Origin of the sequence: Pseudoduganella rivuli (genome assembly GCF_009674485.1) — a bacterium.
GTDB lineage: Bacteria > Pseudomonadota > Gammaproteobacteria > Burkholderiales > Burkholderiaceae_D > Rugamonas > Rugamonas rivuli_B.
In genome coordinates, this window is record NZ_WKJJ01000018.1 from 57,672 (window position 1) to 113,329 (window position 55,658).

62 protein-coding genes (2 of these 62 cut by a window edge) are annotated in these 55,658 nt (G+C 60.5%); 11 read left to right on the forward strand and 51 right to left on the reverse strand.

The window, feature by feature from the left end; all coding sequences use genetic code 11:
- Positions 1–1,132, forward strand: the 3' portion of a protein-coding gene (gene lysA / locus GJ700_RS25455; protein ID WP_154379265.1) for a diaminopimelate decarboxylase. It extends 146 nt beyond the left edge of the window; only the last 1,132 of its 1,278 coding nucleotides appear in the window; its start codon lies beyond the left edge, outside the window; the stop codon is at positions 1,130–1,132.
- Positions 1,133–1,138: 6 nt separating this feature from the next.
- Here the strand turns inward: lysA and msrQ are convergent, their stop codons facing one another.
- The 5 genes from msrQ to GJ700_RS25480 form a co-directional block, all read right to left on the reverse strand.
- On the reverse strand, positions 1,139–1,771 hold the full coding sequence (gene msrQ / locus GJ700_RS25460) for a protein-methionine-sulfoxide reductase heme-binding subunit MsrQ (protein WP_154379267.1): 633 nt from the start codon (positions 1,769–1,771) through the stop codon (positions 1,139–1,141).
- The gene (gene msrP, locus GJ700_RS25465) at positions 1,771–2,751 is read right to left on the reverse strand and encodes a protein-methionine-sulfoxide reductase catalytic subunit MsrP (protein ID WP_154379268.1); all 981 of its coding nucleotides are present in this window, start codon (positions 2,749–2,751) and stop codon (positions 1,771–1,773) included. Before msrP ends, msrQ begins: the two co-directional genes overlap by 1 nt.
- A gap of 106 nt (positions 2,752–2,857) precedes the next feature.
- Positions 2,858–4,195 (reverse strand): c-type cytochrome biogenesis protein CcsB, encoded by a 1,338-nt coding sequence (gene ccsB, locus GJ700_RS25470; RefSeq protein WP_154379270.1) that lies wholly within the window; start codon positions 4,193–4,195, stop codon positions 2,858–2,860.
- Between the two features lie 34 nt (positions 4,196–4,229).
- Positions 4,230–6,341 carry a cytochrome c biogenesis protein ResB gene (locus tag GJ700_RS25475; RefSeq protein WP_154379272.1) on the reverse strand — a complete coding sequence of 704 codons (2,112 nt, stop codon included), beginning with the start codon at positions 6,339–6,341 and terminating at the stop codon, positions 4,230–4,232.
- 153 nt (positions 6,342–6,494) lie between these two features.
- Positions 6,495–7,151 carry a c-type cytochrome gene (locus GJ700_RS25480; protein ID WP_154379274.1) on the reverse strand — a complete coding sequence of 219 codons (657 nt, stop codon included), beginning with the start codon at positions 7,149–7,151 and terminating at the stop codon, positions 6,495–6,497.
- A gap of 165 nt (positions 7,152–7,316) precedes the next feature.
- Here GJ700_RS25480 and yihA point away from each other — a divergent pair, with 165 nt between their 5' ends.
- Both yihA and hemB read left to right on the forward strand, forming a co-directional pair.
- Positions 7,317–8,033, forward strand: a complete 717-nt coding sequence (gene yihA, locus GJ700_RS25485; RefSeq protein WP_154379276.1) for a ribosome biogenesis GTP-binding protein YihA/YsxC — start codon at positions 7,317–7,319, stop codon at positions 8,031–8,033.
- 22 nt (positions 8,034–8,055) lie between these two features.
- Entirely contained in the window at positions 8,056–9,060 is a 1,005-nt protein-coding gene (gene hemB / locus GJ700_RS25490; protein ID WP_154379278.1) for a porphobilinogen synthase, read from the forward strand.
- A gap of 62 nt (positions 9,061–9,122) precedes the next feature.
- On the opposite strand, the gene GJ700_RS25495 is transcribed toward hemB, so the two are convergent.
- The 6 genes from GJ700_RS25495 to GJ700_RS25520 all read right to left on the reverse strand — a co-directional run bounded on the left by GJ700_RS25495 (position 9,123) and on the right by GJ700_RS25520 (position 18,301).
- Complete coding sequence (locus GJ700_RS25495) at positions 9,123–10,583, reverse strand: high affinity choline transporter 1 (RefSeq protein ID WP_154379280.1); 1,461 nt, start codon at positions 10,581–10,583, stop codon at positions 9,123–9,125.
- A gap of 120 nt (positions 10,584–10,703) precedes the next feature.
- The gene (locus GJ700_RS25500; protein ID WP_154379282.1) at positions 10,704–11,636 is read right to left on the reverse strand and encodes a hypothetical protein; all 933 of its coding nucleotides are present in this window, start codon (positions 11,634–11,636) and stop codon (positions 10,704–10,706) included.
- A 199-nt stretch (positions 11,637–11,835) separates the two neighbouring features.
- Positions 11,836–14,976: an efflux RND transporter permease subunit gene (locus GJ700_RS25505; RefSeq protein ID WP_154379284.1), complete on the reverse strand. Its 3,141-nt coding sequence runs from the start codon at positions 14,974–14,976 to the stop codon at positions 11,836–11,838.
- Positions 14,973–16,208 (reverse strand): efflux RND transporter periplasmic adaptor subunit, encoded by a 1,236-nt coding sequence (locus GJ700_RS25510; protein ID WP_154379286.1) that lies wholly within the window; start codon positions 16,206–16,208, stop codon positions 14,973–14,975. Before GJ700_RS25510 ends, GJ700_RS25505 begins: the two co-directional genes overlap by 4 nt.
- Before the next feature lie 15 nt (positions 16,209–16,223).
- Complete coding sequence (locus tag GJ700_RS25515) at positions 16,224–17,579, reverse strand: sensor histidine kinase (RefSeq protein ID WP_371868122.1); 1,356 nt, start codon at positions 17,577–17,579, stop codon at positions 16,224–16,226.
- Positions 17,576–18,301, reverse strand: coding sequence for a response regulator (locus tag GJ700_RS25520; RefSeq protein ID WP_154379288.1), 726 nt, complete (start codon positions 18,299–18,301; stop codon positions 17,576–17,578). Before GJ700_RS25520 ends, GJ700_RS25515 begins: the two co-directional genes overlap by 4 nt.
- Before the next feature lie 195 nt (positions 18,302–18,496).
- Here GJ700_RS25520 and GJ700_RS25525 point away from each other — a divergent pair, with 195 nt between their 5' ends.
- Positions 18,497–19,012, forward strand: coding sequence for a Spy/CpxP family protein refolding chaperone (locus tag GJ700_RS25525; protein WP_229507245.1), 516 nt, complete (start codon positions 18,497–18,499; stop codon positions 19,010–19,012).
- Positions 19,013–19,060: 48 nt separating this feature from the next.
- Here GJ700_RS25525 and dsbD read toward each other — a convergent pair whose 3' ends face one another.
- Positions 19,061–20,800, reverse strand: a complete 1,740-nt coding sequence (dsbD, locus tag GJ700_RS25530) for a protein-disulfide reductase DsbD (protein ID WP_154379290.1) — start codon at positions 20,798–20,800, stop codon at positions 19,061–19,063.
- A gap of 102 nt (positions 20,801–20,902) precedes the next feature.
- Here dsbD and GJ700_RS25535 point away from each other — a divergent pair, with 102 nt between their 5' ends.
- Positions 20,903–22,579, forward strand: coding sequence for a M28 family peptidase (locus tag GJ700_RS25535; protein ID WP_154379292.1), 1,677 nt, complete (start codon positions 20,903–20,905; stop codon positions 22,577–22,579).
- Positions 22,580–22,710: 131 nt separating this feature from the next.
- Here GJ700_RS25535 and rplQ read toward each other — a convergent pair whose 3' ends face one another.
- From rplQ to rpsL, 38 genes are all read right to left on the reverse strand, one after another.
- A complete protein-coding gene (gene rplQ / locus GJ700_RS25540; RefSeq protein WP_154379295.1) occupies positions 22,711–23,106 on the reverse strand; it encodes a 50S ribosomal protein L17 in 396 nt (131 codons plus the stop codon).
- 124 nt (positions 23,107–23,230) lie between these two features.
- A complete protein-coding gene (locus tag GJ700_RS25545; RefSeq protein ID WP_154379297.1) occupies positions 23,231–24,208 on the reverse strand; it encodes a DNA-directed RNA polymerase subunit alpha in 978 nt (325 codons plus the stop codon).
- Between the two features lie 113 nt (positions 24,209–24,321).
- Positions 24,322–24,945: a 30S ribosomal protein S4 gene (gene rpsD / locus GJ700_RS25550; protein WP_371868123.1), complete on the reverse strand. Its 624-nt coding sequence runs from the start codon at positions 24,943–24,945 to the stop codon at positions 24,322–24,324.
- A gap of 210 nt (positions 24,946–25,155) precedes the next feature.
- On the reverse strand, positions 25,156–25,560 hold the full coding sequence (rpsK, locus tag GJ700_RS25555) for a 30S ribosomal protein S11 (RefSeq protein ID WP_154379299.1): 405 nt from the start codon (positions 25,558–25,560) through the stop codon (positions 25,156–25,158).
- A 14-nt stretch (positions 25,561–25,574) separates the two neighbouring features.
- Positions 25,575–25,940 carry a 30S ribosomal protein S13 gene (gene rpsM, locus GJ700_RS25560; RefSeq protein WP_154379301.1) on the reverse strand — a complete coding sequence of 122 codons (366 nt, stop codon included), beginning with the start codon at positions 25,938–25,940 and terminating at the stop codon, positions 25,575–25,577.
- Between the two features lie 28 nt (positions 25,941–25,968).
- Complete coding sequence (gene rpmJ / locus GJ700_RS25565; protein WP_005663407.1) at positions 25,969–26,082, reverse strand: 50S ribosomal protein L36; 114 nt, start codon at positions 26,080–26,082, stop codon at positions 25,969–25,971.
- A 32-nt stretch (positions 26,083–26,114) separates the two neighbouring features.
- Positions 26,115–26,333: a translation initiation factor IF-1 gene (gene infA, locus GJ700_RS25570; protein ID WP_005663428.1), complete on the reverse strand. Its 219-nt coding sequence runs from the start codon at positions 26,331–26,333 to the stop codon at positions 26,115–26,117.
- Between the two features lie 18 nt (positions 26,334–26,351).
- Positions 26,352–27,686 (reverse strand): preprotein translocase subunit SecY, encoded by a 1,335-nt coding sequence (secY, locus tag GJ700_RS25575; RefSeq protein ID WP_154379303.1) that lies wholly within the window; start codon positions 27,684–27,686, stop codon positions 26,352–26,354.
- Between the two features lie 27 nt (positions 27,687–27,713).
- A complete protein-coding gene (gene rplO / locus GJ700_RS25580; protein WP_154379304.1) occupies positions 27,714–28,145 on the reverse strand; it encodes a 50S ribosomal protein L15 in 432 nt (143 codons plus the stop codon).
- Between the two features lie 27 nt (positions 28,146–28,172).
- On the reverse strand, positions 28,173–28,349 hold the full coding sequence (gene rpmD / locus GJ700_RS25585) for a 50S ribosomal protein L30 (protein WP_028833787.1): 177 nt from the start codon (positions 28,347–28,349) through the stop codon (positions 28,173–28,175).
- Positions 28,350–28,359: 10 nt separating this feature from the next.
- Positions 28,360–28,878 (reverse strand): 30S ribosomal protein S5, encoded by a 519-nt coding sequence (rpsE, locus tag GJ700_RS25590; RefSeq protein WP_154379306.1) that lies wholly within the window; start codon positions 28,876–28,878, stop codon positions 28,360–28,362.
- A gap of 10 nt (positions 28,879–28,888) precedes the next feature.
- Complete coding sequence (gene rplR, locus GJ700_RS25595) at positions 28,889–29,251, reverse strand: 50S ribosomal protein L18 (protein ID WP_154379308.1); 363 nt, start codon at positions 29,249–29,251, stop codon at positions 28,889–28,891.
- A 13-nt stretch (positions 29,252–29,264) separates the two neighbouring features.
- Positions 29,265–29,798 carry a 50S ribosomal protein L6 gene (gene rplF, locus GJ700_RS25600; protein WP_154379310.1) on the reverse strand — a complete coding sequence of 178 codons (534 nt, stop codon included), beginning with the start codon at positions 29,796–29,798 and terminating at the stop codon, positions 29,265–29,267.
- Between the two features lie 9 nt (positions 29,799–29,807).
- Positions 29,808–30,203, reverse strand: a complete 396-nt coding sequence (gene rpsH / locus GJ700_RS25605; RefSeq protein WP_154379312.1) for a 30S ribosomal protein S8 — start codon at positions 30,201–30,203, stop codon at positions 29,808–29,810.
- Between the two features lie 14 nt (positions 30,204–30,217).
- The gene (gene rpsN / locus GJ700_RS25610; protein ID WP_154379314.1) at positions 30,218–30,523 is read right to left on the reverse strand and encodes a 30S ribosomal protein S14; all 306 of its coding nucleotides are present in this window, start codon (positions 30,521–30,523) and stop codon (positions 30,218–30,220) included.
- A gap of 7 nt (positions 30,524–30,530) precedes the next feature.
- Positions 30,531–31,070, reverse strand: coding sequence for a 50S ribosomal protein L5 (gene rplE / locus GJ700_RS25615; protein WP_154379316.1), 540 nt, complete (start codon positions 31,068–31,070; stop codon positions 30,531–30,533).
- A 6-nt stretch (positions 31,071–31,076) separates the two neighbouring features.
- Positions 31,077–31,391 carry a 50S ribosomal protein L24 gene (rplX, locus tag GJ700_RS25620; protein WP_154379318.1) on the reverse strand — a complete coding sequence of 105 codons (315 nt, stop codon included), beginning with the start codon at positions 31,389–31,391 and terminating at the stop codon, positions 31,077–31,079.
- 10 nt (positions 31,392–31,401) lie between these two features.
- The gene (rplN, locus tag GJ700_RS25625) at positions 31,402–31,770 is read right to left on the reverse strand and encodes a 50S ribosomal protein L14 (protein ID WP_154379320.1); all 369 of its coding nucleotides are present in this window, start codon (positions 31,768–31,770) and stop codon (positions 31,402–31,404) included.
- A gap of 256 nt (positions 31,771–32,026) precedes the next feature.
- The gene (gene rpsQ / locus GJ700_RS25630) at positions 32,027–32,299 is read right to left on the reverse strand and encodes a 30S ribosomal protein S17 (protein WP_093556910.1); all 273 of its coding nucleotides are present in this window, start codon (positions 32,297–32,299) and stop codon (positions 32,027–32,029) included.
- Positions 32,296–32,487, reverse strand: a complete 192-nt coding sequence (gene rpmC, locus GJ700_RS25635) for a 50S ribosomal protein L29 (RefSeq protein ID WP_154379322.1) — start codon at positions 32,485–32,487, stop codon at positions 32,296–32,298. Before rpmC ends, rpsQ begins: the two co-directional genes overlap by 4 nt.
- A 12-nt stretch (positions 32,488–32,499) precedes the next feature.
- The gene (gene rplP, locus GJ700_RS25640; protein WP_154379324.1) at positions 32,500–32,919 is read right to left on the reverse strand and encodes a 50S ribosomal protein L16; all 420 of its coding nucleotides are present in this window, start codon (positions 32,917–32,919) and stop codon (positions 32,500–32,502) included.
- A gap of 3 nt (positions 32,920–32,922) precedes the next feature.
- A complete protein-coding gene (gene rpsC / locus GJ700_RS25645; RefSeq protein ID WP_154379326.1) occupies positions 32,923–33,723 on the reverse strand; it encodes a 30S ribosomal protein S3 in 801 nt (266 codons plus the stop codon).
- Between the two features lie 11 nt (positions 33,724–33,734).
- Positions 33,735–34,067: a 50S ribosomal protein L22 gene (rplV, locus tag GJ700_RS25650; protein ID WP_371868130.1), complete on the reverse strand. Its 333-nt coding sequence runs from the start codon at positions 34,065–34,067 to the stop codon at positions 33,735–33,737.
- Positions 34,064–34,339, reverse strand: coding sequence for a 30S ribosomal protein S19 (gene rpsS / locus GJ700_RS25655; RefSeq protein WP_093556914.1), 276 nt, complete (start codon positions 34,337–34,339; stop codon positions 34,064–34,066). Before rpsS ends, rplV begins: the two co-directional genes overlap by 4 nt.
- A 9-nt stretch (positions 34,340–34,348) precedes the next feature.
- Positions 34,349–35,176, reverse strand: coding sequence for a 50S ribosomal protein L2 (gene rplB, locus GJ700_RS25660; protein WP_154379330.1), 828 nt, complete (start codon positions 35,174–35,176; stop codon positions 34,349–34,351).
- On the reverse strand, positions 35,176–35,493 hold the full coding sequence (gene rplW / locus GJ700_RS25665; protein WP_154379332.1) for a 50S ribosomal protein L23: 318 nt from the start codon (positions 35,491–35,493) through the stop codon (positions 35,176–35,178). The genes rplB and rplW overlap by 1 nt, the downstream gene beginning before the upstream one ends.
- Positions 35,490–36,110 carry a 50S ribosomal protein L4 gene (gene rplD, locus GJ700_RS25670; protein WP_154379334.1) on the reverse strand — a complete coding sequence of 207 codons (621 nt, stop codon included), beginning with the start codon at positions 36,108–36,110 and terminating at the stop codon, positions 35,490–35,492. The genes rplW and rplD overlap by 4 nt, the downstream gene beginning before the upstream one ends.
- A gap of 3 nt (positions 36,111–36,113) precedes the next feature.
- Positions 36,114–36,770 (reverse strand): 50S ribosomal protein L3, encoded by a 657-nt coding sequence (gene rplC, locus GJ700_RS25675; protein WP_154379336.1) that lies wholly within the window; start codon positions 36,768–36,770, stop codon positions 36,114–36,116.
- A 139-nt stretch (positions 36,771–36,909) separates the two neighbouring features.
- Positions 36,910–37,350, reverse strand: a complete 441-nt coding sequence (locus tag GJ700_RS25680) for a hypothetical protein (protein ID WP_154379338.1) — start codon at positions 37,348–37,350, stop codon at positions 36,910–36,912.
- On the reverse strand, positions 37,347–38,765 hold the full coding sequence (gene creD / locus GJ700_RS25685; protein WP_154379340.1) for a cell envelope integrity protein CreD: 1,419 nt from the start codon (positions 38,763–38,765) through the stop codon (positions 37,347–37,349). The genes GJ700_RS25680 and creD overlap by 4 nt, the downstream gene beginning before the upstream one ends.
- Before the next feature lie 102 nt (positions 38,766–38,867).
- A complete protein-coding gene (creC, locus tag GJ700_RS25690) occupies positions 38,868–40,307 on the reverse strand; it encodes a two-component system sensor histidine kinase CreC (protein ID WP_154379342.1) in 1,440 nt (479 codons plus the stop codon).
- Positions 40,304–41,017 (reverse strand): two-component system response regulator CreB, encoded by a 714-nt coding sequence (creB, locus tag GJ700_RS25695; RefSeq protein ID WP_154379344.1) that lies wholly within the window; start codon positions 41,015–41,017, stop codon positions 40,304–40,306. The genes creC and creB overlap by 4 nt, the downstream gene beginning before the upstream one ends.
- A gap of 48 nt (positions 41,018–41,065) precedes the next feature.
- Positions 41,066–41,908, reverse strand: a complete 843-nt coding sequence (locus GJ700_RS25700) for a methyltransferase domain-containing protein (protein ID WP_154379346.1) — start codon at positions 41,906–41,908, stop codon at positions 41,066–41,068.
- 180 nt (positions 41,909–42,088) lie between these two features.
- Positions 42,089–42,406 (reverse strand): 30S ribosomal protein S10, encoded by a 318-nt coding sequence (rpsJ, locus tag GJ700_RS25705; RefSeq protein WP_154379348.1) that lies wholly within the window; start codon positions 42,404–42,406, stop codon positions 42,089–42,091.
- Positions 42,407–42,556: 150 nt separating this feature from the next.
- Entirely contained in the window at positions 42,557–43,747 is a 1,191-nt protein-coding gene (gene tuf / locus GJ700_RS25710) for an elongation factor Tu (protein ID WP_154379350.1), read from the reverse strand.
- A 77-nt stretch (positions 43,748–43,824) separates the two neighbouring features.
- On the reverse strand, positions 43,825–45,930 hold the full coding sequence (gene fusA / locus GJ700_RS25715) for an elongation factor G (protein WP_154379352.1): 2,106 nt from the start codon (positions 45,928–45,930) through the stop codon (positions 43,825–43,827).
- 111 nt (positions 45,931–46,041) lie between these two features.
- Positions 46,042–46,512, reverse strand: coding sequence for a 30S ribosomal protein S7 (gene rpsG, locus GJ700_RS25720; protein WP_154379354.1), 471 nt, complete (start codon positions 46,510–46,512; stop codon positions 46,042–46,044).
- 137 nt (positions 46,513–46,649) lie between these two features.
- Positions 46,650–47,033, reverse strand: a complete 384-nt coding sequence (gene rpsL / locus GJ700_RS25725) for a 30S ribosomal protein S12 (RefSeq protein ID WP_154379356.1) — start codon at positions 47,031–47,033, stop codon at positions 46,650–46,652.
- A gap of 329 nt (positions 47,034–47,362) precedes the next feature.
- Here rpsL and GJ700_RS25730 point away from each other — a divergent pair, with 329 nt between their 5' ends.
- The 3 genes from GJ700_RS25730 to GJ700_RS25740 all read left to right on the forward strand — a co-directional run bounded on the left by GJ700_RS25730 (position 47,363) and on the right by GJ700_RS25740 (position 51,621).
- The gene (locus tag GJ700_RS25730) at positions 47,363–48,313 is read left to right on the forward strand and encodes a GlcNAc-transferase family protein (RefSeq protein ID WP_154379358.1); all 951 of its coding nucleotides are present in this window, start codon (positions 47,363–47,365) and stop codon (positions 48,311–48,313) included.
- A 258-nt stretch (positions 48,314–48,571) separates the two neighbouring features.
- Positions 48,572–50,461 (forward strand): phosphoethanolamine transferase, encoded by a 1,890-nt coding sequence (locus GJ700_RS25735; RefSeq protein ID WP_154379360.1) that lies wholly within the window; start codon positions 48,572–48,574, stop codon positions 50,459–50,461.
- 8 nt (positions 50,462–50,469) lie between these two features.
- Complete coding sequence (locus tag GJ700_RS25740) at positions 50,470–51,621, forward strand: acetyltransferase domain-containing protein (RefSeq protein WP_195764015.1); 1,152 nt, start codon at positions 50,470–50,472, stop codon at positions 51,619–51,621.
- Positions 51,622–51,625: 4 nt separating this feature from the next.
- Here the strand turns inward: GJ700_RS25740 and GJ700_RS25745 are convergent, their stop codons facing one another.
- Complete coding sequence (locus GJ700_RS25745) at positions 51,626–53,167, reverse strand: MutS-related protein (protein WP_229507246.1); 1,542 nt, start codon at positions 53,165–53,167, stop codon at positions 51,626–51,628.
- 196 nt (positions 53,168–53,363) lie between these two features.
- Here GJ700_RS25745 and GJ700_RS25750 point away from each other — a divergent pair, with 196 nt between their 5' ends.
- The 3 genes in view from GJ700_RS25750 to GJ700_RS25760 are tightly spaced (at most 39 nt apart) and all read left to right on the forward strand, a layout consistent with a single transcriptional unit that may run on beyond the window.
- Positions 53,364–54,632 (forward strand): efflux RND transporter periplasmic adaptor subunit, encoded by a 1,269-nt coding sequence (locus tag GJ700_RS25750; RefSeq protein ID WP_154379364.1) that lies wholly within the window; start codon positions 53,364–53,366, stop codon positions 54,630–54,632.
- Between the two features lie 39 nt (positions 54,633–54,671).
- Positions 54,672–55,367, forward strand: a complete 696-nt coding sequence (locus tag GJ700_RS25755) for an ABC transporter ATP-binding protein (RefSeq protein WP_154379366.1) — start codon at positions 54,672–54,674, stop codon at positions 55,365–55,367.
- Positions 55,368–55,379: 12 nt separating this feature from the next.
- On the forward strand, positions 55,380–55,658 hold the 5' end (the start) of the coding sequence (locus GJ700_RS25760) for an ABC transporter permease (protein WP_154379368.1). Its footprint extends 1,038 nt past the window's final position; 279 of the gene's 1,317 nt are visible here — the first part of the coding sequence; it begins with the start codon at positions 55,380–55,382; the stop codon falls past the right edge of the window.

Below are 55,658 nucleotides of genomic sequence, written 5' to 3' on the forward strand. Positions count from 1 at the left end.
CGGCCGTGACGCGCTGGTGTGCTATGCGATGAAAGCCAATTCCAACCTGGCCGTGCTGAACCTGCTGGCGCAACGCGGCGCGGGCTTCGACATCGTGTCCGGCGGCGAATTGCTGCGCGTGATCGCGGCCGGTGGCGATGCAGGCAAAGTGATTTTCTCGGGCGTGGGCAAGACCGTGGCGGAAATGCGCCTGGCGCTGGAGCACGACATCCTGTGCTTCAACGTGGAATCGATCCCTGAACTGCACCGCCTGAACGACGTGGCCGGCAGCATGGGCAAGAAAGCCCGCGTATCGCTGCGCGTGAACCCGAACGTCGACGCCAAGACCCACCCGTACATCGCCACCGGCCTGAAAGCCAACAAGTTCGGCGTGGCGTACACGGATGCGCTGGACACCTACCGCACCGCGGCCAAACTGCCGCACCTGGACGTGGCCGGTATCGATTGCCACATCGGTTCGCAATTGCTGGACGACGCACCGCTGCTGGAAGCACTGGACCGCCTGATCGAGCTGATCGACCAGCTCGACGCCGAAGGCATCCACTTGCACCACCTGGACCTGGGCGGCGGCCTGGGCATCGACTACGGCGACGAGGAAGACAGCGCGCCGGTTCCGGTTGGCGACTACCTGGGCCGCGTGTTTACCCGCATCGATGCGTGGCGCAACGAACGCCACGGCGGTAAAGCCATCAAAGTGTGCTTCGAGCCGGGCCGCTCCATCGTGGGCAACACGGGCGTGCTGGTGACCCGCGTGGAATTCCTCAAGCACGGCGAAGAAAAGAACTTCTGCATCGTCGACGCAGCTATGAATGATATGGCCCGCCCCGCCTTATATCAGGCGTGGATGGACATGCAACCCGTGGCGCTGACCAATGCCCCGATCGCCACGTTCGACGTCGTGGGCCCGGTCTGTGAATCCGGCGACTGGCTGGCGCGCGACCGCGCACTGGCGGTGGAAGCGGGCGATTTGCTGGCCATGAAAACAGCCGGCGCCTATGGCATGACGATGGCGTCCAACTACAACACCCGTGGCCGCGCGGCGGAAGTGATCGTCGACGGCAAGCAAGTGCACGTGGTGCGCCAGCGTGAAAATCCGGCCGACCTGTTCGCGCTGGAATCCGTCATTAAATAAGCACCCTTAGCCGGCAATGGGCGACCTCACGGTCGCCTTGCTGCGCGCCCACACCACCCGCACCCCCAGCAGCGCCAGCACGATCAGCCCAAACAGGATCGGCTGTGAAAAATCATGCTTAGCCGCCTTCATCCACCAGAAGTGCAAGATGCCCAGCGGCGCGATCACGTAAATCGCCTTGTGCAGCCATTGCCACCGCTTGCCGCCCAGGCGGCGCACCATGCCGTTGGTGCTGGTGGCGGCCAGCGGAATCAGCAGCACGAATGCAATGAAGCCCACCGTGATGAACGGCCGTTTCACCACATCCTTCAGCATTTCCTGCACATCGAAGAAGTGGTCGAACCACAGGAACGTCGTGAAGTGCAGCAGCGCGTAAAAGAAGGCGTACAAGCCCAGCATGCGCCGCAGTTTCAGCACCCAGTTCCACTTCGACAGCCGGCGCAGCGGCGTCACGGCCAGCGTGATGCACAGGAAGTACAGGGTCCAGTCGCCCGTGGCGCGCGTGATGTATTGCAGCGGCTCGACCAGGCGGTCATTGGCCACCAGCCACACCAGCTTGAAAAACGGCAGCAGCGCCAGCGCAAACACGGCCGCCTTGATGGCCGTGACCTGGCGCGCTCCGGGATTGGCGATGTTCATCAGCAGTACCGCTTCAAATCCATGCCGGCGTACAACGGCGCCACGTCGTTATATCCATTGAACATCAGCGTCTTGCGCTTTTTCGCGAGGAACCCGTCTTCGCCGATGCGGCGCTCGGCCGCCTGCGACCAGCGCGGATGGTCGACTTCCGGGTTCACGTTCGAATAAAAACCATATTCGGACGGCGCCGCCACGTTCCACGCCGTGCGGGGCTGGTCTTTGACGAAGCGGATTTTCACGATGGATTTCGCGGATTTAAAGCCATACTTCCACGGCAGCACGATGCGCACCGGCGCGCCATTCTGGTTCGGCAACACCTCGCCATACATGCCCAGGGTCAGCAGCGCCAGCGGGTGCATGGCTTCATCCATGCGCAAGCCTTCCGTGTACGGCCAGTTCAGCACGCGGCTGCCCACGCCGGGCATTTGCTTGCGGTCCGCCAGCGACACGAATTCCACGTATTTCGCATTGCCGGTCGGTTCGACTTTCTTGATCAACTCGGACAGCGAATAGCCCGTCCACGGAATCACCATCGACCACCCTTCCACGCAGCGCAAGCGGTAGATACGCTCTTCCAGCGGCGCCAGTTTCAATAACTGGTCGAGGTCGAGCGTCATCGGCTTTTTGACTTCGCCTTCGATGGACACGGTCCACGGGCGGGGAATCAGCGTGTGCGCGTTTTCAGCCGGATCGCTCTTGTCCGTGCCGAATTCGTAGAAATTGTTGTAGGTCGTCGCGTCCTTGTACGCGGTGATTTTATCCAGCGCGATATAGGCGGGATTGGCTTTGCCCGGCAATTTGGCGCGGGCGGGACCTTGCGCGAACGCTTCGCGGTTGGCCATTTCCAGCAAAGAACCGCCGGCAATGGTGCCGACCGCCAATTGCCGGATAAAGGTGCGGCGCGATTCGTAGATCTCGCGCGGGGTGATTTCCGAGGGGAACGGCAGATCGATGCCGTTGGGACTACGTTTGATCAACATGGCTGCTCCAGAAAGAGGCGGGTTCTGAGATTCGTCGGACAATTCCCCGGAACCTTACACCTCTTTTCTGAAAGCCATATTAACAATTCACGACGGCGCCATCGCGTTACAGTTTGCCGTACGAGTGCAGGCCGGACAGGAACATGTTCACGCCCAGGAAGGCAAACGTGGTGACCAGCAAGCCCACCAGCGCCCACCATGCGGACACCTTGCCGCGCAGGCCGGACATCAGCCGCATGTGCAGCCATGCCGCATAGTTCAGCCACACGATCAGCGCCCACGTTTCTTTCGGGTCCCACGACCAGTAGCCGCCCCACGCTTCCGCCGCCCACAGCGCCCCCAGGATGGTGGCGATGGTAAAGAAGGCGAAACCGGCGGAAATCGCCTTGTACATCACGTCTTCCAGCACGTCGCCGGCCGGCAAGCGGTCCGCCAGGCGGTCGCGCATCAGGTTCGTGATGGCAAACAGCACGGCCAGCGTGCCGGCAAAGCGGGTCGCGTTGACCATGCCTTTCACGACGGCTTCGCCTGCGCCGACAGCAAAGGTCACGCCCCACGCCAGCGCCATCAGCGCGATCGGCGCCACCACCAGCGCCAGCCACAGCGTGCGGATTTTTTCGTATTTGAGCAGGTAAGCCCACGCCACCATCGACGCCAGCGCAAACGTGCCGTAACCGATGAAGTTGGCCGGCACGTGGATTTTCATCCACCAGCTTTGCAGCGCCGGCACCAGCGGCTGGATGTCGGCCGCGTCGCGCGACACGGTGTACCACAGCAGGAAGCCGACCGCGGCGGAAATCACCAGCAGCACGAACGCGCCCAGTTGGCGGGTCGCGTAGCGCTGTTCGTAATACAGGTAAAACATGGCCGTGATCAGCGAGAACAGGATGAACACTTCATACAGGTTCGACACGGGAATGTGGCCCACGTCCGCGCCGATCAGGTACGACTCGTACCAGCGCACCAGCATGCCGGTCCAGCCCAGGATCAGCGCCGCCCAGCACAGCTTGGAACCGACCGTGAAGCCCATCGTGGAGCGGGCCGCCATGCCGATCCAGTAAAACATCGTCGACAGGAAGAAGCACGTGCTCATCCACAGGATCGCGGACTGGCTCGACAACATGTACTTGAGCCAGAATTTCTGGTTCGCCGCGTCCAGCGTGCCGCCATACATGCCCACGGCGCCCAGCGCCAGCAGGAACGTCAGCGGCATCAGCCAGCGCACGGGTTTCCAGTGCCAGCCCAGCGCGGCAAACACGGGCGCCGACGCCACCAGGATGGCTTTTTCATACATGTCCATGAACGCGCTGTAGCGGTTCAGCGCAAACAGCGCGCCGGCCACCAGCACGGCGGCAAACAGCCAGTCCAGGGGGCCCTGGCGTTTGAAGTAACCGGGCGCCTGCGTATAAGTCTGCGCCGCAACGTTGTTCTGTGTAATGTCCATCTTTCTGTCTCCAAACCGCTGTTCACACACCAGCTTACGCCGGTTGCGGCAGCTTTTGCTTCAATTCCTCGAATTCCTTATGGAAATCCAGGGTTTTGCGCTGCGTACTCATCGCCATCAACGCATGGCTGTTACCGTCACCCTGGTCTTTAATCCAGATCCACAGCCGCCGTTCGCGGATATAAAACATCGCGAACACGCCCAGCACGAGGAACAGGCAGCCCAGGTACACGACGGACTTGCCCGGCGACTTGGTGACCTGGAACACGGACGCCTTCACTTCCGTATAGTCGTCCAGTTGCAGGAACACCGGTGCGCCGTACAGGAAACTGTCGGACAGCGCATTGGTGGCCAGTTGCAGGAAGCGGCCATGGACTTCATCGCTGGCCACCGGCGCCACACCGGCTTTTTCACGTGCCGCCTGCCACAGTTCCCACATGCTGCCGTTCAGGATCTTCATGAAAATATCGGCAGCCTTGCCCTGCTCGGCTTCCGGCACTTTTTCCAGGAAGCGCGAAATCGCCATGAAACCGGCTTGCGCACCGCCCTTGCCGTCGCCGGCAAACAAGGTCAGGCCGCGCAGCGCGGATTCCTGCAACTGCACGCGCAACGCATCGGAATTGCCCGCCTGCCCGCCCGCCGCCGGCATGGCGCGGCGCGCATAGCGTTCCGCCGCCAAGGCGCGCAAGTCCGGCTGCTGCAGCGCGGCGCGGATGCGCATCCATTCCCCCACCGTGTGGTTATCGTCGGCCGGGATCCGTAAATAGCTGAATGGGTCGTTCGGGTTCACTCGCACGCCGGCCAGGAAGACCGACACGCCTTCCAGGTTCACAGGCTGCATGTAATTCTGGAATTCACGCGCCTGGCCAGCCTTGTCGCGCAATTTGTATTGCACGCTGGGGCCGACATTTTTCAAATCCTTGTTGTTGGCGTTTTTCGCGGCGGAACCCAGTTGCTTGTCGAGGCCACGGGCAAAGCTGTCTTCCAGCTTGTCGCCCTTGGTGACGGCGCGCGCATCTTGCGTCGCCGTGTTTTCCACGTTGAACGGACGGAAGCCCGACCACTCCACAGTGTAGTCGTCGCTGAGTTTGGTCGAACCGCCGACGTCGCCGGTAAAGTCGAACGCGTCCGCGCTCGCGCCCGTCATCGGGTAACCCTTCAATTTCAACTTGGTGCCGCCATCTTCAAAGCTGGACTGGTATACCGCCAGGCCCTTGTAGATCAGCGGCTTGTTGACTTCGATGACGGCGTGGACCTTTTCACCCGTTTCGTGGTCGCGCACTTCCACTTCGCTGGCAAACAGCTTCGGCATGCCCGTGCTGTAGAAATCGATGTTGAACTTTTTCAGCTCGATGGTGAACGGCAATTCCTGGATCAGCACGCCGTCGGCGCGGGGAATGATGGCCGTGTTGCTGGCCTGGCCTTCAGGAATCGCGGTATTGGCGCGGAACGTGGGATTGGCCGTGCTGAGACGGTGTTCCGCAGGAATCTTCGCGATCAGCCCACTGCCGCCAAACGGCTTCTTGCCGAGGAACCACTCCTGCATGCGGATCGGGATATCGGAATCCAGCAAGCCGCCGATGCAGATAATCACGATGGCCGCGTGCGCAAACATGTAGCCGAACTTGTTGCCGGCGCCCCGCTTGGCCGTCACCAGCGTGGCATGTTCTTTTTCCACCAGTTTGGCCTGGTAGCCCGCGTGGCCCAGGCGTTGCAGCATCTGCTGCGCCAGCGCCGCGCGCGGCAGCGGCGAATTCCAGTCGGCCTTGTCGTGGAAATTCAGCAGCGATTGCTCGCGCACCTGTTCGCGCCACGAACGCATGTCGCGCAGCATTTTCGGCGTATTGCGGATGATGCACAGCGACGTCGACGTCACCAGCGTGCCCATCAGCAGCAGGAACCACCACGCGGAATACACGGAATACAGGCCCAGCTTGTCGAACACTTCGAACCAGAATGGACCGAACTGGTTGACGTAATTGCCCATCGGCTGGTTTTGCTGCATCACCGTGCCGATCACGGCGGCAATGGCGATCACCACCAGGACGGCGATGGCGAAACGCATCGACGACAACAGTTCGATGAAGTGATTGAATGCCGGGCGGCGGGTTTTCAGGGTAATACCGGCGGTGCTGGTGGTGCTCATGCGGAAAACTATCTCAAATTAAACGGCGGCCAGGGTGCCCCGCGGAGAATAGCATTGATATCCACTCCCCGCTAAAGTACTTAAGGCGGCCTTAAAACAAAAAAAGCGGCCCCGTTGCCGGAAACCGCTTTTTTGATGGGACCTGCGCCGGAATTATTTCAGGCCGGCCACGTAGTCCGAAACCGCCTTGATTTCATCGTCGGACAGGCGCTTGGCAATGACGCTCATTTCCGCGCTGTTTTTACGGCCTTCGCCACGGAAAGCGGTCAGCTGCGCCGTGGTGTAATCCTGGTGCTGGCCAGCCAGGCGCGGATACAGCGCTGGCAAGCCGCCGCCCGCAGGGCCGTGGCACGATGCGCAGGCCGGCACGTTTTTCTCGGCGATACCGCCGCGGTAAATCTTTTTGCCCAGTTCGATCGTGTCCTTGTTCTTGGCGGCGCCGGGTTTGGACGCCTGCGTCGACAGGTAGGCAGCGATATTCTTTTTCTCGTCTTCCGACAGCATTTTTGCGTACGTCGTCATGACGGCGTTATTGCGTGCCGGGGTGGTGAAATTCACCAGCTGTTTGTACAGGTACGCTTCCGGCTGGCCGGACAGTTTAGGATTGGCGGCAATGGTGGAATTGCCGGAGGCGCCGTGGCACGAAACGCAGGCTGGCAAGCCGCGTGCGTTATCGCCATCGGCGTACAGGGTGGCGCCTTTGGCCGCATCGGCTTTCGCCGGTGCTGCGGCATGTTCGGCAGCCGAAGCGGCGCCCGAAATGGCAAGAACTGCAACAAGCAAGGACTTCACGGAAAACGCACGATTCATTCAAACACCCTGAGACAAGTGAAAAAAATGGTTGGATTGCTTTTTTCAACGGCGATTCACCAACACGCCGCTTATTGCTTTTATGCATAACAACAATTCGTAACCCCTTATTGTACAATAGCTTTTCCGCGTTATACCTTCCTTTGTTGCATTTCTGCCCATCCCATGTCCAAACTCTGGCAAGCCCGCTTCTTTACTACCGTCAATCATTTGCGCGACCTGCCCAAGACGACGGTGCCTGAAATCGCCTTTGCCGGCCGCTCCAACGCCGGCAAGTCGACCACCATCAACACCCTGTGCAACCAGAAAGGGCTGGCGTTCGCATCGAAAACGCCGGGCCGCACGCAGCACATCAACTTCTTCTCGATCGGCGGCGCCCACGTGGCCATGCACCGCAAGGATGAAACCAAGGTCGATGAAATCCGCTGCATGATCGTGGACTTGCCCGGCTATGGCTACGCGGAAGTGTCCGGCGACACCAAGCTGTACTGGCAGCGCCTGCTGGGCGACTACGTGCAGCAGCGCGAGCAACTGGCCGCCCTGATCCTCATCATGGATTCGCGCCGCCCGTTCACGGACCTGGACGTGCAAATGCTGGAGTGGTTCGCCCCGACCGGCAAACCGATCCATTGCATCCTGACCAAGGTTGACAAGCTGACCCGCAACGACGCCACCAACGCGCTGCGCCAGGCCAAGGCCCGGCTGGACAGCTATGTCGACGAAGACGGCGAAGGTTTCCCCTTCACCGTGCAACTGTTTTCCGCACTCAAGCGCATCGGCATCGACGAAGCCACGGCCAAGATCACGGAACTGGCCGGCCTCGATGACGATGCGGCCGCCGCGCAAGTCGACGCGATCGATACGCCGGACGACGACGCCTGAATTAACCCACTGAGGAGCCTCAATGCCAAGCAACAGCAACTTCCCAGCCATCCGCATGCGCCGCATGCGCCGCGATCCCTTCTCGCGCGCCATGATGCGTGAAAACGTCATCACCGCGGGCGACCTGATCTACCCGGTCTTCATCCTGGACGGCGCGAACCGCCGCGAGCCGGTGCTGACCATGCCGGGCGTGGAGCGCGTGTCGGTGGATTTGCTGATGAAGGTGGCGGAAGAATGCGTGGCGCTGGGCATCCCGGTCTTGTCGCTGTTCCCGAACATCGATCCCGCGCTGAAAACCAACGATGGCGTGGAAGCCACCAATCCGGAAGGCTTGATTCCCCGCGCCGTGCGCGAGCTGAAAAAGAATTTCCCGGAACTGGGCATCATGACCGACGTGGCCCTGGACCCGTACACCAGCCACGGCCAGGATGGCACCGTCGATGACAAGGGGTCGATCCTTAACGACGAAACCACGGAAATGCTGGTGCGCCAGGCGCTGACGCAGGCCGAATGCGGCGTCGACATCGTCGGCCCGTCCGACATGATGGATGGCCGCATCGGCGCCATCCGCGAAGCGCTGGAAAACAAGGGCTTGATCCACACCCGCATCATGGCGTATTCGGCCAAGTATGCGTCGGCCTTCTACGGCCCGTTCCGCGACGCCGTCGGTTCGGCCGCCGCGCTGGGCAAGGCCGACAAGAACACGTACCAGATGGACCCGGCCAATACCGACGAAGCGCTGCGCGAAGTGGCGCTGGACATCGCCGAAGGCGCCGACATGGTGATGGTGAAACCGGGCATGCCGTACCTGGACATCGTGCGCCGCGTGAAGGATGAATTCAAGGTGCCGACTTTCGCTTACCAGGTGTCGGGCGAATACGCGATGCTGAAAGCCGCCGCGCAAAACGGCTGGCTCGACCACGACAAGGTCATGATGGAATCCATGATGGCCTTCAAGCGCGCCGGCGCCGATGGCGTACTGACGTACTTTGCGCTGGACATTGCGCGCAAGCTGAAGGGCCAGTAAAGCCGTAGCACCGTGACGCCAAACCCGTAGGGCGGGTTCTACGAACCCGCCATGCATACTGATCAAGCCATGCCTTTTACATGGCTCTTGGCATCGCTGCGGTTGCGCAGCACCTGCGGCGCCAGCGAACCCGCGATCATGCCGGCGAACGCCGCCAGCAGCCCGGCCAGTTGGCCCGGGAAATGCTCACCCAAGGTGGAAATCTGCGGGAAGTAAATAATCCACGTGGCGATACCGGCGCCCAGCGACAGGATCGCGCCCTGCGTGGTGGCACGCTTCCAGTACAGGCCCATCACCAGCGGCACGAACGCGCCCACCAGCGTGACCTGGTACGCGGACGACACCATGTCGTAAATCGGCGTGCCCTTCATGGCAATCGCATACGACAGCACCAGCGCGGCAAACACGACGATCGACGTGCGCATGGCCAGCAGTTGCTGCTTGTCGCCCATTTCAGGGCGCAGGTTTTTCAGGATGTTTTCCACGAAACTGGTCGATGGCGCCAGCAGGGTCGCGGACGACGTGCTCTTGATGGCCGACAGCAGCGCGCCAAAGAACAGGATTTGCATCACCAGCGGCATCTTGGTCAGCACGAAGGTCGGCAACAGGCGCTGGTAATCGCTTTTCGCCATTTCCATGCCCTGCTCGCCCATGACGATGACGGCGCACGCCACGATAAACATCGGCACGAATGCAAACAGGATATAACTGGCGCCGCCGATCATGGCGCCGGTACGGGCCGTGTTGGAATCCTTGGCCGACATCACGCGCTGGAACACGTCCTGCTGGGGAATACTGCCGAACATCATCGTGACGGCCGCGCCGATGAACATGGCCATTTCCGTGAAGCTTGGCTCCGGCAGGAACTTCCACAGGTTGCGTTCGTTGGCCATGGAAATCACCGTGCCGGCGCCGCCCGCCAGGTCGGCGGAAAACACGGCAATCACGCCCAGGCCCAGCACCAGCACGATCATCTGGATGAAGTCGGTCCAGGCCACGGCCAGGAAACCGCCCACCACGACATAAATCAGCACGGCCAAGGTGCCGACGATCATGCCCGCCGTTTCCGACATGGCGCCATTAGTCAGCACGGAAAACACCAGGCCCAGCGCCGTGATTTGCGCGGCCACCCAGCCCAGGTAACTCAAAATGATGGCAACCGAGCAAAACACTTCGATGCCCTTGCCATAGCGCTGGCGATAAAAGTCGCCGATCGTCAGCAAGTTCAGCTTGTACAGTTTGGCGGCAAAGAACATGCCGACCAGGATCAGGCAGGTGCCGGCGCCGAACGGATCTTCCACCAGGGCATTCAAGCCACCCTGCACGAATTTCGCGGGGATGCCCATCACGGTTTCCGCGCCAAACCACGTGGCAAACGTGGTGGTGACGACCATGATCAGCGGCAGGCTGCGGCCCGCGACAGCGAAGTCAGTCGTGTTCTTGATGCGGGTACCGGCCCACATGCCCAGCGCCAGCGTGCCCAGCAGATAGAGCACGACAAAAGAAATCAGGGTGATGTTCATCGTTCAGGATGGTTAAGCAAAGTTCAGTGCGGAAAATTTGGGCGATTATAGCGGCAGAACATTGCTGTAATGTAGTTATGGCCAGAAAAAGGCCACAACTACAACATCATTATTTTCGCGTTATCCGCGTGCGCGGCGGTATTCCGGGAAGATTTCCTTCAGCAGGAAAGCTTCCAGCTCCGCTTGGTATGGCTTCGAGGCATTCATCTTCACGGTGCGTCCCAGGCGCTGCGAATCCCATTCGAATTCGCCCTGCTTTTCCTTGCGGATCACATCGATCATCTTGCGCACGACGGCGGTTTCAATGTCCGGATCGGCGCCCACTTCCACGTGGTATTGCTGCAGCCACTGGCGCTTGAAGTTGGTATTCCAGCCACGGAATTTGAAGTCCGCGCTGAGCGACGTGCGGTTCAACACCTGGAACACGCCGCCGGTTTCATCGCGCTCGCCGGCCGCGTTGCGGCCCTGGGCGCCCATGATGTTGGCGCGCGCCACGCGGGCGGCGCGCTGGGCTTCGGATTCTTCCGGTTCGGCCTGTTGCGGTTGCGGATTGTCCTGGGCGCGGCGCTTGCGGGCCGCTTCCACGCGCGCCTGCATGTCGACTTCCTGCACCGGCGTGATGGTCTGCATTGGCGATTGCACGGGCGGTACGTAGACTTCCTGGCGCGGCGCGGCCGGGGCCGGCTTGGAAATGGCTTTCGCCACGCGCTGTTCGCGCACGGGTTCCGGCTTCTTCGGTTCCGGCTTGGCGGGTTTTTCGGGTTTCGGCGTGGGCTTCTGCGCCAGCGGCGCGACCCACACCATTTCCCCTTCTTTCGCCGGCGGTTTCAGGATGATGTGGGTGCTGGGCGAGAACAGCACGTACGCCAGCAAGGCCACGTGCAGTGCAGTGGAAATGCCGACGCCGACGCGGTTGTGCTTTTTCGGCCCCCAATACCCGGCATTGCGCTCCGGCAATTTCTGGCCGCAAGCGTGGCAATACTCAGCGTGAGCGTCTGCAGCATGCGCGTCCGCGTGGTGATCGTCCGCGTGGGAAGGGCTGGTCTGGAACAAGATGACGGACTTTCTGCACTGCGTCTAACGGGAAATCGGAACTCGGATATCGGGAGAGCGAGCCGCCAGCTTACCTAAACTCGGTCTTGACGGATGTAACCGTATGTATCACATCAGCAATAAAAGCCTTTGCTAAAAAGAAAAACGGGCCGGTAACAATCCGGCCCGTCGTATGATAGCAAAAGCGCTGGCCTGGTGACTAATTCGGCGCCGCAACAGCCTTCACGGATTTCAGTTCCACCACGCCATGTGCCGCCGGCGCCTCTTCCGTCAGTTGTTCATCCGTCATCGGCCCCGTGCCGCTGTACTTGTCCAGGTACAGGTAAATCACCGGCGTGATGTACAGCGTAATGACTTGCGAGAAGATCAGGCCGCCCACCACCGCCAGGCCCAGCGGCTGGCGCAATTCCGCGCCGGCGCCCAGGCCCAAAGCGATCGGCAGCGCGCCCATCAATGCCGCCAGAGTCGTCATCATGATCGGGCGGAAGCGCAGGATGCACGCGTCGCGAATCGCATCGGCAGGCGCCATGCCGCGCGTACGCTGCGCTTCCAGCGCGAAGTCGATCATCATGATGGCGTTTTTCTTCACGATACCGATCAGCATCAGGATGCCGATGATGGCGATCATCGTCAGGTCCAACCCGAACAGGCGCAACGTCAGCAGCGCGCCCACGGCCGCCGATGGCAAGCCGGCCAGGATGGTCAGCGGGTGGATATAGCTTTCGTACAAGACACCCAGCAGCACGTAAATCACGCCCAGCGCGGCAACGATCAGCACCAGCTGGCTGCCCTGCGAACTCTGGAACACGGCCGCGTCGCCACCGTAATTGGTGATGATGGAGGCCGGCAAGCCCATTTCCACGCCCATTTTGCCGATCTTCGCCGTGGCGGTACCCAGCGGCACATCCGGGGCCAGGTTGAACGAAATCGTGATGGCTTGCAGCTGGCCCTGGTGGTTGACGGCCGTCGGGCCCACCGTACGCTCCACCGCCGCAAAGCTGGACAGTTGCACCAGCTGGCCTGCCTTGTTACGCACGGAAATCCTGGTCAGCGCATCGTCGAACTGGCGGTCTTCCGTGGCCGCTTCCAGGATCACGAAGTAACTGGCGGCCGACGAATAAATCGTCGACACCTGGCGCTCACCGAACGCCAGGTACAGCGCGCTGCGGATGGCGGCCATTTCCACGCCCAGGTTATTGGCCTTGTCGCGGTCGATCCGGAGTGACGCCTGCAAGCCCTTGTTTTGCGAATCACTGGTCACGTCGCGGAAGTCCGGATCGCTGCGCATGCGTTCCTGGAACTTGCCGGCCCAGTCGCTCAGCGCATCCGGGCTCACCGATTGCAGTGTGTACTGGTAGCGGCTCTTCGACGGACGGCCGCCCAGCTGCAGGTTTTGCGTGGGGCGCAGGTAGACGTTCATGCCCGGCACCTGGCGCAGCGATTTGCGCAGGCTGTCCAGCACTTGCGGCATCTTGGCCCGTTCGCCGCGCGGTTTCAGCACAAGGAACATGCGGCCCGTGTTGGAGCCGCCGACAAACGACGTGACATCCTTGACGTTCGGATTATTGCGCGCCACTTCCACCACCCGGGTCTGCAATTCCAGCATGGCGGCGGACGAAATATCTTCGGCCGCTTCCGTCGTGGCCTGGATCTGGCCCAGGTCTTCTTCCGGGAAGAAGCCTTTCGGGATATCGATGTACATCCAGATCGTCAGGGCAAAGGTGCCGATGGCAATCGCCAGCACCACGCCGCGGTGCCGCAGCGCGACATCGAGCGTGCTGGCATAGCCGTTGCGCAGGCGGGTGAAGCCCGCTTCGAACCAGCGGCCGATAAAGCCGCCGGCCTGTTCATGGTGCGCATCTTCGTGTGACAACAGGCGCGACGACAGCATCGGCACCAACGTCAGCGACACCACGGCCGACACCAGCACGGACAAGCCCACGACGACGGCAAATTCGTGGAACAGCAAGCCGATCACGCCCGGCATGAAGAAGATCGGGATGAACACGGCCACCAGCGAAATGGAAATCGAAATAATCGTGAAGCCCATTTCACGGGAACCAGCCAGCGCCGCCTGCATCGGCTTCTTGCCCATTTCCAGGTGGCGCACGATATTTTCCAGCACCACGATGGCGTCATCGACCACCAGGCCCACGGCCAGCGTAATCCCCAGCAGCGAAACGTTGTCGAGGCTATAACCCAGCGCGTACAGCAGCGCCAGCGCGCCCAGCAGCGAGATCGGCATCGTGATGCCGGGAATGAAGGTGGCGGCGGCCTTGCGCAGGAACAGGAAAATCACCAGCACCACCAGTGCCACCGTCAGCGCCAGCGTCAGGTTGACGTCGTGGATCGCTTCGCGGATCGATACGGAGCGGTCGTTGACCAGGCTGATTTTCACCGATTGCGGCAATTGCGCCTGGAAGCGCGGCAGCAGGCCGCGCACGCCATCGACCACTTGCACGGTATTGGCGTCCGGCTGGCGCTGCACCTGCAGCACGATCGACCGTTCGCCGTTGTAGCTGCCGGCCGCCTTGATCGACTGGTACGAATCTTCGACAGTCGCCACTTCCTTCAGGCGCACCGGCTGGCCGTTGCGGGTGGCGACGATCAGGTCGGCGAAATCCGCCGCCTTCATCAATTGCGCATTGCCCTGGATGGTCAAGATCTGGTTCGGACCGTCCAGGATACCCAGCGGCGTATTGGCGTTGGCGGATTTGATGGCGGCCGCCAGTTCATCCAAGGTCATGTTGCGGGCGTTCAGCAAGTCGGCCTTGGCGCGGATGCGCACGGCAAAACGCTTCTGGCCATTGACCGTCACCTGCGCCACGCCGGGCAAGGTGGACAGGCTGGGGGCAATCAGGTTTTCCGCATAATCATTCAATTCCGACAACGACAGCGACGGCGACGTCATGGCCATGAACAGCACCGGCGCGTCGGCCGGATTGACCTTGCGGTACGACGGGATGTCGGTCATTTCCTGCGGCAGCGAGCGTTGCGCACGCAGCAACGCGGCCTGCACGTCGACCGCCGCTTCGTTGACATTGATGCTGGGGTCGAACTCCAGGGTCAGCGACGTGTTGCCCAAGGTGCTGGTGGACGTGATCAGGGCTACGCCGGCAATGGTGGAAAACTGTTTTTCCAGCGGCAGCGCCACGGACGAGGCCATGGTGTCCGGGCTGGCGCCGGGCAAGTCCGCGCTGACGTTGATGACGGGGGTGTTATAGCTGGGCAGCGCCGCCACGGGGATGCGGGAATACGCCAGTACGCCGGCCAGGATCAGGCTCAGCGACAGCAACACCACCATCACGGGGCGGCGTATGCACAGTTCGGACAGGTTCATGCCGCACTATCCTTTTTCTTTCGGCTCAGGTTTTCACCCTTGCCATCGCCCTTGCCGTCGCCCCGGCCCTTGCCGCCCTCCGGGGCGGCTTCCGCGATTTTCACCTTGGCGCCGGGACGCAGGTTTTGCTTGCCTTCGACAATGACTTTTTCATCGCCGTTCAGGCCCGTCACGGCGGCATACGGGCCGAATGAATGCAGACGCTGGATGTTGGCGACTTTGGCCGTCTGGTCTTCCGCGACGGTATAGACAAACGTGCCGCGGGTATTGGTAATGATAGCGTTTTGCGGCACCACCAGCGCATCTTTCAGTGTTTGCACGGTGAGTTTGGCATTGACGTACTGGCCCGGCCACAGGCGCGTGGCGCTGTTGTCGAATTCCGCCTTGACCTTGATGACGCCCGATTGCGCATCGACGGCGTTGTCGATGAAACTCAAGTGGCCCTGGAAGTCCTGGCCACCGGACGTCACCTGCACCGGCACCTTGCCGGCCTGCTTGGCCGCCAGCAGCGCACCCAGTGCACTTTCCGGCAACGTGAACGACACGTTGATGGGGTTCAGTTGCGTTACCGTGGTCAGCGATGTTGCCATTTGCACCAGGCTGCCCGGGTACACGTTGATGGCGCCCACGCGGCCGGTCAGCGGCGCGCGGATCGTGTTGTAGCCGGCGCCCACCTGCGCAGCCTGGGCAGCCGCCTGGTCCGCCGCCAGCAGCGCCTTGGCCGCTTCGACCTGGCTGCGCAAGGTATCGACCGCGCCTTGCGCGATGAAGTTTTGCGACAGCAGTTCCTGGCTGCGCTTGTACTGGCGCTCCAGGTCCATCAGGCTGGCGCGGTCGCGCTGCACTTGTGCCTGCGCTTTTTCCACGTTGGCGCTGTCGCTGCGGCTGTCCAGCGAGAACATCAGTTGCCCCTGTTTGACGAAGTCGCCTTCCTTGATGTGCACCTTGGTGATGGTGCTGGTGGTTTGCGGATGCAGGTCGACGGTGGACAGCGGCGACACGATGCCATTGGCCTGCAGCATGACGGCCACGTCCTGGCGCTGCGGCGCCACCACATTGACGGCAGTCGGGCCTTGCTGGCCGCCGCCTTTACCTTGTCCCTGGGCTTGCGCAGGCGTGGAGCCACCTGCAGCGCCGCCTTCCGCCTGCGGCGCAGGCTTGGTGTAAAACCAGACGCCGGCGCCGATCGCGGCCGCCGCGCCCACCAGGGTTACCAGTGTGGATTTCTTCATTATTATGCTTTAGCTTTAATTGCCAGCGTAGTATTCAGGGACGACGAGCGTGACTTCCAGCCCGCCATCCGGATGGTTGGCCAGCGCCAGGCTGGCGCCGTGCTGTTCTGCGATGTTGCGGGCGATGGTCAGCCCCAGTCCCGTGCCGCCGGATTCGCGCGAGCGGGAACTTTCAATGCGATAAAACGGTTCGAACACTTGCGCCAGCTGGTCCGGTGCGATGCCGGGGCCGCTGTCGCGGATACGGATGCGGGCCGCGCCCACCATGCGCTCCACGGTGACGCCCGCTTCCTGGCCGTATTTGACGGCGTTGTCCAGCAAGTTCACCAGGCAGCGGCGCAGCGCCATCGGGCGGCCCATCAGCGCCATCGACGCGCGGCCTTTCAGCGTGACGTCCTGGCCCGCGTCGGCCGCGTCGGCGCACACGCTGTCGAGCAGCGAATCGAGGTCCAGCGCCTGCATGGTTTCGGTGCTATCCATGCTGCGCGCCAGTTCCAGGCCTTCCTTGACCATTTGCTGCGTGGCCGACAAATCGCCCAGCAGCTTGTGCTGCAAATCCGTGTCGGCGACTTTTTCCAGCCGCAGGCGCATGCGCGTCAGCGGCGTCTGCAAGTCGTGGGTGATGGCGGCCAGCATTTGCGTGCGCTGGAATATGTGCTGGCGGATGCGCGCCTGCATCGCGTTGAAGGCGGCGGCGGCCTGGCGGATTTCCGCCGCGCCGCGCAACGCCAGCGGCGGACGGTTGATGTCGTCGCCCAGGTCGCGCGCCGCCTTGGCCAGCTGTTTCAATGGGCGCACCGCCATGCGGGTCACGAGGAAGGCCAGCGCAATGATGGACAGCGCGAAGGGCACGAAGGTGGCGATTTCATTCTGGCCGGTGGGCGGCGGCGATTTCGGCGGCAGCACGGTCAGGCGCATGATGGAGCCGTCGTGCATCGTCACATCCATGGCTTCGCACGTGCCGCGCCACTGGGCGGGGCCGAAGATGGAATTGATCTGGCGCGGCTCGTCGCAGGCGGCAGGACGCTCCGCCACCGGCATCACCTTGTATACCGGCCCCAGGCGCGTGGCCAGTTGCCGGGAAAAGTCGGTTTGCGCGGAACCGCCGCCGCGCGCGTCATGGGTCGGTTCCAGCTTGATCGCGCCCTTGGCCGCGATCTTCTGGTACATGTCGCGCGCTTCCGGCTTGATGACGGCGGCAATCGCGATCAATTCTTCCGCGCGGTCCAGCGCATACGAATCGCGGTAGCGCTCGACCGTGCGCTGGCGTTCCATGACGGCCAGGTACTGGGTCAGCGACGCCGACGCCACGATCCCCAGCAGCAGGACGGCAAACACCCTGCCCGTCATCGACATCCAGAATGCTTTCACGCCGACTCCACCGACACGGCGCCGGCCAGCACATAGCCGCCGTTACGCACGGTCTTGATGATTTGCGGTACGCGCGCATCTTCGCCCAGTTTCTGGCGCAGGCGGCTGATCTGGATATCGATCGAGCGGTCGAACGGGTCCGCATCGCGGCCCTGCGTCAGGTTCAGCAGCTGGTCGCGGTTCAGCACGCGGTTCGGGTGCTCCAGGAACACTTTCAGCAGCCGGAATTCCGCGCCGGACAGCATGATCACGATGCCGTCCGGGTTTACCAGGTGGCGCGCCGTCAGGTCCAGCGTCCAGTTCGAGAAGCGCATCTTCTGCACCTTGTCCGAACCGGTGTTTGATGGCATCGCATGGCTGCGGCGCAGCACGCTGCGTATGCGCGCCAGCAATTCGCGCGGTTCGAACGGCTTGGGCAAATAATCGTCGGCGCCCATTTCCAGGCCCAGGATCCGGTCCAGCGGTTCGCTGCGGGCCGTCAGCATGATCACGGGCAGCGACGACGTGGCGCGCAGTTTGCGGCACAGCGTCAGGCCATCTTCGCCCGGCATGTTCAAGTCCAGCACGATCAAATCGGGACGGGCTTCTTCCAGTTGCTTCCACATGCCGGCGCCGTCCGCCGCACATTGCGTGCGGTAACCGTTGCCTTCCAGATAATCGGCCAGCAGGGTACGGATATCGCGGTCGTCATCGACGATCAGAATGGTAGAAATCGGTTCCATGCCTCAATTATCCTTAGTTCAGGGAGCGATAGCCAATGAGCGATTGTATCGTCTTGTATATCGGAGGAAACTGGCAGCAACACCGAAACAGTTTGATACAAAAGCTCCGGCAAGGGACACGGAAGGGAAACAGCCGGGTGCCAAGATGGTCTCATGTGCAGAGCATTGACCTGCACCCCACTGAAAGGACACATCATGAAAACCACGATTGCCAAAGCTGTAATGGTTGCCCTGCTGGGCCTGGGCGCTGCCGGTTCCACCTATGCCGCCGATCCCGCCACCACCGGCCGCCACGGCCATGCGCTGAGCCAGGAAGAGCGCGCCGCAAAAATGGCGGAACACCAGGCGAAGTTTGCTGAAATGGTGGCCAAGCACCAGGCTGCCCTGCATGACAAGCTGAAGCTGACGGCCGCACAGGAACCGGCGTGGAAAACCTTCGTTGCTGCCGTTACGCCAACGTTGCCGACAACGCCAGTAGACCACGCAGCCGCCGCGTCGATGACGACGCCGGAGCGCCTGGACCAGCACCTGGCCATGGCGAAGCAGCACCTGGCCAAGATGGAAACCCGCGTGGCCGCCACGAAGGTGTTTTATGCGCAGCTGACGCCGGAGCAGCAAAAGACCTTCGATGCGGAAGCAGCCAGGATGCACCACCATATGGCCGGCCGCATGGGCCACCGCATGATGATGCATCACGGCGGCGCCATGTAATGACAACGCCTCCTTGCCTGCCAGGGCAAGGAGGCGTCACGTTGCTGTTTACTTCAACTTTTCCAGCGATTGCATGAATTTCTGCGCGTCCTGGAAACCCACCACGCGGGCGTCGGGGATTTCCCGGCCCTGCGTATCGAACAGGATGATGCCGGGCGGCCCGAACAGCTTGAAGCGCTTCAGCATCGCCTTGTCATCCGCATCATTGGCCGTCACATCCACTTGCAGCAGCACAGTGTTCGCCAGGCGCGCCTGCACTTCCGGCTTCACAAACGTCAGCTTTTCCATTTCCTTGCACGACACGCACCAGTCCGCATAAAAATCCAGCAGCGCGGTCCTGCCACCGGTTTTCGCCAGCGCCGCGTCCAGTTGCGCCACCGTCTTGATGCGCGTGAATTGCAGGCCGTGCGCGGCGCCGCCTTTGCCCAGGTGCGCCAGCGGCGCCAGCACGTCGCGCCCGCCGGTCGCCAAGCCCACCAGTTGCACCGCGCCCAGCGCCAGGAATACCAGCGATACCAGCTTGCCGACGCGGCCGGAACGGGCCAGCAGATACATGCCGTACAACAGGCCCAGGAAGGCAAAGCCCGCCATCGCCACCGCCGCCGGCAGCACCGGCGACACCAGCCACAGCGCCACACCCAGCAACAGCACGCCAAAGAAGCGCTTCACGTGTTCCATCCACTTGCCGGCGCGGGGCAGCAAAGCGCCGGCCGACACGCCCACCAGCAGCAGCGGCACGCTCATGCCCACCGCCATGGCAAACAGGGCGCCGCCGCCGATGACGACGTCGCGCGTCTGGCTGATGTAGACCAGCGCACCGGCCAGCGGCGCGGCCACGCACGGGCCCACGATCAGCGCGGAAATCGCGCCCATGATGAAAACGCCCGCCAGGCGGCCGCCGGACTGGCGGTTCGACGCGGCGCTCAATTTGCTTTGCAGCGCGGCCGGCACCTGCAATTCATACAAGCCGAACATGGATAGTGCAAGAACCGCCATCAGCAAGCCGAAGGCGCCCAGCACCCACGGATTTTGCAGCGCGGCGGCCAGCCCTTCGCCCGCCAGCCCCGCCGCCACGCCCAGCGCCGTGTAGACAATGGCCATGCCCAGCGAATACGTCGACGACAGCAGCAAGCCCCGCGAGCGGCTTGCCTGCGCGCCATCGCCCACGACGATGGACGACAGGATCGGCACCATCGGCAACACGCACGGCGTGAACGACAGGCCCAGGCCCAGCAGGGCGAACAGCGGCAGGATCACCAGCAGGCGGCCGCCCTTCAATGCGGATTCAATGCGGCCCAGATCGCTTTGCTGTTCCGGCGCGGCCGATGCCGCGGCGGGCGCGGCGCCGGCGTTGCCGGCCACCGCGGTGCCGCCGCTGGCGGTCAATTTTGCCGTCGCATCCTGCGGCGAATAGCACAAGCCTTTGTCGGAACAGCCCTGGCCCGTCACCGTCAGCGTGAACGGGCCGGCGCCGTCGACCGGCACCTTGATGGTGACCTGGTGGCGGTACGTTTCCACTTCCTTGTTGAAGGTTTCATCGAATTTGACCTTGCCGGGCGGGATCTGCGGCTGGCCCAGGGTCGCGCCATCGGCCTTGAAGGCGAAACGTTCGCGGTACATGTAATAGCCGTCCGCGATATCAAAGGTGACGGCGGCAGTCTTGCCGTCCACCATGCGGGCGGAGAATTTGAAGGCGACTGCGGGGTCGAGGAATTCGTCTTCAGCGTGGACGGCGCCGGCCGCCAACAGGAACAACGCGGCCAGCAAGCGAATGAAGGTGTGGAACATGACTGCTTTCAGTATGACGGTGCAACGGGTAATGGTACACCGGTCTTTGGCGGGGACAAAGTGTGCGAAACTCATAAGCTTCATCACCTTATGGGATCCGACATGGCAGCCAACCGCATCGCTCTCTTTCCTTTGATTCCCCTGCTGTCGCTGGCGGCAAGCCACGCCGGCGCCCAGGCGCCCGCTGCCGCGCTGAAAGCGATTTCCGAACAAGGCTTGCTGGCCAACATCAAGGTGCTGGCGTCCGACGATTTCGAAGGCCGCTCGCCCGGCTCCGGCGGCGAACGCAAGACCATCGCCTACCTTGAACAGCAATTCAAACAATTGGGCTTAAAGCCGGGAAACCCGGACGGCAGCTATGTGCAGCAAGTGCCGATGCGGGGGCTGACACCATCGCCCGCGTTCAGCTACACGATTGCCGGCAAGACGGTGCCGCTGCGCTTCCCCGACGATTACGTGGCGCATTCCACGGCGGCGCAAACGCAGGTGGCGATCCCGTCGTCGGAAATCGTATTCGTCGGCTATGGCGTGCAGGCGCCGGAATATGGGTGGGACGATTACAAGGGAATCGACGTGCGGGGCAAGACCTTGCTGATGCTGATTAACGATCCGGCCATTCCCGATCCCGCCGACCCGGCGCAACTGGACAAATCCATGTTCAAGGGTTCGGCCATGTCGTATTACGGCCGCTGGACGTACAAATATGAAATCGCCGCGAAACTGGGCGCGGCGGCGGCCGTCATCATTCACGAAACCAAGCCTGCTGCGTATCCGTGGGAAGTGGTGAAAACCGGCGGCACGGGCGAAAACTTCAGCCTGCTGCGCGATGGCCCCGATCCCGATGCGCCGACGGTGCCGGCCTGGATCCACCTGGACCGCGCGAAGGATATGCTGGCGGCCGCCGGGTATGACTTCGACACGCTGAAGCAGGCGGCGCTGAAAAAGGACTTCAAGCCGGTGGCGCTGAACGGCACGGCATCGTTCCAGGTCGACAACCAGGCGCGCACGGTGCAATCGCATAACGTGGTGGCAAAGATCGAAGGTTCCGATCCCAGGCTGAAGAACGAATACATCGTCTACACGGCGCACTGGGACCACTTCGGCATCGATGACAAGCTGCCCGGCCCGCGCACGCGCCAGATTTACCATGGCGCGCTCGATAACGCGTCCGGCACCAGCGCATTGCTGGAGCTGGCGAAAGCGTACAAGGCGCTGCCGAAGGCGCCGAGGCGGTCGATTTTGTTTGTCGCCACGACGGCGGAAGAACGGGGACTGCTGGGCGCGAAGTATTACGCGAAAAATCCGCTTTATCCGCTGAACAAGACGCTGGCCAACATCAATATCGATGGCATCAATGCGTGGGGCAAAACCGCGCAAATTGAAAACGTCACGTCAGGCCATACGACGATGGATGAATTGCTGGCCAAGTATGCCACCATGCAGGGGCGCAAGGTGGAGCCGGATTCCCGGCCGGAACTGGGCAGTGTGTACCGCGCCGACCAGCTGGAATTCGCCCGCGTGGGCGTGCCGGCGCTGTACACGAAAGCGCGCAGCAATTACATCGGCAAGCCGGCCGATTATGCGCGCCAGGTGGTCGACCACTACGTCGCGCACGATTATCACAAGGTCTCGGACGACGTGCGCAGCGACTGGGATTTCAGCGGCGGCGTGCAGGATATCCAGCTGCTGTTCCAGGTCGGCTATGACATCGCACAGGGCAAGGCGTGGCCGCAGTGGAAAGCGGGCTCCGAATTCAAAGGCGCCCCGCGCGGCAAATAACGTCTTACAGCTATCGGCCGTCTATCGAACGATAGTACTAAAGGGGCCAGGCCCCAAAATACCGACTAGTTCCCAATTCCGGGGCGAAAAAAAAGCCGGGCAAGCCCGGCTTTTCATTGTGCTGGCAAAGATTACTCTTCGCCGGTCACTTCAACAGCTTCGGTGATTTCTGGACGGTCCAGCAGTTCAACGAAAGCCATCGGAGCGTTGTCGCCAACGCGGAAACCCATTTTCAGGATGCGCAGGTAGCCGCCGTTGCGGTTTGCGAAGCGTGGGCCCAGTTCCGAGAACAGTTTTTGCACGATTTCGCGGTCACGCAGACGGGAGAATGCCAGACGCTTGTTAGCCAGGGTGTCGGTCTTGCCCAGGGTCAGGATCGGCTCAACAACGCGGCGCAGTTCTTTAGCTTTTGGCAGCGTGGTTTTGATCGCTTCGTGACGCAGCAGCGAAACAGTCATGTTGCGCAGCATTGCCAGACGGTGGGACGAGGTACGGTTCAGTTTACGGAGGCCGTGACGGTGACGCATGGTATTTCCTTTCGAGGTGTTTAAATCCGAGTTCTTCGATCGCCAACGTTTGCACGAGGGCGCGGACCGGTTACAAGTAAAAACGCCCGGGGCGACATGCCCCAGGCGGGTGCTACAAAACGGATTACTTCTCCAGTCCAGCAGGCGGCCAGTTTTCCAGCTTCATGCCCAGGGTCAGGCCGCGGGAAGCCAGCACTTCCTTGATCTCGTTCAGCGACTTGCGGCCCAGGTTCGGGGTCTTCAGCAGTTCGTTTTCCGAACGCTGGATCAGGTCGCCGATGTAGTAGATGTTTTCTGCTTTCAGGCAGTTTGCGGAACGGACGGTCAGTTCCAGGTCGTCCACTGGACGCAGCAGGATCGGATCGACCAGCGGAGCGCGGCTTGGCGCTTCGGCGGCGGCTTCCGTGCCTTCCAGGGCAGCGAACACGTTCAACTGGTCAACCAGCACGCGGGCCGACTGGCGGATCGCTTCTTCCGGCGTGATCACGCCGTTGGTTTCGATGTTGATGATCAGCTTGTCCAGGTCGGTACGCTGTTCCACACGGGCCGATTCCACCGAGTACGATACGCGGCGCACAGGGGCGAACGATGCGTCCAGGATGATGCGGCCGATGGTTTTGTTGGTGTCTTCCGACAGGCGGCGAACGTTGCCCGGCACATAGCCACGGCCTTTTTCAACCTTGATCTGCATGTCAAGCTTGCCACCAGCGGTCAGGTGGGCGATCACGTGGTCAGGGTTGATCAGTTCCACGTCGTGTGGCAGATCGATGTCCGATGCCAGCACGGCGCCTTCGCCTTCTTTCTTCAGGGTCAGCGTCACGGCGTCACGGTTGTGCACCTTGAACACGACACCTTTCAGGTTCAGCAGCAGGTCAACCACGTCTTCTTGCACGCCGTCCAGCGACGAGTATTCGTGCACGACGCCAGCGATGGTCACTTCGGTCGGCGCGTAGCCGATCATCGACGACAGCAGAACGCGGCGCAGCGCGTTGCCCAGGGTGTGACCGTAGCCACGTTCAAACGGTTCCATCACGACTTTCGCGTGGCCGGCACCCAGGGTTTCTACATCGATGATACGTGGTTTCAACAGACTGTTTTGCATGTGTAAATGTCCTTTTCATTACCCTCGGCTCGTTACACCGATAAGGCTGATGGCATTAGTGAAAACGCCCACTCCGGAGAGTGGGCGGGTAAAGCGTGAAACTAAACTGCGGATTAACGCGAGTACAGTTCGACGATCAGCGATTCGTTGACGTCTTGAGCGATTTCGTTGCGCTCTGGCAGCGAACGGAAGGTGCCTTCCATTTTCTTCGCATCAACCGACACCCAAGCTGGCATGCCAACTTGTTCAGCCAGCGACAGGGCTTCAACGATACGGGTCTGCTTTTTCGACTTTTCGCGAACAGCGATCACGTCGCCGGTCTTCACAACGTACGAAGGGATGTTCACAACGTTGCCGTTGATGGTGAACGCCTTGTGCGATACCAGCTGACGCGCTTCAGCGCGGGTCGAGCCGAAGCCCATGCGGTAGGCGACGTTGTCCAAGCGGGTTTCCAGCAGTTGCAGCAGGGTTTCGCCGGTGTTGCCTTTGCGGCGGTCCGCTTCAGCGAAGTAGCGACGGAACTGACGTTCCAGCACGCCGTAGATACGCTTAACTTTTTGCTTTTCGCGCAGCTGGTTGCCGTAGTCGGAGGTACGGGCGCCCGATTTCACACCGTGCTGGCCTGGCTTGACGTCCAGTTTGCACTTGGAATCCAGCGAGCGGCGTGCGCTCTTCAGGAACAGGTCGGTGCCTTCACGGCGGGACAGCTTTGCTTTTGGTCCGATATAACGTGCCACAGTAATTTCCTTTAATGATGATGACGCCCCAGCCACATCGGAATGTGGTTAGGCGCTAGTCCAGTCTTTGTGCAACTGAACGGTGGCTGGCGCCTGCCGGAACGATTCCGACAGACGAAAACAGCCGGACAGTATAGTCGTTACCGACTAACTAGTCCAGCAGTTATCTGAAAACATTGCCGACAAGGCGAACCTTGCCGGCCAGCGCCATTAGATACGACGACGCTTTGGAGGACGGCAGCCGTTGTGCGGCACTGGCGTCACGTCCTGGATCTCGGTGATCTTGATGCCCAGGCTGTTCAGTGCGCGAACCGCGGATTCGCGGCCAGGACCTGGGCCCTTGATGCGAACTTCCAGGTTCTTCACGCCGCATTCCTGTGCAACTTTACCAGCGGCTTCAGCAGCAACCTGCGCTGCGAACGGGGTCGATTTACGCGAACCCTTGAAGCCAGCACCACCGGAGGTCGCCCACGACAGAGCGTTGCCCTGACGGTCGGTGATGGTGATGATGGTGTTGTTGAAGGAAGCGTGAACGTGCGCGATACCTTCAGCGACGTTCTTTTTGACTTTCTTGCGCACGCGAGCTGCTGCTGCGGAGCTTTGTTGCTTAGCCATAGTAGTTTCCTAGATTATTTCTTCAGCGATTGAGCGGCTTTGCGCGGGCCCTTACGGGTACGTGCATTGGTACGGGTGCGTTGACCGCGGACCGGCAGGCCCTTACGGTGACGCAGACCGCGGTAGCAGCCCAGGTCCATCAGACGCTTGATGTTCATCGACAGTTCGCGGCGCAGGTCGCCTTCTACTACGAACTTCGCCACTTCATCACGCAGCTTTTCCAGTTCGCTGTCGTCCAGGTCCTTGACCTTCTTGTTGGTGGCAATACCGGTCTGCTGGCAGATGTACTGCGAGCGCGGACGGCCGATACCGTAGATGGCGGTCAGGCCGATAACGGTGTGTTGGTGATTTGGGATGTTAACCCCTGCAATACGTGCCATTCGTTATTCCTCGAATAAATAACGGTTATTAACCTTGACGCTGCTTGTGACGCGGTTCTACGCAGATTACGCGGACCACACCTTTGCGCTTGATGATCTTGCAGTTGCGGCAGATGCGCTTGACTGAAGCGTTAACTTTCATTTTTGCACTCTTTTCTAGTACGTTTGTTTGATTTACTTGGTCCGGAACACAATGCGGGCGCGGCTCAGGTCATACGGTGTCAACTCAACCGTTACCTTGTCGCCGGGAAGGATGCGGATATAGTTCATCCGCATTTTACCCGAAATGTGTCCAAGTACCACGTGGCCGTTTTCCAGCTTGACTCGAAATGTTGCATTGGGCAGATTCTCCAGAATCTCGCCTTGCATTTGGATGACGTCGTCTTTTGCCATTCGTTACCTTTGCCGCGCTTATCGCGTCGGAATCCCACCCTTGAAGTTAGCCTTACGCAGCAGCGATTCATATTGCTGCGACATCACGTAGTTCTGAACCTGGGCCATAAAGTCCATGGTAACGACTACGACAATCAGCAGAGAGGTGCCACCGAAGTAAAACGGCACTTTCCACTGGGCGTTCATGAATTCCGGCAACAAGCACACGAGGGTGATGTAGACAGCGCCCGCCAGGGTCAACCGCATGAGGATCTTGTCGATGTAACGGGCAGTCTGCTCACCGGGACGAATCCCTGGCACAAAGGCCCCGCTCTTCTTCAAGTTGTCCGCAGTTTCCTTGCTGTTAAACACCAGTGCGGTGTAGAAGAAGCAGAAGAACACGATCGCCACGGCATACAGCAATGCATGAATAGGCTCGCCTGGTGCCATCGATGCCGACAGGTCCTTGAGGAACCGTACGACAGGATTGGCAGCGTCAGCGCCCTTCGAGAACCAGTCCACGATGGTAGCCGGGAACAAGATAATCGACGATGCGAAGATCGGCGGGATCACGCCGGCCATGTTCAGTTTCAACGGCAAGTGGCTGGTCTGGCCGCCATAGATCTTGTTACCGACCTGGCGTTTGGCGTAGTTGACCAGGATCTTGCGCTGACCACGCTCCACGAACACTACGATGTAGGTGACGCCAGCCACCAGGACCATAATGATCAGGGCCGAGAACGCGCCGATCGTGTCGTTCGCCACCTGGGTCAGCAAGCCGCCCAGTGCGCCCGGCAGACCTGCTGCAATACCGGCAAAGATGATGATCGAGATGCCGTTACCAAGACCGCGCTCGGTAATCTGCTCGCCCAACCACATCAGGAACATGGTGCCGGTCAACAGCGTCACGACCGTCACGAAGCGGAAGCCCAGGCCTGGATCCAGCACTAAACCAGGTTGCGATTCCAGCGCCACTGCAATGCCCAGCGCCTGGAACAGAGCCAGACCCACGGTTGCATAACGCGTGTACTGGGTAATCTTGCGCCGGCCGGCTTCACCTTCCTTTTTCAACGCTTCCATCTGCGGCGACACGATCGACAGCAATTGCATGATGATCGAGGCCGAGATGTAAGGCGTGATACCCAGCGCAAACACCGTGAAGCGCGAAAGGGCGCCACCGCTGAACATGTTGAACATGCCCAGGATGCCGCCTTCCTGCGACTTGAACAGTGAGGCCAGTTGTGCCGGGTCTACACCCGGCACAGGAACGTGAGCGCCGATACGATACACCACCAATGCGCCAAGCAGGAACCACAGGCGGCCCCATGGGAAGCCTGCAGCTGCACTCTTGGCAAGTTGTGGGTTGGTCGCCATTGTCGCTCCGATCTAGCCAGCAGCCGCTTAGGCTACCGAACCGCCAGCCGCTTCGATGGCAGCTTTCGCGCCAGCGGTGACTTTCAGACCCTTGACCGTGACGGCTTTGGTGATTTCACCAGAAGCGATCACACGTACGTCGCGCGCCAGGACGTTCAGAACGCCAGCTTGCTTCAGCACCAGGATGTCGACTTCGCCGACAGCCAGCGTGTTCAGGTCGGACAGACGCACTTCAGCTTTGAAGGTGGCGTTCAGCGACTTGAAACCGCGCTTAGGCAGACGACGTTGCAGAGGCATCTGACCGCCTTCGAAACCGACTTTGTGGAAGCCGCCCGAACGCGATTTCTGACCTTTGTGACCACGGCCAGCGGTTTTACCCAGGCCGGAGCCGATACCGCGGCCAACGCGACGCTTAGCGTGCTTCGCGCCGTCCGCTGGTTGAATGGTATTCAATTCCATTGTGTTCTCCAGATCGCAAGCCAGGGCTTACGATACGACTTTCACGAGGTAAGCGACCTTGTTGATCATGCCGCGAACCGACGGGGTGTCCTGCAACTCGGAAACCGAGTTGACACGGCGCAGGCCCAGGCCACGCACGGTAGCGCGGTGGTCTTGACGGGTGCCGATCAGGCCTTTCACCAGTTTGACTTTGATAGTGCTCATGAAGTTCCCCTTAACCCAGGATCTCTTCCACCGACTTGCCGCGTTTAGCAGCGATGTCAGCAGGAGTGCTCATTTTCGACAGGCCGTCCAGGGTGGCGCGCACCAGGTTGTACGGGTTGTTCGAACCGGTGGATTTTGCCACCACGTCCGTTACGCCCATCACTTCGAAGATAGCGCGCATTGCGCCACCAGCGATGACGCCGGTACCTGGCTTGGCTGGGCTCATCATCACTTTCGACGCGCCGTGGCGGCCGGTGACGGTGTGCTGCAGCGTGCCGTTTTTCAAAGGCACTTTGATCAGGTTGCGGCGGGCTTCTTCCATTGCCTTCTGCACGCCGACTGGAACTTCCTTCGACTTGCCTTTACCCATGCCGATACGGCCATCGCCGTCGCCGACCACGGTCAGTGCTGCGAAGCCCATGATACGACCACCTTTGACCACTTTGGTCACGCGGTTGATCGCGATCATTTTTTCGCGCATGCCATCATCCGGCTTGTCGCTTTGCATTTTTGCTTGCATTTTTGCCATGATCGTACCCTTAGAACTTCAGACCGGCTTCGCGGGCAGCTTCTGCCAGCGCTTTGACACGGCCGTGGTAACGGAAACCGGAGCGGTCGAACGCAACTTCGGTGATTCCTGCTTTCAGTGCTTTTTCTGCTACGCGCTTGCCGACCAGAGCGGCGGCAGCGGCATTGCCACCCTTGCCCGATTTGCCAGCCAGTTCGGCGCGCACTTCCGCTTCCACGGTCGAGGCCGAAACCAGTACTTTGGCTTCCGGGGAGATCAAGTTCGCGTAAATGTGCAGATTGGTGCGGTGGACCGACAGGCGGTTCACTTTCAATTGCGCGATCTTGATGCGGGTTTGACGTCCGCGGCGCAGACGAGATTCTTTTTTGTCCATCGTCAGCCCCTAATTACTTCTTCTTGGTTTCTTTAAGCTTAACCACTTCGTCCACATAGCGGACACCCTTGCCTTTGTATGGCTCAGGGGAGCGGTAAGCGCGAACTTCGGCAGCCACCTGGCCAACCTTTTGACGGTCGATACCTTTGATCAGGATCTCGGTCGGGGTCGGGGTTGCGCACGTCACGCCGGCTGGCATGTCGTGCACGACAGGGTGCGAGAAGCCCAGGGACAGATTCAGCTTGTCGCCTTGAGCCTGGGCTTTGTAGCCCACGCCGACCAGGGACAGCTTCTTCTCGAAGCCCTTGGTTACGCCGGTAACCATGTTGTTGACCAGCGCGCGCAGCGTGCCGGACATGGCGTTCGATTCACGGGAATCGTTGACCACGTCGAAGGTCAGGGTGCCAGCGTTGTTTTCTACTTTTACCAGGCCGTTCAGGGACTGGGTCAGTACGCCCAGTGGGCCTTTTACGGTGATCGCTTGTGCGGAGATGGCGACTTCAGCGCCAGCAGGCACAGCGATAGGCATTTTAGCTACACGAGACATTATTGCTCCTTACGCGACGTAGCAGATGACTTCGCCACCCACGCCATTGGCGCGTGCTTTGCGGTCGGTCATGACGCCTTGCGGGGTCGAGACGATGGCAACGCCCAGGCCGTTCATCACGGTCGGGATTTCGCCCTTGCCTTTGTAGACGCGCAGGCCCGGACGGGACACGCGCTCCAGGCGCTCGATTACAGGACGGCCTACATAATATTTCAAACCGATTTTGAGTTCCGACTTGCCACCGTCAACGGTGACTGCGAAATCTTCAATGTAACCCTCGTCCTTCAGGACGTTGGCAATCGCTACTTTGACTTTCGACGATGGCATGGCCACGGTCGTTTTTTGCACGCCTTGGGCGTTGCGAATGCGGGTCAGCATATCGGCGATAGGATCGCTCATACTCATTGCTTGTTCTCCTATTACCAGCTGGCTTTGGTCATACCCGGGATCTCACCACGCATGGCGAATTCACGGAGCTTGATACGGCCCAGGCCGAATTTACGGAAGGTACCACGTGGGCGGCCGGTGACGACGCAGCGGTTACGCTGACGGGTCGGTGCGGAGTTACGTGGCAGCGCCTGCAATTTCAGGCGAGCTTCGTAACGCTCTTCTTCCGACTTCGACTGGTCATCAATGATGGCCTTCAGAGCGGTGCGCTTGGCAGCGAATTTGTTTGCCAGGTCGACACGCTTCTGTTCACGGTTAATCAGTGCGAGTTTTGCCATGATCTACTTAGTTCCTGAACGGGAATTTAAAGGCGGCGAGCAGCGCTTTGGCTTCTTCGTCGGTCTTCGCGGTGGTGGTGATCGAAATGTTCATACCACGCAGCGCATCGATCTTGTCGTACTCGATCTCAGGGAAGATGATCTGCTCTTTCACACCGATGTTGTAGTTGCCGCGGCCATCGAAAGATTTGCCGGACACACCACGGAAGTCACGCACGCGCGGCAGGGCCACGGTGATGAAACGGTCCAGGAATTCGTACATGCGGGCGCCGCGCAGGGTCACCATGGTGCCGATTGGGTAGCCTTCGCGGATTTTGAAACCTGCGATAGCTTTACGGGCCTTGGTGGTCACTGGCTTCTGGCCTGCGATCTTGGTCAGGTCGCCAACAGCGTGCTCCAGCACTTTCTTGTCAGCGATGGCTTCGCCCACACCCATGTTCAGGGTGATCTTGGTCAGGCGAGGCACTTCCATTACCGTCGTGTAACCGAATTTTTCGGTCAGTTCGGCAACGATTTTGTCTTTATAAACTGCTTGCAGACGGGCCATTTCTTATTACCCTTTCACTACTTCGCCGTTCGACTTGAAGACGCGGACTTTTTTGCCGTCCACATCTTTGAAGCCTACGCGATCTGCCTTACCGGTCGCAGCGTTGAACAGAGCAACGTTGGACACGTGAATAGGCATGGTCTTGTCAACGATGCCACCAGTTACGCCAGTCATCGGGTTCGGCTTGACAGCCTTCTTGGCGACATTGACGCCGTCAACCACGACGTGCTCTGCGTCTACGCGACGCAGCACGGTACCGCGCTTGCCTTTGTCTTTACCGGTCAAAACGATGACTTCGTCGTTTTTACGAATCTTATCCATTGCTGACTCCTTACAGAACTTCCGGTGCCAGGGACACGATCTTCATGAACTTTTCAGTACGCAGCTCGCGCGTAACTGGTCCAAAGATACGGGTACCGATCGGCTCCAGCTTGTTGTTCAGCAGGACAGCGGCGTTGCCGTCGAACTTCACCAGGGAACCATCTTGGCGGCGCACACCTTTAGCGGTACGCACAACCACGGCGTTGTAAATTTCACCTTTTTTGACACGACCACGTGGCTGAGCCACCTTAACGGTGACCTTGATCACGTCGCCAATGCCAGCATAACGGCGCTTGGAACCGCCCAACACCTTGATGCACAGAACTTCCTTGGCACCGGTGTTGTCGGCTACTTCGAGCCGGCTTTCAGTTTGAATCATAGTATTCTCTTTCCCAACTTAAGCCGAAGAATCCACACAATATGGACCTCTCGGTCAGTCTTGGTCCCGCCATCGGCAAAGATTGCCTTTGTTTGGGTGCTTGACCTTCATACAAGTACTGACCGCGATCCATGTCTGCGGAGAGACACTTTGCGGCGATACATGAACGAAGCCCGCAAGTATTACATAAAACCTGCGGGCCTGCAAGAACTAATTAAAACTGCCTCCCAGGCTTGCGCCGGGGAGGCAATCTCAATTAAACGATTTGTGCAGCTTGCACTACACGAGTCACCGTCCACGCCTTCGTTTTGGAGATCGGACGACCTTCCTGGATCTCGACCGTATCACCGGCTTTGACCTGGTTGGATTCGTCATGTGCGTGGTATTTAGCCGAGCGCACAATGATCTTGCCGTACAGAGGGTGCTTCACGTGACGTTCGATCAGAACGGTAACGGTCTTGTCCATCTTGTCGGAGACCACTTTACCGATCAGCGTGCGCTTGAGCGACTGTTTCACTGGCTGGTTCATTTGGCTTCCTTCTGATTCATGACCGTTTTTACACGCGCGATATCGCGGCGTACCTTCTTGAGCTGCGAAGTGTTGCTCAGTTGTTGCGTAGCGACTTGCATACGCAGACCAAACTGGGCCTTCAGCAGATCGGCCAGCTCTTTTTGCAGAGCTGCCTGGTCTTTGCCGCGGAGTTCAGATGCTTTCATATTTCACTCCTATTATTGGCCAACCTGGCGCACCACGAAGGTGGTAGCCAGCGGCAGTTTGGCAGCAGCCAGGCGGAACGCTTCGCGTGCCAGTTCTTCACCGACGCCGTCCATTTCGTACAGGACTTTGCCTGGACGGATTTCAGCGACGTAGTACTCTGGATTGCCTTTACCGTTACCCATACGGACTTCGGCAGGTTTGTTCGAGATCGGCTTGTCCGGGAACACGCGGATCCAGATACGGCCGCCACGTTTGATGTGACGGGTCATGGCACGACGTGCCGACTCGATCTGGCGAGCCGTGATACGGCCACGTGCCACGGCTTTCAGGCCGAACTCACCGAACGACACAGCGGTGCCGGTGGTGTGCGAAATGCCGGTGTTACGGCCTTTCTGCTCTTTACGGTACTTCCTGCGGCTTGGTTGCAGCATGGTTTATTCTCCTGCTTTCTCAGCGGCAGCCGGCTTGGCAGCGCGGCGAGCAGCTGGCGCGCCTGGCTTGGCGCCTGGGCCTGGACGTGGACCACGGCTAGGTTTGCCGTCGTCACGGCGTGGGCCGCGTGGTTTTTTCTCGTCAGCCGGGGTATCGATCACCGGTGCTTCGCCAGCGGCGTTGCGGTCACCTTTGTATACCCACACCTTGACACCGATGATGCCGTAGGTGGTTTCAGCTTCGCTGGTGCCGTAGTCGATATCGGCGCGCAGGGTGTGCAGAGGCACACGGCCTTCACGGTACCATTCGGTACGTGCGATTTCGATGCCGTTCAGACGACCCGACGACATGATCTTGATGCCTTGGGCGCCCAGGCGCATGGCGTTCTGCATCGCGCGTTTCATCGCGCGGCGGAACATAATACGCTTTTCCAGCTGTTGCGAGATCGAATCGGCGATCAGTTGAGCATCGATTTCCGGCTTGCGGATTTCTTCGATGTTCACGTGCACAGGCACGCCCATGATCTTCGACAGTGCGGTCTTCAGCACTTCGATGTCTTCGCCTTTTTTACCGATCACCACGCCCGGACGGGAGCTGTAAACGGTGAAGCGCGCGTTCTTGGCTGGGCGCTCGATGACGATGCGGCCAACGGAGGCGTTCTTCAGTTTCTTTTTCAGGAAAGCGCGAGCTTTCAGGTCTTCGTTCAGCATGGCAGCGAAATTGCCGTTGCCAGCGTACCAGCGCGAGGCCCAGTTACGGGTGACTGCCAGACGGAAACCGGTTGGATGAATTTTCTGACCCATCTTTTGGCTCCTTAGTTACCGACGGTCACGTACACGTGACAGGATTGTTTCGAGATGCGGTCACCACGGCCTTTTGCACGGGCGGTGAAACGCTTCAGGATCGGGCCCTTTTCGACGTAGATCGTTTTCACGAACAGTTCGTCGATATCGGCGCCATCATTGTGCTCAGCGTTGGCGATTGCCGACTCCAGCACTTTCTTGATGATGGCGGCGCCTTTTTTCGGGCTGAACTGCAGGATGTTCAGCGCAGCGTCGACCTTTTTGCCGCGAATCATGTCAGCCACCAGGCGGCCTTTCTGATCCGACAGGCGCACGCCTTTGAGGATAGCTTTAGTTTCCATTATTTCTTAGCCTTTTTGTCAGCAGCGTGGCCCTTGAAGGTACGGGTCAGCGCGAATTCGCCGAGCTTGTGACCAACCATGTTCTCGGAAACGTACACAGGCACGTGCACCTTGCCGTTGTGCACGGCAATGGTCAGACCGATGAAGTCAGGCATGATCGTCGAGCGACGGGACCAGGTTTTAATTGGCTTTTTGTCTTTGGTCGCTTGAGCGGCTTCGACTTTTTTCACCAGGTGGGCGTCGCAGAACGGCCCTTTTTTCAATGAACGAGTCATGGTTTATCCTTATTTCTTGCCGCGGCGCGAAACGATCATCGAAGACGTACGCTTGTTCGAGCGAGTCTTCTTGCCCTTGGTGTGCTGGCCCCATGGCGATACTGGGTGACGACCAGCAGCGGTACGACCTTCACCACCACCGTGCGGGTGGTCGATCGGGTTCATCACCACACCGCGAACGGTCGGGCGAACACCGCGCCAGCGCATTGCACCGGCTTTACCAATCTTGCGCAGGCTGTGTTCGGCATTGCCGACTTCACCCACGGTTGCACGGCACTCGATGTGCACGCGACGCACTTCGCCGGAGCGCAGACGCACCTGAGCGTAAGTACCTTCACGAGCCATCAGGACCACAACGGCACCAGCCGTACGGGCCATCTGAGCACCCTTGCCTGGCAACATTTCCACGCAGTGGATGTTGGTGCCGACTGGGATGTTGCGGATTGGCAGGCAGTTACCTGGTTTGATCGGCGCTTCCGAACCGTTCAGCAGCGTGTCGCCAACAGCAACGCCTTTCGGGGCGATGATGTATGCGCGCTCGCCGTCGGCGTAGCACAGCAGAGCGATGTGCGCCGTACGGTTTGGATCGTATTCGATACGTTCCACTTTCGCAGGAATACCGTCCTTGTTGCGCTTGAAGTCAACAACGCGGTAGTGATGCTTGTGGCCACCGCCGATGTGGCGGGTGGTGATGTGACCGTTGTTGTTACGGCCAGCAGTCTTCGATTTCTTTTCAACCAGGGCGGCGAACGGACGGCCTTTGAACAGGTCGCTGTTTACCACTTTCACCATGCCGCGACGGCCTGGGGAGGTTGGCTTCATCTTAACGAGTGCCATTATTTAGCCTCCTCGGAGAAATTGATTTCCTGGCCTGGCTTCAGGCACACGAAAGCGCGCTTGGTGTGGTTGCGACGACCGACGAAACGGCCCGAACGCTTGACTTTACCTTCGCGGTTTACGGTTTGCACCGATTCCACTTCCACCTTGAACAGCAGTTCAACGGCGGCTTTGATTTCTGGCTTGGTTGCGTCTGGCAGAACCTTGAAAACGATTTGCTCGTTTTTCTCGGCGACCATGGTAGCTTTCTCGGAAATTACCGGAGCTACCAGCACCTTCATCAGGCGCTCTTCGCTGTGTTTGATGACTGCGCTCATGCCAGCATCTCCTCAATCTTGGCCAGTGCCGCTTTGGTGACCAGGGTCTTTTTGTAGAAGACCAGCGACATTGGATCTGCTTGGCGCGGCTCGACAACCAGCACGTTCGGCAGGTTGCGGGAAGCCAGCAGCAGGTTTTCTTCGATGTTCTCGGCAATGATCAGCACCGAGTCCAGGCCCATGCCGGTCAGCTTTTGCGACAGCAGCTTGGTCTTTGGCGCTTCGATCGCCAGATCTTCGATCACAACCAGGCGCTCTTCGCGGGCCAGTTGGGACAGGATCGAGCACAGACCAGCGCGATACATCTTCTTGTTCACTTTGTGGGTGAAGTTCTCGTCAGGCGAGTTCGGGAAGATGCGACCACCGCCGCGCCACAGTGGCGAGGAGGACATACCAGCACGAGCACGGCCGGTACCTTTTTGGCGCCATGGCTTCTTGGTCGTGTGGTGGACTTCTTCACGGTCTTTCTGCTTACGGTTGCCGCTGCGAGCATTGGCTTGGTAGGCGACCACGACTTGGTGGATCAGGGCTTCGTTGTAGTCACGGCCGAAGACGGTGTCAGCGGCGGCAACGTTGGAGGCTGCTTGACCTTGAGCATTCAGGAGCTTGAGTTCCATCGATTAAGCCCCTTTCTTTGCTTTAACTTTAACAGCAGGCGACACGACAACTTGGCCGTTCTTCGCGCCTGGCACGGCACCTTTCACCAGCAGCAGCTGACGTTCGGCGTCGATACGAGCGATTTCCAGGTTCTGGGTGGTAACAGTAACGTCACCCATGTGACCGGTCATGCGCTTACCAGGGAACACGCGACCTGGATCCTGCGCCATACCGATCGAGCCTGGTACGTTGTGCGAACGCGAGTTACCGTGGGTCTGACGACCGGAAGCGAAGTTGTGGCGCTTGATGGTACCGGCGTAGCCTTTACCGATGCTCGTGCCCTGAACGTCGATCTTTTGACCAACTTCGAACAGCGAAGCAGCGATAACTTCGCCAGCTTTCAATTCTGCGGCTTTAGCAGCGTCAACGCGGAACTCTTTCAACAGAGTACCTGCTTCAACACCAGCTTTAGCATAGTGACCGGCAGCTGCTTTAGTCACGCGGGAGGCGCGACGCTGACCGAAGACAACCTGAACAGCGGAGTAACCGTCAACTTCAGGGGTTTTGATTTGCGCAACACGGTTGTTCGACACGTCCAGCACGGTGACAGGAATCGAATCCCCGTCATCGGTGAAGATACGCATCATACCAACCTTGCGACCGAGGAGGCCAAGGCTCATATTTTCTCCAATTCCACCTACGATTGGGTGGAGTCTATTGAACTACTAAAAATGGTATAGATAAAAAGATGATTCCATACCGAAGCCAGCTAGTGTACTGTGATTTGCCCCTTGACGCAACAGCTTTGTACGAGGTATGTCAAATATTCCCGGCGGCGGCCGGCGCCTTGTTGCAAGCCACCGCCACCTGCCCCGGCAGGCAGGTATAACCGCGGAAAATATCGGGGTCGTGACGCCCCAGTTTTGCATGCAAGATGTGCAATAAATCGCGATATGGCGCACTGCCAGCGGCCGTGGCGCACGGCAGCGCCAGCCGGTACACCGGGGCCACGCCCTGCCCCGCCACGGCCACGTCACGGTAAGCGCTGACCACCACAGCAGCCAGTTGCGTGCCCGGCCGCACATCGAGCTGCCAGGCCACACTTTCATAGCTGACCAGCACCAGCAGGATGCGCGCGCCCCGGCGGTCCAGCACTACCCGCACCGGGCCGCCTGGCTGGCCCGCGACATAGCCTGACACCACCGCCAGTTCCGCGCCCTCCGCCAGCGCGGGCATCAGCAGGCCGCCGGGATGCATCATGCCGGCCCCGCTTCCGATTCGATGGCCTGCGCCGCGCCACCCAGCTGGTACCAGTCGACCTTGCGGGTCGCAACCATGATGGCGGCCAGCACGGCAAACAACAGGATCGAACCGAGCACCAGCGCATTGTCTTCCGAACACAGCAAGCCATACAGCGCCCCATACAGCAGGGTCAATGCACCACCAAAGGCAAAACCACGGCGGCGGTCACGCAGCACGTGCGCCAGGTAGTAGCCGATCAGGCCGATGCAGGCGGCGCTGGCGGCGGCATAGGCCAGGGCAAACGCGAAATGCTCGGACAAGCCCAGCAGCAACAGGAAAAACATCGCCAGCGACAGGCCCACCAGCGCATATTGCACAGGGTGGATCGGCAAGCGCTTGAGGATTTCAAACACGAAGAAGGCGGCAAAGGTCAGCGCCACGAACAGCAGGCCATACTTGGTGGCACGGTCCGCCAGGCTGTACGCGTTGACCGGCTCGACCAGCGCCACGGAAAAACGGTCCAGCGCCGTACCGGCACGCGCGCCGGCTCCTTGCGCGGCAGTCGCAGCCGTCGCGGCAGCCGCGCGCCCTTCCCAGTCATCGGCCGCCATGTTCAGCAATTCCTGACGCACATTGGCGGCCAGCGATGGCACACGCCACGTGGTGGCAAAGCCCGTGTCGGAAATCTCGCGTTTTTCAGGCAGGAAGCGCCCGTTGAATTGCGGATGAGGCCAGTCCGATTTCACGGTAACGACATTGTTCTTGCCGACCGGGATGAACGACTGGCGCTCCATGCCCGCCAGGTTCAACGCAAAGGAAAACGGCACCTGGCCACCCTCCAGCACCGCCGGCCCCAATGTCGCGTGCAAGCCCCGTTTATATGCGCCCAGCAACGCATCCTGCGCGAATTCCACGGTGCCACCGCCCCACTGCAATTGCGGAATGTCGCGCAAGCCCCGCACATCTTCGATCGGCAGCGCCAGGTAGGGTTGTCCGGACAGCGTCACGCGCGCATCCCTGGCGCGCGGCAGGTCAGCCACCACGGGCAGCGTAAAGACGCCGGCAAATTTGTGCTGGCCGTTATAGACCAGCACTTCGTGGATGCCCCGGTGGCGGCGCTCGGCGCCGATACTGCCCTGCACTTGCAAGTCGTCCGGAAACACCAGGTGGCGGCGTTGCGTGACATTGGTGGTGACCTTGACCTTACCTTCCGGCGTGGTTTCGCGCACGTCCACTTCTTCCGTGTACGGCACCACCAGCACCGGGCCGATCACGGTCTGCTCGCCCACCGAATCGCTGGCAATGCTGGCGGCCGCCTGTTCGCGGAACTGCATGCGCGATGTCACCGTGGACTCGATCATCATCAGCGGAATGCCCAGCATCAGCATCAGGACGACAATGATGAGCACTTTGAAAAATAGTTTATTTTGCATGACGCTTTCCCGGGGGTGAAATGCGGCCAGTGTAGGAAAGCGCCGTGTGGTCACGATGTGCGCCGCGTGCGCTGAAGATGCGGCGAATATGCGCCGGCGGATTTACAGCGTCAGCGGCAGGGGCAACGCCAGCTCCGCGCAACAGCCGCCTTGCGCGGCATTTGCCACCGTGACCGTGCCGCCGTGCAGCGCCGCCACTTCGCGCACGAAGGGCAGGCCCAGTCCCGTGCTCTTGGCGCCATCGGGCCGGGGCAGCGAATAAAAGCGTTCGAACAGGCGCTCCTGCGCATACGCCGGGATGCCGGGGCCGCTGTCGCAGATGGCCACGACAGCAAAGCCGTCCCGCCTGCAGGCCGCGATGCGGATCACGCTGCCCGGCGGGGCAAAACCAATCGCATTGTCCAGCAGGTTGCCCACGGCCTGGCGCAGCAGCAACTCGTCGCCCTGCACGTGCAGCGGCGTGCCGCCCTCGCCCATGTCGAGCACTTGCCCGCGCTCGGCCAGCGCGCCGGAAAAATCCCCTGCCACGACGGCGCACAGCGCATGCACATCAACCGGCGCGGCCTGCTCCAGCCGCTGCTGCTGCTCCACCCGCACCAGTGCCAGCAGCTTGTCGATCAGGCGCTTCTGGCGCGTATTCTGTTCCAGGATATTGCCGAGGAAACGCCGCCGCTCGGCTTCCGGCATGTCTTCCTGCAGCAGTTCGGCCGACGCCTGGATCGCGGCAATGGGCGACTTCAATTCATGCGTCAGCGTGTGCATCAGCCGCTCAGCATATTCCTTGCCTTCCAGGCGCGTGCGCATGGCTTCCAGCGCGCGGGCCAGCGTGGCGATTTCGTTATTGCCGAAGTCCGGCAGCACGGCCTTGCGGCCAGCCTCCACGTCCGCCACGTAATCCATCAGCCGGCGCAAGGCGCGCGCCAGCCACCACGCGAACGCCATGCCCACCAGCAGCGACAGGCCCAGCAGCAGCGCGCCCCAGCGCAGGATGACGCGCTGCCCGCGTTCAATGAAGCCTTGCGCGCTGGCGTTGGGTTTGGCCACCGTCAGCACGCCGATGATGCGGCTGCGGTCGGCCGGATCGAGGATGGGCGCCGCCACGTACATCACTGTGCTGTTTTCGTCGTCCGGGTCGGACCGGGTGCTGCGCGCGCCATATTTGCCGCGCAAGGTCAGGTACACATCATTCCAGCGCGAGTAATCCTTGCCGACATCCGTGCCGGCCGTATCGAACAGCACGATGCCGCCGGCGTCCACGATATAGACGCGGTAATCGAGGTGGCGCTTGGTGATGCCACCAATGCGTGCGCTGACGCTGCGGCGCGCATAGTCGCGCATGGGCGGCGCGATGGCCGTCAGCGCACCACTCTTGACGTCGGGCGCCGCCATTTCCGCCAGCAGATTGGCGGTATCGACCAGCGTGTCTTCCTGCGATGCGCGCACACCCGGCTTGACTTCGTCGACAAAGATATTCAGCAGGAACCAAGCCGCCAGGCCAACGATGAGCACATAGCCCAGCAGGATGCGCAGGCCGATTTTCATGCGGACAAACTGTAGCCCATACCCCGGTGGGTCTGGATCGGATCGGCACCCGGGTCGATGACGCGCAGCTTGGCGCGCAGCGAACGGATATGGCCGTCCACCGTGCGGTCCAGCGTATCGGGCGCGTCGGTCCACACGCGGTCCATCAATTGCGCGCGCGACAGCACGTGCCCCGGATGTTCGACCAGGGTTTTCAGCAACAGGTATTCGTAGCGCGTCAGGTCCAGCGGGCGGCCCCGGAACAGGATGCGCGCCTCGGCGGCGCGCAACTCGAAGCCAGCGGTGGCGGCAAGACCAGCCGTTGCGCCACTTTGCACAGCGGGCGCCGCGTCCCGCACAGGTGGCTGCAAGCGCCGCAGCACCACGCGGATACGCGCCACCAGTTCGCGCGGTGAAAACGGCTTGGTGACATAATCGTCGGCGCCGATTTCCAGCCCCACGATGCGGTCGATTTCATCGCTGCGCGCCGTCAGGAAAATCACGGGCGCATCGGAAAACTGGCGCAGCCGGCGGCACACTTCCAGGCCGGAAATATCCGGCAGGCCGACGTCGAGCACCATCAGCGCCGGCGGCTCGGGCGCGCGCATGGCGGCCAGCGCCTGCTCGCCCAGGGCCACATGTTGCGGGCAATAGCCATCGGTGCGTAGCGCATACGCAATGCTGTCGGCAATGGCGGATTCGTCTTCGACGATGAGGATGGTTTTGGACATGGCCGACTGTAGCGTTCGGCAGCGGCCTTGTCCAGATGGTAACAATGATCAGCAGAACCAGCCGGGGCGGGCCAGCACGTAAATACTGTTGGCCATATTGCGGCCCAGGTCGACCGTCACGTGCTCGGCCTTGAGGATGTCAAAGCCGTGCGTCTTCAGCAGGGTCTTGATGGCGCGCAGGTTGAAGTAATTGATGTGTTCGTGGAACTGGTTGGGCCATGGATTGCGCTCGGTGATATCGAATGGCACGTCGACAAACAGGAAACTGTTACGGTGGAACAAGGGCTTCATGGCTTCCATGATGGTGGCCGGATAAGGGATATGCTCCAGCACATTGGCATTCATCACCATATCCACTTGTGGCACCAGCTTCAGGTCGGTGACGCTCTCCACGCCGTCCAGCGGCACCGCGCCCGATACTTCGTAGACATACTTTTTCTGCAATCCCGCAAAGGGCGGGATGTTCTGCCCCTGGTCGCCCCCGTAGTCAAGGATGGACTTGATGGCATTGCCGTCAACCAAGCCGGAGAGGAAGCGCAGCAAGGTATCCATACGGGCCTGGGTCTCGCGCGGATCGATACCGACCTGGGCCGCAACGTCGGCATAGCCCGGCTCATATGCGGTGCGCTCCTGGTTGTATTCCTCGCCCCGGTAATCCTTGTAAATGCGCGCCATTTCCTCTTCGTCATAGCGCACCTGCGAAAAAATCAGGTCGCAATCGCGGCACTGCATCGCATGGGTGAATACCGTGGGGGAAAAAGTGCCGCCGCCGAAGTTGATTTCGGTGATAGGAAATTCGCACACCCTGTGGGCGACGAACGGACTGACGAAGCCCAGCTTCTTGTTCAAGTTGCGGGAAGCACATACCGGGCATTGCGAGGCGTTTTTCATGCATCCCTCCGCTCAGCGATGACATGCATCAATAGTAACGAGATTCCATCTTGCGCAACACACAATATGCACAGCCACGGCTGTAAACGGCACCGGGGCCGGGTGCCACGCTGTATCAGCGCAACATCCCGGCCCCGGTGGGCAGTGGCGGCTCGCTTGGAGCCGCCGTGCCGAAATCAATTATTGCAGTTTGATTTCCACGTCCACGCCAGCTGGCAGGTCCAGCTTCATCAGTGCGTCAACGGTCTTGTCGGTTGGGTCGACGATGTCCATCAGGCGCTGGTGGGTGCGGATTTCGAACTGGTCACGCGAGGTTTTGTTCACGTGCGGGGAACGCAGCACGTCGTAACGCTGGATACGGGTCGGCAGTGGAACTGGGCCTTTGACAACGGCGCCGGTGCGCTTAGCGGTGTCAACGATTTCCAGTGCGGACTGGTCGATCAGTTTGTAGTCGAAAGCCTTCAGGCGGATACGGATTTTCTGGTTTGGTGCGGTCATGATGATTCCTCAAAAGAGCGAACTGGCAACTGTATAGCGCCAGCATTGATCAAAGAACGGTTGTTACAACAGCAGAGCCGGCTATGTTACCACAGCCGGCTCTGTTTGTTTCATCGCAGCCCCGGAGGGCCGCAAAAAAACTAGTCGCTATTAAGCGATGATCTTGGCAACCACGCCGGCGCCAACGGTACGGCCGCCTTCGCGGATAGCGAAGCGCAGACCTTCTTCCATAGCGATCGGGCTGATCAGTTTAACGGTGATCGACACGTTGTCGCCTGGCATAACCATTTCTTTGTCTGCTGGCAGTTCGATCGAACCGGTCACGTCCGTGGTACGGAAGTAGAACTGTGGACGGTAGTTGTTGAAGAACGGGGTGTGACGGCCGCCTTCGTCTTTCGACAGAACGTAGATTTCGCCGGTGAAGTGGTTGTGCGGCTTGATCGAGCCTGGTTTTGCCAGAACTTGACCACGCTGAACGTCTTCACGCTTGGTGCCGCGCAGCAGCAGACCAACGTTGTCGCCGGCTTGACCCTGGTCCAGCAGCTTGCGGAACATTTCCACGCCGGTGCAGGTGGTTTTCACGGTGTCAACGATACCAACGATTTCGATCTCTTCGCCGACCTTGATCACGCCACGCTCAACACGGCCGGTCACCACGGTGCCGCGACCCGAGATCGAGAACACGTCTTCCACTGGCATCAGGAACGTGCCGTCAACAGCGCGCTCTGGGGTTGGGATGTACGAATCCAGTGCGTCAGCCAGACGGACGATGCACTCTTCGCCCATTTCGCCAGGCTGGCCTTCCAGCGCCATACGTGCCGAACCTTTGATGATTGGCAGGTCGTCGCCTGGGAATTCGTATTTGGACAGCAGCTCGCGCACTTCCATTTCAACCAGTTCCAGCAGCTCGGCGTCGTCAACCAGGTCGCACTTGTTCAGGAACACGATGATGTATGGAACGCCAACTTGGCGGGCCAGCAGGATGTGCTCACGGGTCTGTGGCATTGGGCCGTCAGCAGCGGAGCAAACCAGGATCGCGCCGTCCATCTGCGCAGCACCGGTAATCATGTTCTTGATGTAGTCGGCGTGGCCTGGGCAGTCAACGTGAGCGTAGTGGCGGTTGGCCGTTTCGTACTCAACGTGAGCGGTGTTAATGGTAATGCCGCGTGCTTTTTCTTCTGGAGCAGCGTCGATCTGGTCGTAAGCTTTGGCTTCGCCGCCGAATTTCTTCGACAGAACGGTTGCGATCGCAGCGGTCAGGGTGGTTTTGCCGTGGTCAACGTGACCGATGGTGCCAACGTTTACGTGCGGTTTAGTCCGCTCGAACTTTTCTTTTGCCATTTTAATTCTTCCTTAGAACTAGATATTTAAGGTTTGTCCGGCCGGGAGGATCACCCCTCGGCCGGAATAACGGGATTTTACTTCGCTTTAGCGGTGATGATCGCGTCGGTCACGTGCTTAGGCGCTTCGGAGTAGTGCTTGAATTCCATCGTGTAGGTAGCACGGCCCTGCGTTGCGGAACGCAGAATGGTCGAGTAACCAAACATTTCGGACAGCGGTACTTCGGCCTTGATGATCTTGCCGCCGCCGCCTGGGATTTCATCCATGCCCTGCACCATACCGCGGCGGGACGACAGGTCGCCCATCACGGTACCGGCGTAGTCTTCCGGCGTTTCCACTTCCACAGCCATCATTGGCTCCAGAATCACTGGGTTCGCGCGTTTGCAGCCTTCTTTGAACGCCATCGAGCCAGCCATGCGGAACGCGTTTTCGTTCGAGTCCACATCGTGGTACGAACCGAAGGTCAGCGTTACTTTCACGTCGACCACTGGGTAGCCAGCCAGCACGCCCGAGTTCAGGGTTTCGCGCACACCTTTTTCAACCGCAGGGATGAATTCGCGAGGAATCACACCGCCTTTAATTGCGTCGATGAACTCGAAGCCTTTGCCTGGTTCTTGCGGCTCAACGGTCACAACAGCGTGACCGTATTGACCACGACCACCCGACTGCTTGACGAACTTGCCTTCCACATCGGTAACTTGCTTGCGGATGGTTTCGCGGTAAGCAACCTGTGGCTTGCCGACGGTAGCTTCCACGCCGAATTCGCGCTTCATGCGGTCAACGATAATTTCCAGGTGCAGCTCGCCCATACCACCGATGATGGTCTGGCCGGATTCTTCGTCGGTCTTCACGCGGAACGAAGGATCTTCCTGTGCCAGGCGGTTCAGTGCCAGGCCCATTTTTTCCTGGTCAGCCTTGGTCTTCGGCTCAACAGCCTGCTGAATCACCGGCTCAGGGAATACCATGCGCTCCAGAACGATGATCGACTGTGGGTCGCACAGGGTTTCACCGGTGGTCACGTCTTTCAGGCCCACGGCAGCGGCGATGTCGCCGGCGCGCACTTCTTTGATCTCTTCACGCTGGTTGGCGTGCATCTGCAGAATACGGCCCAGACGTTCTTTACGCTCTTTCACCGAGTTGTACACGGTGTCACCAGCATTGACCACGCCCGAGTACACGCGGAAGAAGGCCAGCTGGCCAACGAACGGGTCGGTCATGATCTTGAATGCCAGCGCCGAGAATTTCTCGTCGTCGGCAGCTTTACGCGAAGCAGGCTGCTCGTCGTCGTCGGTGCCGTTCACTGGTGGAATGTCCACTGGCGATGGCAGGTATTCGATGACGGCGTCCAGCATGGCTTGCACGCCCTTGTTTTTGAACGCGGTACCGCACAGCATCGGCACGATTTCGGAAGCGATGGTACGGTTACGGATCGCTTTCTTGATCTCGGCTTCGGTCAGTTCGCCTTCTTCCAGGTACTTGTTCATCAGCTCTTCGCTGGACTCGGCAGCCGCCTCGACCATCTTCTCGCGCCACTCGGCAGCGGAATCAGCCAGTTCAGCAGGGATATCGACGTAGTCGAATTTCATGCCTTGCGAAGCGTCGTCCCAGATGATTGCTTTCATCTTGACCAGGTCGATCACGCCTTTGAAGTTGTCTTCAGCGCCGATTGGGATCTGGATCAGAACCGGGTTGGCCTTCAGGCGCGAACGCATCTGTTCGTACACTTTGAAGAAGTTGGCGCCGGTACGGTCCATCTTGTTCACGAATGCCAGACGTGGCACTTTGTACTTGTTAGCCTGACGCCATACGGTTTCCGACTGTGGCTGAACACCGCCCACTGCGCAGTAAACCATGCAAGCGCCGTCCAGAACGCGCATCGAACGCTCCACCTCGATGGTGAAGTCCACGTGACCCGGGGTGTCGATGATGTTGATGTGGTGTTCTGGGAAGTTGTTGGCCATGCCTTTCCAGAAGCAGGTGGTCGCCGCGGAGGTAATCGTGATACCGCGCTCTTGTTCCTGCTCCATCCAGTCCATGGTGGCGGCGCCGTCGTGCACTTCACCAATTTTGTGGTTCACGCCGGTGTAGAACAGCACGCGCTCGGTCGTGGTGGTTTTACCTGCGTCGATGTGAGCGGAAATACCGATATTGCGGTAGCGCTCGATGGGGGTCTTACGGGCCATGTTAGATCCTAAATCTTTTAATGGACAAAACCGGACGCCATTTTCCTGAGAAAAATGAGCCCGGCTTCAATCATTGAATAAATGGCCGGGAACCAGTCCCGGCCGAATTTATTAGAAGCGGAAGTGCGAGAACGCTTTGTTCGCTTCAGCCATACGGTGGACTTCGTCACGGCGCTTCATCGCACCGCCACGGCCTTCCGCGGCTTCCAGCAGTTCACCGCCCAGACGCTGCGGCATGGATTTTTCGCTGCGCTTGTTGGCAGCTTCACGCAGCCAGCGCATCGACAGGGCCAGGCGGCGCACTGGACGCACTTCAACTGGAACCTGGTAGTTGGCGCCACCAACGCGGCGGGACTTAACCTCGACCAGCGGTTTGGCGTTGTTGATCGCAGCAGCGAACACTTCCAGAGGATCCTTGCCGGATTTTTGCTGGATATGGTCGAATGCGCCGTAGATGATGTTTTCTGCAACCGACTTCTTGCCGGACAGCATCAGCACGTTAACGAATTTAGCGACTTCGGTGTTGCCGAATTTTGGATCCGGCAGAATCTCGCGCTTGGGGACTTCACGACGACGTGGCATTTTATTTCCTTCCTGTCTTCAGTTGAGCGCCTCTGTAGGCACTCGCGGAGGCCATCAAAGCCTTCCACTTACTCGGTCTCGCGACCGCCTCAACTCATTAATGTAATTGTTTAAACGTTAAAGCTAACGTTAAAAAATTACTTCTTAGCTTGCTTGGCGCGCTTGGCACCGTATTTCGAGCGAGCTTGTTTACGGTCTTTAACACCCTGGGTATCCAGCGAGCCGCGAACCATGTGGTAACGAACACCTGGCAAGTCTTTTACACGACCGCCGCGCAGCAGAACAACGCTGTGTTCCTGCAGGTTGTGGCCTTCACCGCCGATGTACGAAATCACTTCGAAACCGTTGGTCAGACGCACTTTGGCGACTTTACGCAGTGCCGAGTTAGGCTTCTTAGGAGTGGTGGTGTATACACGGGTGCATACGCCACGCTTTTGCGGGCAGTTTTCCAGTGCCGGCGATTTGCTCTTCACGCGCAGGGAAACGCGTGGGTTGCGAATCAATTGATTGATGGTTGGCATCGTTCTTAATCCAACAAAATTACTACTCATTGACATCCCGCACAGCAAACCGTGCTGTCCGGGGGCTAAAACCAGTCTCAACAGGGCACCGAGGCACATATAGCCACCCACATGGAGCGGCCGTTAAAATGCGTATACGATGCGCAGAATAAATTGAGAACTCGCGAGTATAGACGCATGCTGTTGCACGGTCAACAGGTTTAGTGCAGTGCACAGGGCGTTTTTGCACATTTCATAGGCAATCCACCGAAGGCGCTTCCATGCCCTGAGGGAACTGTTAATATTTCCATCACCATCGTTACTCGTACCACATCCGGCGGAGAACTCGCTTGAACCAGCACATTTTCATCAGCCTGGCGTCATACCTCGACCCCATGCTGTTCTTCACGCTGAACGACGCATTCAGCAAGGCGACACGGCCTGAATTGCTGCGTTTTGCCGTGGTGGACCAGAACCGCAGCAGCCAGCGCGAACAAATCGCGGCGCTGCCGTTTGCCCACCAGGTGCGCTACCTGTTTGTCGATATACAAGACACGCTGGGCGTCAGCTGGGCCCGCAACCAGGCGTTTTCCCTGTACGACGGCGAGCAATTCCTGCTGCAAATCGATTCGCACATGTGTTTCGAGCCTGGGTGGGACGAAAGCTTGCGGCGCCAGCATGCGCAATTGCTGGCCCGCTCCGCGAAACCCATCCTCAGCACGTACCCGTACCGCTTCGACATGGTGGACGGCAAACCCCAATACACGCCGCCCGAGGGCAAGACCGTGCTGGTGCTGCGCCCGCACCCGGATACACCGCTGACGGCCAGCGAAGTGGTGTTGCGCTTCCTGGCCAAACACTTGTTTACCGACCAGCCGGTGGCGGGTTGCCATATCGCGGCCGGGTTTGTTTTCTGCTGCGGCAACTTTATCGAAGAAGTGCCCTACGACCCCTACCTGTACTTCCACGGCGAAGAACAAAGCCTGGCGGTGCGCGCCTATACGCGAGGCTGGGATATCTTCCACCCGCTGCACGTGCCGCTCTACCATTTATATAAGGCGGCCAACACCCCGCACGAAACCCACCACTGGCATGGCGACGTGGCCAGCCAGCGCGCGTTCACCGGCACCTACCTGACGGCGCGCGCCGCCAGCCGCCTGAACCGCCTGCTGTGCGGCGACGGCTTGCCGGGCGCCTATGGCCTGGGCACGGTCCGCACCATGGAACAATTCGCCGCGTTTTCCGGCATCAATTACCGCCTGCGCCAAATCAGCGATCCGTTTAACGGCCAGTTGTGCTGAACGACGCGCTGGGCGCACATATGGGCATTCCGTTTAACGGCCAGTTGTGCTGAGCGCCCAATAACCTGCCCCGGCTCGCCGTCCGAAGCCGCCATGCATGCGCCGCAACTGGCATGCATGGCGGCTTTCGCTGCGCGAAAACCGCCCTACGGATTTGACGTCGCGGCAGCCTGATGCTCTCTCGCCTTCCCACCACAGTTTTTTCGCCTAAAGATTCGCGCTTGCCCGATAATGGCCCCTTTTTTCCGCCGCTTTCTTATGCAATCGCGCTTGCCCACGGCATTCATCCTGCTGAGCTACCTGATCCTCACGCTGGTCCCCTTCCTGCCCCTGGCGCTGGGCAAGCCGCTGGACCATGCGGCGAATATCGTGGCGATGGAAATCTATGCGTGGCTGGCGGTATGGGCCATCTTCAAACGGCCGGCCTGGTTCCACTGGCTGCTGCTGCCTGCCTTCATCGGGCTGCCGATCGAAGTCTACCTGCTGATCTATTACAGCCAGGGCATTTCCACGCACCACCTGGGCATCATTGCGGAAACCAGCCCGCGCGAAGCCATGGAATTCCTGGGCAGCACCGTGTGGCTGCTGGCCGCCGTCATGACGGGATCCATCGTGTGGTTCATCGCGGTCTGGGTCGCGGCGCTGCGCACGCGGGCGCTGGCCATGCCGGCGCAGGCACGGCAGGCGGTGCTGGGCATTGTGGCCGTGCTGGCGGCACTGGCCTGGTATGGGTGGGAATTCGGCGTGGCGGCGCCGGCGCCAGCCTCCGCATCCGTCCCGGCCGCCGCCTCACGGGCGGCATCGTCGGCATCTTCAGCGTCCGCCGCATCCGATGACGCTTCGGACGAGGAAGAGGAAGAAGACGACAGCAGCGCCAGCAACGCATCCGTGCCCGGCTCCGTCGCCGGCGCCAACCGCACCGGTAAAAAACTGGCGCCGCTGCCCCACTGGCTGCGCATCCCGCCCGACTATTACGATTTCGCCCGCACCTGGCCATTCGGCCTGGCGGGACGGGGCGTGGACTTCTACGACGAGCGTGAACACCTGGCCCGCCTGGGGCAGGCCAGCCGCAGCTTCACCTTCGGCGCGCACCAGGCGGCGGTGGACACGGTGCCGGAAACCGTGGTGCTGGTGATCGGCGAATCGGCCCGCTACGACCGCTGGAGCCTGAACGGTTACGCGCGGGACACCAATCCGCTGCTGTCGAAGGAAACCAACCTGGTGGTGCTGCCGGACGTGGTGACGGCCGTCTCGGCCACGCGTCTGTCGGTCCCCGTCATCATTTCCCGCAAACCGGCCACGCAAAGCCTGGAAGACGGTTTCGCGGAAAAGTCGTTCATCACGGCATACAAGGAAGCGGGCTTCCGCACGTTCTGGCTGTCGAACCAGATTTCATTCGGCCAGTTCGACACCCCCGTGTCCGTGTTTGCGCGGGAAGCGGACGTGGTGCAATTCATGAACCTGGGCGGCTACACGAACAATTCGAATTTCGACGACATCCTGCTGGCGCCGCTGCAGCATGCGCTGGCCGATCCGGCGCCGAAAAAACTGATCGTGCTGCACACGCTGGGCAGCCACTGGAATTACAGCCAGCGCCACCCGAAGGAATTCGACAAGTGGCAGCCATCGCTGTTCGGCGTCGACAAGCCGGCTTACACGGACTTGAAGATCAAGCCGCAGATGAACAACAGCTATGACAATTCCGTGCTGTACACGGACTGGTTCCTGTCGCAAGCCATCGGCAAGCTGAAAGCGCCGGAACAGCCGGTGTCGCTGCTGTACGTGGCCGACCATGGCCAGACCTTGTACGACGGCGCCTGCCGCCTGGCGTTCCATGGCCACAACACCATCCACGAATTCCGCGTTCCCGCATTCGTGTGGTACTCCGATCAGTACAAAGAGCGTTATCCTGAGAAGATCAAACAACTGGCGCGGCACCGCAAGGCCAAGCTGGCGACGGAAAACATGTTCCACACCTTGCTGGACATGGGCGACATCCGCTATCCGCAAGACCGGCTGGAATGGAGCTTCGTCAACGAGGGCTTCAAGCTGCACAAGCGTTACGTCGACAGCTATGGCTGGACCAATTACGACAATGCCGTGATCAAGGGCGATTGCAGCGAAGTGGTGGAGAAAAAGAAAAAATAGGAGAGTCCATGAAGGCGGCACGGCTGGCATCGATCGACATGTTGCGGGGCTTCGTCATCATCCTGATGGCGCTGGACCATACGCGGGATTTTTTCGGCCTGGCGCCGTTCGGACCGGAAGACTTGTCGCAGACCACGCCGGGCTGGTTCATGACGCGCTGGGTCACGCACCTGTGCGCCACCGTATTCGTGTTCCTGGCCGGGTCGTCCGCCTGGCTGCGCGGCGCCCGCTCCGCTTCCGATGTCTTGCCCGACGCCCGTCCCGCCCTGTCGCGCTACCTGCTGAGCCGGGGCGCCATGCTGCTGGTGCTGGAATGGACGTGGATCAGTTTCAGCTGGCAGTTCGGCTACAACGTGACGATCTTCCAGGTGATCTGGGTGCTCGGCGCCGGCATGATCGTGCTGGCCGGGCTGGTGTGGCTGCCGCGCTGGCTGGTCGCCGCGTTCGCGGCGCTGCTGATCTGCGGCCACAATGCGCTCGATGGCTGGCAGCCGGGCGGCTTGCTGTGGCAGGCGCTGCACCAGGGCGGCTTTTATCCGGTCGCGGGCAATTACGGGCTGGTGATCGTGTATCCGCTGATCCCGTGGCTGGGCGTGATGGCGGCCGGATATGCGGCCGCCCCCGTCTTCCGCCTGCCCGCGCCGCAGCGGCAGCGCCGCCTGCTGCTGTCGGCGGCCGTGCTGCTGGCGGCTTTCATCCTGCTGCGCACGTGGAACGTGTATGGCGATCCCGCGCCATGGGCGCCGCAAAACAAGGGCTTCGTTTTCGACGTGCTGTCCTACCTGCGCGTATCGAAATACCCGCCATCGCTGCAATACCTGTGCGTGACGGGCGCCATCGGCCTGGCGCTGCTGGCCGCCTTCGAACATGTGCGCACGGTGCGCCCGCTGATGCTGTTCGGCGGCTCGCCGCTGTTCTTTTACACGGTGCACATCGCGCTGATCCATTTACTGGCCGGCGTGTATTTCATGGCGCGCTATGGCGAAACGCCCACCTTCATCGGCGGCGCATTGAAACTGCCGGAAGGCTACACACCATCGCTGCTGACCACCTACACCGCCTGGCTGGCCATCCTCGCGCTCATGTACGGCCTGACGCTGCTGTGGCAACGCCGCCAGCGCCCCATGCTGGCGCCCGGCGTGGGGTCAGGCGCGCAATGACGGGTTACGAGGTCAGTACCCCGTCACAGTTTTGAGGATGCGCCAGATGGCTGCTGAGCCACGCGTGCACCTTGTGGGCCCTGGCATCGATAGCATCGCCGAAGCCATGCTGCGACAACAGCGCGATGCCATTGGTCCGCGCCAGCACCCCGCTGCGCACGTGCAGGCGGCCATGGGCGTCGGGTTCCACGCACAGAGGCGACAGCGCATGGGCCAGCAGCGGCGCCAGCACCACGTTGTGCGACGACACGATCACCATCCCATGCCGCGCCAGTTCATCCAGCACGGCGGCCGCCGCCGACACGGATTCCACGTGGTTCGTGCCCCGGAAAATTTCGTCGATCAGGAACACGGTCCGCCCCTGCGCCGCCAGCGCCAGTAATTCCCGCGCGCGGCGCAGCTCGGAGATATACAGGCTCTCGCCATCGGCCAGGCTGTCTTCATTCTGCATGCTGGCATACACCGGCAGCAGCGGCGCCTGCGCGCACTGCGCATAGCAAAAGCCGAACGCGCGCGCCGCCACCAGGTTCAATCCCACCGTGCGCAGCAGCGTGCTCTTGCCCACGCCATTCTGGCCCGAGATGAACGCGCCGCTGCCCCGCACGTCGACCGACAGCGGGTGGGCGTCCGCCACCAGCGGATGCACGACGCTGTCGAGCACCACCGCATCCGACACTTCCACCGCGCAGACCACGGGCGCCTCCCGCACGTGCCGCGCCAGCGCCAGGTCCGCTTCCAGTTCCGCCACCAGCCGGTAACTGTCCCGCAGCGCAGCGAGCCGGTCGACGAAGGCGTTCCTGCTGTTGAAGTAATGGCGTATATTCGCCAGCAACATCCACTCGCTGTATTCGCTCACCCCCGGCAGCATCTGCAGCGGCGAGCGGCCCAGTACGCGGCTGGCCCGGCCCGCGTCGCGCGCGCCCGGGCGCAGCGCCGCCACGTAGGGAGCGCCCGCGCTGTCCGCCGGCAAACCGCCCAGCATGCTGTGCGCACGCAGCAATTGCTGCAGCGCCGCCACTTGCCGGCCCCACGCCTGCGCCCGCACGTACCATGCGACTTGCACGCCCATCAGCACCACCCACAGGGCCAGCGCGGCAATCCAGCCCGGCCCCCACACAAATGCGAGCAGCACCGACAGCATCAGCGCCACCGGCAATAACGCCAGTGCCCCGCTCCAGCGGGGTGAACGCGCCGGTTCCGGCCCGAACAGCATCTGCGCCACTTCCGTATCCACCGCGCGCAAGCCGCGGCACGCATCCGTCAACGCGTCGAACGCCGCCCCGTCATCGGCCAGCGCCCGTACCCGCGCATAGGCGGCATCCTGTCCGCCCAGCAGGCGGCGGTACAGCGCCTGCCGTCCGAATATGCTGCAGCCCTGCGCAACGCGCTCGAGGTAAGCATCGAGCTGCAATTCATCCCAGGTCTGGCCATCGATGTGGGCGGCGCCACCCTGCAGTTGCCCGTACATCGCCACATCCGTGCGGGGAAAAGGGAAGTCGATCGCGGGGGCCTCATAGCCCATCAGCAGTTTCAAAAGTTTCATCATGGGCGACAAATATGTCCGATTAGTAACTTTACAAGAGCCGCCGGGCGGACAGCCGGACATCCCCGGACACCGGTGGACAGCGCGGACGCGTCCGCTCATCGGCGGACAGCAGTTAAAGTCACATGAAATCAAATACTTAGCAACTGGCACAGATCCTGCATAGTTTGGCGACAACATTAGCCGTCATCTCACTCCCATGATCCGCGACACATCACACCAAGACCGAGTCATCGCCCCGCCCGCCGGCGTCCAATGGAAGCGCAAGCTGGTCATCGCCGCCATCGCCGCCGCCGTCGCGGGCACGGGCTACACGCTGGTCACCACGTGGACCGGCAGCAGCCAGTCCGTCAATGCTTCCCGGCTGCGCATCGCCGACGTCACGCGCGGCACACTGGTGCGCGACGCGGCCGTCAATGGCCGTATCGTGGCCGCCGTCAGCCCGACGCTGTATTCGACGTCGCCATCGACCGTCACCTTGAAAACCCACGCCGGCGCCACCGTGAAAAAGGGCGACGTGCTGGCCATCCTCGAATCGCCCGACCTGACCGATGAATTGAAGCGCGAGCAGGCGATGTACCAGGAACTGTCGGCCGAAGTGGCGCGCCAGCAAATCCTCGCCCGCAAGCAAAAGATGCTGGCGCGGCGCGATGCCGACACGGCGGAAATCGACCGCCTGTCCGCCCAGCGCACGCTGGAACGCTACAACAGCGTGTCCAACGAAGGCGTGGTGGCCAAGATCGATTACCAGAAAGCCAAGGATGCGCTGCAGGCGGCGGAAATCCGCGCCCGCCATGCGGCGCAGGCGGCGGAACTGGAAGGCGACAATGTGGCGCTGGAATTGAAAACCAAGTCGGCCCAGCTGGAACGCCAGAAACTCACCTTGGCCAACGCGCAGCGCAAGGTCGATGAGCTGACCGTGCGCGCGCCGGTCGACGGCTTTATCGGCACCTTGTCGGTGCCGAACCGCAGCGTGGTGCCGGCCAATGCGCCGTTGATGACGCTGGTCGACCTGTCCGCGCTGGAAGTGGAAATCGAAGTGCCGGAAACGTACGTGGCCGACATGGGCATCGGCATGAATGCGGAAATCCTGGTCGGCGCCGCCAAGGCCATGGGCAAGCTGTCCGCGCTGTCGCCGGAAGTGGTGAAAAACCAGGTGCTGGCCCGCGTGCGCTTCACCGGCGCGCAGCCGGAAGGCTTGCGCCAGAACCAGCGCGTGTCGGCCCGATTGCTGATCGATGAAAAACCCAACACGCTGATGCTGCCACGCGGCTCGTTCGTGGAATCCGAAGGCGGCCGCTATGCCTACGTGATGCGCGACGGCGTGGCCACACGCACGCCGATCCGCCTTGGCGCCACCAGCGTCAACGCCGTTGAAATCCTGTCCGGGCTGAAGCAGGGCGACAAGGTCGTCATCTCCGGCACCGAAACCTTCGCGAACGCCGAGCGCGTCTCGATCAATCAATAAGTCAGTCAATCACCTATCCAGAACCCGGGAGCCCGCACCATGCTGCGCATGAAAAACCTGAGCAAAGTCTACCGCACCCACATGATTGAAACGCACGCACTGCGCGGCTTCGAAATCAATGTCGAACAGGGCGAATTCGTCACTGTCACGGGACCGTCCGGTTCCGGCAAGACCAGCTTCCTCAACATCGCCGGCCTGCTGGAAGAATTCACCGATGGCGAATACATCCTCGACGGCACCAACGTGAAAGGCCTGGACGACAATGCCCGTTCGCGCCTGCGCAATGAAAAGCTGGGCTTTATTTTCCAGGGTTTTAATTTGATTCCCGACCTGTCGCTGTTCGATAACGTCGACGTGCCACTGCGCTACCGTGGCTTCAACGCGGCCGAGCGCAAGGAGCGCATCGAAGACGCGCTGGCCAAGGTCGGCCTGGCGTCGCGCATGCGGCACTTCCCGGCCGAACTGTCGGGTGGCCAGCAACAGCGCGTGGCGATCGCGCGCGCACTGGCCGGTTCACCGAAGCTGCTGCTGGCGGACGAACCCACCGGCAACCTCGATACGCAAATGGCGCGCGGCGTGATGGAACTGCTGGAAGAAATCAATGCCCAGGGCACGACGATCCTGATGGTCACGCACGATCCTGAACTGGCGCAGCGTTCGCAGCGCAACGTGCACATCATCGACGGCCAGGTATCGGACCTGGTGCGCAAGACGCCAACCCTGGTGCAAGCGTAAAGGAAGCCGCGCATGTTCACTTACTACTTCAAACTGGGCGTACGGAGCCTGCGGCGCAATCCCGCGCTCACTGCGCTGATGGTGCTGACACTGGCCATCGGCGTAGCCGCCAGCATCGCCACCCTGACCATCCTGCACGTGATGTCCGGCGATCCGCTGCCCGCCAAGAGCGCGCGCCTGATCGTGCCGCTGGTCGACAACGGCCCCACGCAAGGCTACACGCCGGGCGACAAACCCAACGACCGCCAGCTGTCGTATATCGACGCGGCGAACCTGTTGGCCGGCAAGCAG

Coding starts and splice junctions, on each gene's coding strand:
- rplE (WP_154379316.1), bottom strand. CDS start 31,070: ATGGCCCGTCTGCAAGCAGTTTATAAAGACAAAATCGTTGCCGAACTG.
- rplO (WP_154379304.1), bottom strand. CDS start 28,145: ATGGAATTGAATACCATTCAACCAGCGGACGGCGCGAAGCACGCTAAG.
- creB (WP_154379344.1), bottom strand. CDS start 41,017: ATGTCCAAAACCATCCTCATCGTCGAAGACGAATCCGCCATTGCCGAC.
- creC (WP_154379342.1), bottom strand. CDS start 40,307: ATGAAAATCGGCCTGCGCATCCTGCTGGGCTATGTGCTCATCGTTGGC.
- GJ700_RS25525 (WP_229507245.1), top strand. CDS start 18,497: ATGAAAACCACGATTGCCAAAGCTGTAATGGTTGCCCTGCTGGGCCTG.
- rpsM (WP_154379301.1), bottom strand. CDS start 25,940: ATGGCACGTATTGCAGGGGTTAACATCCCAAATCACCAACACACCGTT.
- rpsJ (WP_154379348.1), bottom strand. CDS start 42,406: ATGACCGCACCAAACCAGAAAATCCGTATCCGCCTGAAGGCTTTCGAC.
- infA (WP_005663428.1), bottom strand. CDS start 26,333: ATGGCAAAAGACGACGTCATCCAAATGCAAGGCGAGATTCTGGAGAAT.
- GJ700_RS25520 (WP_154379288.1), bottom strand. CDS start 18,301: ATGGAACCGATTTCTACCATTCTGATCGTCGATGACGACCGCGATATC.
- rpmJ (WP_005663407.1), bottom strand. CDS start 26,082: ATGAAAGTTAACGCTTCAGTCAAGCGCATCTGCCGCAACTGCAAGATC.
- rplR (WP_154379308.1), bottom strand. CDS start 29,251: ATGGACAAAAAAGAATCTCGTCTGCGCCGCGGACGTCAAACCCGCATC.
- rpsL (WP_154379356.1), bottom strand. CDS start 47,033: ATGCCAACCATCAATCAATTGATTCGCAACCCACGCGTTTCCCTGCGC.
- tuf (WP_154379350.1), bottom strand. CDS start 43,747: ATGGCAAAAGAAAAGTTCGAGCGGACTAAACCGCACGTAAACGTTGGC.
- creD (WP_154379340.1), bottom strand. CDS start 38,765: ATGCAAAATAAACTATTTTTCAAAGTGCTCATCATTGTCGTCCTGATG.
- rplF (WP_154379310.1), bottom strand. CDS start 29,798: ATGTCTCGTGTAGCTAAAATGCCTATCGCTGTGCCTGCTGGCGCTGAA.
- yihA (WP_154379276.1), top strand. CDS start 7,317: ATGTCCAAACTCTGGCAAGCCCGCTTCTTTACTACCGTCAATCATTTG.
- rplW (WP_154379332.1), bottom strand. CDS start 35,493: ATGAGCGCAGTCATCAAACACAGCGAAGAGCGCCTGATGAAGGTGCTG.
- rpsG (WP_154379354.1), bottom strand. CDS start 46,512: ATGCCACGTCGTCGTGAAGTCCCCAAGCGCGAGATTCTGCCGGATCCA.
- ccsB (WP_154379270.1), bottom strand. CDS start 4,195: ATGGACATTACACAGAACAACGTTGCGGCGCAGACTTATACGCAGGCG.
- msrQ (WP_154379267.1), bottom strand. CDS start 1,771: ATGAACATCGCCAATCCCGGAGCGCGCCAGGTCACGGCCATCAAGGCG.
- rplC (WP_154379336.1), bottom strand. CDS start 36,770: ATGAGCCTTGGCCTCCTCGGTCGCAAGGTTGGTATGATGCGTATCTTC.
- rplB (WP_154379330.1), bottom strand. CDS start 35,176: ATGGCACTCGTTAAGATGAAGCCAACCTCCCCAGGCCGTCGCGGCATG.
- rpsK (WP_154379299.1), bottom strand. CDS start 25,560: ATGGCTAAGCAACAAAGCTCCGCAGCAGCAGCTCGCGTGCGCAAGAAA.
- GJ700_RS25700 (WP_154379346.1), bottom strand. CDS start 41,908: ATGAAAAACGCCTCGCAATGCCCGGTATGTGCTTCCCGCAACTTGAAC.
- rplP (WP_154379324.1), bottom strand. CDS start 32,919: ATGCTGCAACCAAGCCGCAGGAAGTACCGTAAAGAGCAGAAAGGCCGT.
- GJ700_RS25755 (WP_154379366.1), top strand. CDS start 54,672: ATGCTGCGCATGAAAAACCTGAGCAAAGTCTACCGCACCCACATGATT.
- GJ700_RS25740 (WP_195764015.1), top strand. CDS start 50,470: ATGAAGGCGGCACGGCTGGCATCGATCGACATGTTGCGGGGCTTCGTC.
- rplD (WP_154379334.1), bottom strand. CDS start 36,110: ATGGAACTCAAGCTCCTGAATGCTCAAGGTCAAGCAGCCTCCAACGTT.
- GJ700_RS25535 (WP_154379292.1), top strand. CDS start 20,903: ATGGCAGCCAACCGCATCGCTCTCTTTCCTTTGATTCCCCTGCTGTCG.
- rpsH (WP_154379312.1), bottom strand. CDS start 30,203: ATGAGTATGAGCGATCCTATCGCCGATATGCTGACCCGCATTCGCAAC.
- GJ700_RS25750 (WP_154379364.1), top strand. CDS start 53,364: ATGATCCGCGACACATCACACCAAGACCGAGTCATCGCCCCGCCCGCC.
- rpsE (WP_154379306.1), bottom strand. CDS start 28,878: ATGGCAAAAATGCAAGCAAAAATGCAAAGCGACAAGCCGGATGATGGC.
- GJ700_RS25745 (WP_229507246.1), bottom strand. CDS start 53,167: ATGATGAAACTTTTGAAACTGCTGATGGGCTATGAGGCCCCCGCGATC.
- GJ700_RS25510 (WP_154379286.1), bottom strand. CDS start 16,208: ATGAAGAAATCCACACTGGTAACCCTGGTGGGCGCGGCGGCCGCGATC.
- GJ700_RS25480 (WP_154379274.1), bottom strand. CDS start 7,151: ATGAATCGTGCGTTTTCCGTGAAGTCCTTGCTTGTTGCAGTTCTTGCC.
- GJ700_RS25735 (WP_154379360.1), top strand. CDS start 48,572: ATGCAATCGCGCTTGCCCACGGCATTCATCCTGCTGAGCTACCTGATC.
- GJ700_RS25495 (WP_154379280.1), bottom strand. CDS start 10,583: ATGAACATCACCCTGATTTCTTTTGTCGTGCTCTATCTGCTGGGCACG.
- rpmC (WP_154379322.1), bottom strand. CDS start 32,487: ATGAAAGCATCTGAACTCCGCGGCAAAGACCAGGCAGCTCTGCAAAAA.
- rpsS (WP_093556914.1), bottom strand. CDS start 34,339: ATGACTCGTTCATTGAAAAAAGGGCCGTTCTGCGACGCCCACCTGGTG.
- rpsC (WP_154379326.1), bottom strand. CDS start 33,723: ATGGGTCAGAAAATTCATCCAACCGGTTTCCGTCTGGCAGTCACCCGT.
- rplX (WP_154379318.1), bottom strand. CDS start 31,391: ATGGATAAGATTCGTAAAAACGACGAAGTCATCGTTTTGACCGGTAAA.
- rplN (WP_154379320.1), bottom strand. CDS start 31,770: ATGATTCAAACTGAAAGCCGGCTCGAAGTAGCCGACAACACCGGTGCC.
- dsbD (WP_154379290.1), bottom strand. CDS start 20,800: ATGTTCCACACCTTCATTCGCTTGCTGGCCGCGTTGTTCCTGTTGGCG.
- GJ700_RS25545 (WP_154379297.1), bottom strand. CDS start 24,208: ATGCAAAACAGTCTGTTGAAACCACGTATCATCGATGTAGAAACCCTG.
- GJ700_RS25680 (WP_154379338.1), bottom strand. CDS start 37,350: ATGATGCATCCCGGCGGCCTGCTGATGCCCGCGCTGGCGGAGGGCGCG.
- rpsQ (WP_093556910.1), bottom strand. CDS start 32,299: ATGAACCAGCCAGTGAAACAGTCGCTCAAGCGCACGCTGATCGGTAAA.
- GJ700_RS25505 (WP_154379284.1), bottom strand. CDS start 14,976: ATGAACCTGTCCGAACTGTGCATACGCCGCCCCGTGATGGTGGTGTTG.
- fusA (WP_154379352.1), bottom strand. CDS start 45,930: ATGGCCCGTAAGACCCCCATCGAGCGCTACCGCAATATCGGTATTTCC.
- secY (WP_154379303.1), bottom strand. CDS start 27,686: ATGGCGACCAACCCACAACTTGCCAAGAGTGCAGCTGCAGGCTTCCCA.
- GJ700_RS25475 (WP_154379272.1), bottom strand. CDS start 6,341: ATGAGCACCACCAGCACCGCCGGTATTACCCTGAAAACCCGCCGCCCG.
- rpmD (WP_028833787.1), bottom strand. CDS start 28,349: ATGAGCACTATCAAAGTCAAACTGGTGAAAGGCCTGATCGGCACCCGT.
- msrP (WP_154379268.1), bottom strand. CDS start 2,751: ATGTTGATCAAACGTAGTCCCAACGGCATCGATCTGCCGTTCCCCTCG.
- hemB (WP_154379278.1), top strand. CDS start 8,056: ATGCCAAGCAACAGCAACTTCCCAGCCATCCGCATGCGCCGCATGCGC.
- rpsN (WP_154379314.1), bottom strand. CDS start 30,523: ATGGCAAAACTCGCACTGATTAACCGTGAACAGAAGCGTGTCGACCTG.
- rplQ (WP_154379295.1), bottom strand. CDS start 23,106: ATGCGTCACCGTCACGGCCTCCGTAAACTGAACCGTACCTCGTCCCAC.